The organism is Xenorhabdus sp. KJ12.1 (assembly GCF_963876495.1).
Classification (GTDB): Bacteria; Pseudomonadota; Gammaproteobacteria; order Enterobacterales; family Enterobacteriaceae; genus Xenorhabdus; species Xenorhabdus stockiae.
Map to the genome: position 1 here is coordinate 1 of NZ_CAWNQH010000138.1, position 57671 is coordinate 57671.

Annotated in this window: 49 protein-coding genes (1 of these 49 running past the window's edge); 9 read left to right on the forward strand and 40 right to left on the reverse strand. The window is 45.4% G+C overall.

What is annotated here, in order from left to right; genetic code table 11:
• Window positions 1–261: 261 nt before the first annotated feature.
• Window positions 262–1614 carry a glutathione-disulfide reductase gene (gene gorA, locus AACS92_RS20910; protein WP_099109428.1) on the reverse strand — a complete coding sequence of 451 codons (1353 nt, stop codon included), beginning with the start codon at window positions 1612–1614 and terminating at the stop codon, window positions 262–264.
• Window positions 1615–1779: 165 nt separating this feature from the next.
• Window positions 1780–2622 carry a 23S rRNA (adenine(2030)-N(6))-methyltransferase RlmJ gene (locus AACS92_RS20915; protein ID WP_099109429.1) on the reverse strand — a complete coding sequence of 281 codons (843 nt, stop codon included), beginning with the start codon at window positions 2620–2622 and terminating at the stop codon, window positions 1780–1782.
• Window positions 2623–2993: 371 nt separating this feature from the next.
• Here AACS92_RS20915 and AACS92_RS20920 point away from each other — a divergent pair, with 371 nt between their 5' ends.
• A complete protein-coding gene (locus tag AACS92_RS20920) occupies window positions 2994–3794 on the forward strand; it encodes a hypothetical protein (RefSeq protein WP_099109430.1) in 801 nt (266 codons plus the stop codon).
• 265 nt (window positions 3795–4059) lie between these two features.
• On the opposite strand, the gene AACS92_RS20925 is transcribed toward AACS92_RS20920, so the two are convergent.
• From AACS92_RS20925 to AACS92_RS20970, 10 genes are all read right to left on the reverse strand, one after another.
• Window positions 4060–4323 (reverse strand): helix-turn-helix domain-containing protein, encoded by a 264-nt coding sequence (locus AACS92_RS20925; RefSeq protein ID WP_099109431.1) that lies wholly within the window; start codon window positions 4321–4323, stop codon window positions 4060–4062.
• Window positions 4324–4798: 475 nt separating this feature from the next.
• On the reverse strand, window positions 4799–5101 hold the full coding sequence (locus AACS92_RS20930; protein ID WP_099109432.1) for a putative quinol monooxygenase: 303 nt from the start codon (window positions 5099–5101) through the stop codon (window positions 4799–4801).
• Between the two features lie 96 nt (window positions 5102–5197).
• The gene (locus AACS92_RS20935; protein WP_099109433.1) at window positions 5198–6859 is read right to left on the reverse strand and encodes a terminase large subunit; all 1662 of its coding nucleotides are present in this window, start codon (window positions 6857–6859) and stop codon (window positions 5198–5200) included.
• Complete coding sequence (locus AACS92_RS20940; RefSeq protein ID WP_099109434.1) at window positions 6856–7209, reverse strand: phage terminase small subunit P27 family; 354 nt, start codon at window positions 7207–7209, stop codon at window positions 6856–6858. Before AACS92_RS20940 ends, AACS92_RS20935 begins: the two co-directional genes overlap by 4 nt.
• A gap of 118 nt (window positions 7210–7327) precedes the next feature.
• On the reverse strand, window positions 7328–7753 hold the full coding sequence (locus tag AACS92_RS20945) for an HNH endonuclease (protein ID WP_099109435.1): 426 nt from the start codon (window positions 7751–7753) through the stop codon (window positions 7328–7330).
• Window positions 7753–8055 (reverse strand): head-tail connector protein, encoded by a 303-nt coding sequence (locus tag AACS92_RS20950; RefSeq protein ID WP_099109436.1) that lies wholly within the window; start codon window positions 8053–8055, stop codon window positions 7753–7755. Before AACS92_RS20950 ends, AACS92_RS20945 begins: the two co-directional genes overlap by 1 nt.
• Complete coding sequence (locus AACS92_RS20955; RefSeq protein WP_099109437.1) at window positions 8052–8387, reverse strand: phage head closure protein; 336 nt, start codon at window positions 8385–8387, stop codon at window positions 8052–8054. Before AACS92_RS20955 ends, AACS92_RS20950 begins: the two co-directional genes overlap by 4 nt.
• The gene (locus AACS92_RS20960) at window positions 8384–9601 is read right to left on the reverse strand and encodes a phage portal protein (RefSeq protein ID WP_369800384.1); all 1218 of its coding nucleotides are present in this window, start codon (window positions 9599–9601) and stop codon (window positions 8384–8386) included. Before AACS92_RS20960 ends, AACS92_RS20955 begins: the two co-directional genes overlap by 4 nt.
• A gap of 2 nt (window positions 9602–9603) precedes the next feature.
• On the reverse strand, window positions 9604–10152 hold the full coding sequence (locus tag AACS92_RS20965; protein ID WP_099109439.1) for an HK97 family phage prohead protease: 549 nt from the start codon (window positions 10150–10152) through the stop codon (window positions 9604–9606).
• Window positions 10153–10194: 42 nt separating this feature from the next.
• On the reverse strand, window positions 10195–11349 hold the full coding sequence (locus tag AACS92_RS20970; RefSeq protein WP_099109440.1) for a phage major capsid protein: 1155 nt from the start codon (window positions 11347–11349) through the stop codon (window positions 10195–10197).
• Window positions 11350–11883: 534 nt separating this feature from the next.
• On the opposite strand from AACS92_RS20970, the gene AACS92_RS20975 reads away from it, so the two are divergent.
• Window positions 11884–12570 carry a hypothetical protein gene (locus AACS92_RS20975; protein ID WP_099109441.1) on the forward strand — a complete coding sequence of 229 codons (687 nt, stop codon included), beginning with the start codon at window positions 11884–11886 and terminating at the stop codon, window positions 12568–12570.
• Window positions 12563–12979, forward strand: a complete 417-nt coding sequence (locus AACS92_RS20980) for a hypothetical protein (RefSeq protein ID WP_099109571.1) — start codon at window positions 12563–12565, stop codon at window positions 12977–12979. The genes AACS92_RS20975 and AACS92_RS20980 overlap by 8 nt, the downstream gene beginning before the upstream one ends.
• On the opposite strand, the gene AACS92_RS20985 is transcribed toward AACS92_RS20980, so the two are convergent.
• The 4 genes from AACS92_RS20985 to AACS92_RS21000 all read right to left on the reverse strand — a co-directional run bounded on the left by AACS92_RS20985 (window position 12976) and on the right by AACS92_RS21000 (window position 17004).
• On the reverse strand, window positions 12976–13455 hold the full coding sequence (locus AACS92_RS20985) for an Hcp family type VI secretion system effector (RefSeq protein ID WP_099109442.1): 480 nt from the start codon (window positions 13453–13455) through the stop codon (window positions 12976–12978). The genes AACS92_RS20980 and AACS92_RS20985 overlap by 4 nt on opposite strands.
• Before the next feature lie 597 nt (window positions 13456–14052).
• Window positions 14053–16479 carry a primase-like DNA-binding domain-containing protein gene (locus AACS92_RS20990; protein WP_099109443.1) on the reverse strand — a complete coding sequence of 809 codons (2427 nt, stop codon included), beginning with the start codon at window positions 16477–16479 and terminating at the stop codon, window positions 14053–14055.
• Complete coding sequence (locus tag AACS92_RS20995) at window positions 16476–16886, reverse strand: hypothetical protein (RefSeq protein ID WP_099109444.1); 411 nt, start codon at window positions 16884–16886, stop codon at window positions 16476–16478. The genes AACS92_RS20990 and AACS92_RS20995 overlap by 4 nt, the downstream gene beginning before the upstream one ends.
• A complete protein-coding gene (locus AACS92_RS21000) occupies window positions 16879–17004 on the reverse strand; it encodes a hypothetical protein (protein WP_255398432.1) in 126 nt (41 codons plus the stop codon). The genes AACS92_RS20995 and AACS92_RS21000 overlap by 8 nt, the downstream gene beginning before the upstream one ends.
• 136 nt (window positions 17005–17140) lie before the next feature.
• Between AACS92_RS21000 and AACS92_RS21005 the strand changes: the two genes are divergently transcribed.
• Window positions 17141–17323 (forward strand): YlcI/YnfO family protein, encoded by a 183-nt coding sequence (locus AACS92_RS21005; protein ID WP_099109446.1) that lies wholly within the window; start codon window positions 17141–17143, stop codon window positions 17321–17323.
• Window positions 17324–17517: 194 nt separating this feature from the next.
• Here AACS92_RS21005 and AACS92_RS21010 read toward each other — a convergent pair whose 3' ends face one another.
• Together AACS92_RS21010 and AACS92_RS21015 are read right to left on the reverse strand one after the other, a co-directional pair.
• The gene (locus AACS92_RS21010) at window positions 17518–17796 is read right to left on the reverse strand and encodes a helix-turn-helix transcriptional regulator (protein WP_099109447.1); all 279 of its coding nucleotides are present in this window, start codon (window positions 17794–17796) and stop codon (window positions 17518–17520) included.
• A 130-nt stretch (window positions 17797–17926) separates the two neighbouring features.
• Window positions 17927–19153 (reverse strand): tyrosine-type recombinase/integrase, encoded by a 1227-nt coding sequence (locus AACS92_RS21015; RefSeq protein WP_099109448.1) that lies wholly within the window; start codon window positions 19151–19153, stop codon window positions 17927–17929.
• A 405-nt stretch (window positions 19154–19558) separates the two neighbouring features.
• Between AACS92_RS21015 and AACS92_RS21020 the strand changes: the two genes are divergently transcribed.
• Window positions 19559–19915: a DUF1090 family protein gene (locus AACS92_RS21020; protein WP_099109449.1), complete on the forward strand. Its 357-nt coding sequence runs from the start codon at window positions 19559–19561 to the stop codon at window positions 19913–19915.
• A 38-nt stretch (window positions 19916–19953) separates the two neighbouring features.
• Here AACS92_RS21020 and AACS92_RS21025 read toward each other — a convergent pair whose 3' ends face one another.
• The 3 genes from AACS92_RS21025 to AACS92_RS21035 form a co-directional block, all read right to left on the reverse strand.
• Window positions 19954–20499 (reverse strand): hypothetical protein, encoded by a 546-nt coding sequence (locus AACS92_RS21025; RefSeq protein WP_241537917.1) that lies wholly within the window; start codon window positions 20497–20499, stop codon window positions 19954–19956.
• Between the two features lie 612 nt (window positions 20500–21111).
• Entirely contained in the window at window positions 21112–21468 is a 357-nt protein-coding gene (locus tag AACS92_RS21030; RefSeq protein WP_099109451.1) for a hypothetical protein, read from the reverse strand.
• Between the two features lie 46 nt (window positions 21469–21514).
• Entirely contained in the window at window positions 21515–22372 is an 858-nt protein-coding gene (locus AACS92_RS21035) for an NAD(P)H-hydrate dehydratase (protein ID WP_099109452.1), read from the reverse strand.
• A gap of 217 nt (window positions 22373–22589) precedes the next feature.
• Between AACS92_RS21035 and AACS92_RS21040 the strand changes: the two genes are divergently transcribed.
• Window positions 22590–22799, forward strand: coding sequence for a SymE family type I addiction module toxin (locus AACS92_RS21040; RefSeq protein ID WP_099109453.1), 210 nt, complete (start codon window positions 22590–22592; stop codon window positions 22797–22799).
• 100 nt (window positions 22800–22899) lie between these two features.
• Here the strand turns inward: AACS92_RS21040 and AACS92_RS21045 are convergent, their stop codons facing one another.
• The 19 genes from AACS92_RS21045 to tssB all read right to left on the reverse strand — a co-directional run bounded on the left by AACS92_RS21045 (window position 22900) and on the right by tssB (window position 50440).
• Window positions 22900–23346, reverse strand: a complete 447-nt coding sequence (locus AACS92_RS21045) for a DUF6386 family protein (RefSeq protein WP_099109454.1) — start codon at window positions 23344–23346, stop codon at window positions 22900–22902.
• Window positions 23347–23357: 11 nt separating this feature from the next.
• Complete coding sequence (locus tag AACS92_RS21050; protein WP_099109455.1) at window positions 23358–27746, reverse strand: RHS repeat-associated core domain-containing protein; 4389 nt, start codon at window positions 27744–27746, stop codon at window positions 23358–23360.
• Window positions 27747–27758: 12 nt separating this feature from the next.
• Window positions 27759–28178: a DUF1795 domain-containing protein gene (locus tag AACS92_RS21055; protein WP_099109456.1), complete on the reverse strand. Its 420-nt coding sequence runs from the start codon at window positions 28176–28178 to the stop codon at window positions 27759–27761.
• 119 nt (window positions 28179–28297) lie between these two features.
• A complete protein-coding gene (locus AACS92_RS21060; protein ID WP_099109457.1) occupies window positions 28298–30391 on the reverse strand; it encodes a type VI secretion system Vgr family protein in 2094 nt (697 codons plus the stop codon).
• A gap of 26 nt (window positions 30392–30417) precedes the next feature.
• A complete protein-coding gene (locus AACS92_RS21065; protein ID WP_099109458.1) occupies window positions 30418–31779 on the reverse strand; it encodes a VasL domain-containing protein in 1362 nt (453 codons plus the stop codon).
• Window positions 31780–31858: 79 nt separating this feature from the next.
• On the reverse strand, window positions 31859–35392 hold the full coding sequence (gene tssM / locus AACS92_RS21070) for a type VI secretion system membrane subunit TssM (RefSeq protein ID WP_193756905.1): 3534 nt from the start codon (window positions 35390–35392) through the stop codon (window positions 31859–31861).
• 68 nt (window positions 35393–35460) lie between these two features.
• Complete coding sequence (tssA, locus tag AACS92_RS21075; RefSeq protein WP_099109460.1) at window positions 35461–36942, reverse strand: type VI secretion system protein TssA; 1482 nt, start codon at window positions 36940–36942, stop codon at window positions 35461–35463.
• Window positions 36943–36947: 5 nt separating this feature from the next.
• A complete protein-coding gene (gene vasI / locus AACS92_RS21080; RefSeq protein WP_099109461.1) occupies window positions 36948–37637 on the reverse strand; it encodes a type VI secretion system-associated protein VasI in 690 nt (229 codons plus the stop codon).
• Window positions 37634–38428: a Fis family transcriptional regulator gene (locus AACS92_RS21085; RefSeq protein WP_099109462.1), complete on the reverse strand. Its 795-nt coding sequence runs from the start codon at window positions 38426–38428 to the stop codon at window positions 37634–37636. Before AACS92_RS21085 ends, vasI begins: the two co-directional genes overlap by 4 nt.
• Complete coding sequence (gene tssH, locus AACS92_RS21090) at window positions 38428–41148, reverse strand: type VI secretion system ATPase TssH (protein WP_099109463.1); 2721 nt, start codon at window positions 41146–41148, stop codon at window positions 38428–38430. Before tssH ends, AACS92_RS21085 begins: the two co-directional genes overlap by 1 nt.
• 9 nt (window positions 41149–41157) lie before the next feature.
• Entirely contained in the window at window positions 41158–41937 is a 780-nt protein-coding gene (gene icmH / locus AACS92_RS21095) for a type IVB secretion system protein IcmH/DotU (protein WP_099109464.1), read from the reverse strand.
• A 15-nt stretch (window positions 41938–41952) separates the two neighbouring features.
• Entirely contained in the window at window positions 41953–43305 is a 1353-nt protein-coding gene (gene tssK, locus AACS92_RS21100; protein WP_099109465.1) for a type VI secretion system baseplate subunit TssK, read from the reverse strand.
• Between the two features lie 2 nt (window positions 43306–43307).
• A complete protein-coding gene (gene tssJ / locus AACS92_RS21105) occupies window positions 43308–43865 on the reverse strand; it encodes a type VI secretion system lipoprotein TssJ (RefSeq protein ID WP_099109466.1) in 558 nt (185 codons plus the stop codon).
• On the reverse strand, window positions 43849–45144 hold the full coding sequence (gene tagH, locus AACS92_RS21110) for a type VI secretion system-associated FHA domain protein TagH (RefSeq protein ID WP_099109467.1): 1296 nt from the start codon (window positions 45142–45144) through the stop codon (window positions 43849–43851). Before tagH ends, tssJ begins: the two co-directional genes overlap by 17 nt.
• Window positions 45145–45149: 5 nt before the next feature.
• A complete protein-coding gene (gene tssG, locus AACS92_RS21115) occupies window positions 45150–46202 on the reverse strand; it encodes a type VI secretion system baseplate subunit TssG (RefSeq protein WP_099109468.1) in 1053 nt (350 codons plus the stop codon).
• Window positions 46166–48001, reverse strand: a complete 1836-nt coding sequence (gene tssF, locus AACS92_RS21120; protein ID WP_099109469.1) for a type VI secretion system baseplate subunit TssF — start codon at window positions 47999–48001, stop codon at window positions 46166–46168. The genes tssG and tssF overlap by 37 nt, the downstream gene beginning before the upstream one ends.
• On the reverse strand, window positions 48002–48442 hold the full coding sequence (gene tssE, locus AACS92_RS21125; RefSeq protein ID WP_099109470.1) for a type VI secretion system baseplate subunit TssE: 441 nt from the start codon (window positions 48440–48442) through the stop codon (window positions 48002–48004).
• Window positions 48443–48444: 2 nt separating this feature from the next.
• Window positions 48445–49923 (reverse strand): type VI secretion system contractile sheath large subunit, encoded by a 1479-nt coding sequence (tssC, locus tag AACS92_RS21130; RefSeq protein ID WP_099109471.1) that lies wholly within the window; start codon window positions 49921–49923, stop codon window positions 48445–48447.
• A gap of 19 nt (window positions 49924–49942) precedes the next feature.
• Entirely contained in the window at window positions 49943–50440 is a 498-nt protein-coding gene (gene tssB, locus AACS92_RS21135; protein ID WP_099109472.1) for a type VI secretion system contractile sheath small subunit, read from the reverse strand.
• Between the two features lie 933 nt (window positions 50441–51373).
• Here tssB and AACS92_RS21140 point away from each other — a divergent pair.
• The 3 genes from AACS92_RS21140 to AACS92_RS21150 all read left to right on the forward strand — a co-directional run.
• Window positions 51374–51892 carry an Hcp family type VI secretion system effector gene (locus tag AACS92_RS21140; RefSeq protein ID WP_086954674.1) on the forward strand — a complete coding sequence of 173 codons (519 nt, stop codon included), beginning with the start codon at window positions 51374–51376 and terminating at the stop codon, window positions 51890–51892.
• A gap of 591 nt (window positions 51893–52483) precedes the next feature.
• Complete coding sequence (locus AACS92_RS21145) at window positions 52484–54157, forward strand: ShlB/FhaC/HecB family hemolysin secretion/activation protein (protein ID WP_099109473.1); 1674 nt, start codon at window positions 52484–52486, stop codon at window positions 54155–54157.
• 100 nt (window positions 54158–54257) lie between these two features.
• A protein-coding gene (locus AACS92_RS21150; protein ID WP_099109474.1) for a hemagglutinin repeat-containing protein crosses the window boundary here: on the forward strand, window positions 54258–57671 show its 5' portion. The gene runs 1002 nt beyond the window's last position; the window shows 3414 of its 4416 coding nt (coding positions 1–3414); its start codon is at window positions 54258–54260; its stop codon lies beyond the right edge, outside the window.

Below are 57671 nucleotides of genomic sequence, written 5' to 3' on the forward strand. Positions count from 1 at the left end.
GAAACGGGAGAGCTGACTTAAATCTTCGGGCGTTTTGAGATTTTTAGCCAGCTCAGTAGCCAGGGCTTGTAACTGTTTCTCGTCCATCTTTTCACCTGTATTAGTTGATAAATTAAACATATCAAAAACAGGCAATTACACAAATTTAGAAACAGGGTCTCTCAGGGAGAACATCCATCTTAGCCAAAGACTAAGATGGAATGTCTTTTTGTCCAAATACCATATATGCAGTATATTCTACATATTATGACATCCACACAATTATCTCATCGTAACAAACTCTTCCGCCGCAGTCGGATGAATAGCCACTGTATTATCAAAGTCTTTTTTCGTCGCCCCCATTTTCAGGGCAACAGCAAAGCCTTGCAGGATTTCATCCATACCAAAGCCTATTCCATGAATACCGACAATCTTCTCATTTTCACCAGCACAAACCAGTTTCATACGGCATGGCTGACGGTGCTGCGTCACTGCGGTATACATTGCGGTAAAGGAAGAAGTATAAACTTTAACCTGCTCATCACCGTATTGCGCTTTTGCCTGTGGCTCCGTCAGGCCGATTGTACCAATTGGCGGATGGCTGAAAACCACTGTTGGAACATTAGTATAATCCAGATGTTCATCCGGCTTATTATTAAACAGACGCTCTGATAAACGGCGACCTGCCGCTACCGCAACGGGTGTCAGCTCCACAGCACCTGTATTATCGCCCACAGCATAAATACCTTTTACATTGGTATTCTGATACTTATCAACCTGAATATAGCCTGATTCATTCAATGCCACACCAACAGCGGACAAATTCAGATTATCTGTCGCAGGTTCACGCCCAATCGCCCAAATCAGAGTATCAACCGTCTGTTCTCTGCCATCTTGTAATTGCAGAGTCAGGCTGCCATCAGCATTTTTTATCACAGCCTTTGGTACAGCTTCCGTATGCAGAGTCGGCCCTTCATTGTTGATAACTTCCAGCAATGTATTTACGATCAACGGATCAAAAGAACGCAAAGGTGCATGCTTACGTACAAACAGATGCGTTTCGCTACCTAATGCATTCAAAACACCGGCTATTTCCACCGCAATATAACCAGCACCGACGACAGCAACACGTTTAGGCATTTCATCCAGCTCAAAGAAGCCATCCGAGTCAATACCGTATTCCGCACCGGGAATAGCCGGGTTTTTAGGGCGGCCGCCAGTCGCAATCAATATATGATCTGCGGTAATTATTTCGCCGTTCACTTCAACAGTTTTCGCATCAACAAAACGTGCAAAACCCTGGATAACATCAACATTGTTGTTATCCAGCACACGCTCATACGAAGAATGGATACGGTCAATATAGGATGTACGGCTGGCAATCAGTTTTTTCCAGTCAAAACGATTGATAGTGGCATCAAAACCATAATCAGAGCCATATTGATGAATAGATTCCGCAATCTGGGCAGCGTGCCACATCACTTTCTTCGGTACACAACCCACATTAACACATGTTCCACCCAGTGCTTTAGCTTCAATAAGGGCACATTTCTGCCCATACATGGCCGCACGGTTAATGGAGGCAATACCACCGCTGCCGCCACCAATTGCAATATAATCGTAATGTTTACTCATCTTAGGCACTTCCGTCTAATCAATTAACCTACTGACTACAATTTAATCGTAACGTATATTATGACAAAAAGTTATCACTATGCATGATGATTGTGGCTTTCGTTGTCATAGGCTAGAGCTATCAAATTGATGCTCCATGCTGCAATATCACGCTGAAAAATAGTCTTATTCCGGTACAATCCACTCTACTGAGTTATGCCCTGTGCCTTCAGGGATCAGTACCTGCTGTAACCAAGGCAGCACAGCTTTCATCTGCTGTTCCAGCTTCCACGGCGGGTTGATCACAATCATGCCGGATGCCGTCATACCGCGCTGATCACTATCCGGACGCACGCCAAGCTCAATCTGCAAAATTTTGCGGATCCCGGTTTTTTCCAAATCTTTAACTAAACGCTTAATCTGCTGGCGTAGAACAACCGGATACCACAACGCATAAGTACCCGTCGCAAAACGTTTATATCCTTCCAGAATACCCTTAACCACATTCTGATAATCCGACTTCAGCTCATAAGGAGGGTCTATCAGCACCAACCCACGGCGAGTTTTAGGAGGTAATTTTGATTTCAGCTGTTGATAGCCATCTTCACGCAGAACACGGGCGCGTCTGTCACGGGAGAACTCACTACGCAATAAAGGAAAATCACTTGGGTGCAGTTCACTCAGGTTAAGTTCATCATATTCGCGCAATAAATGACGGGCAATTAATGGAGAACCGGGGTAATAACGCAAAACACCATGCTGGTTCAGAGCCTTCACAACTTTCATATAGCCTGACAATTCCTGAGGAATATCATCACGCTGCCAAATACGGGCAATTCCTTCCAAGTACTCGCCAGTACGTTCGGCATGTTCGCCACTGAGCTGATAACGGCCTGCGCCTGCGTGGGTATCCAGATAAAGGAAAGGCTTCTCTTTTTCCTTAAGTGACTCAATGATAAGGCTTTGGACAGTGTGTTTTAACACATCAGCATGGTTGCCTGCATGGAAGCTATGACGATAACTTAACATTAATTTATTTCCTATTGATTTTTAATAAGTTTTAGTTTCACATAAGGCGAATAAATCATTTTATTACCCCACGAATTACCCCACAATTCATTGCACGAGCACTAAAACACAACAAAGCATAGTAACAAAGTAAGTGCCGTCATCACATCTTAAAAAGAGTAAATGTAGGCTAAAGGGAAGTGAAGTGTGGGGAAACGGATTACCCCACAGGGGGGAAAATGAGACCAAAGTGCTAATCAATGGGTTTAATGCGCGCCCAAATTCTGTTTTTAAGTCCATTAAATTATCACTCTTGAATAATTACCACTACTTATTTTAGTATTCTGAATTAAAAATAAATTTCGATTTAATCTGATAAATTTGGGATAACTATGCGATTTACTCATGACAAAAAAATCAGGAAGTCAATAATTAAATTATTTACACTTACAGAACAAGTTACCTTACTCAAAAGTTTTGCATTAGTAAAAGATGAAACATCCGATGATTTTACCACTTGGATAAAATTGTTAGCCTATGAAAATATGGAATCTGTAAAACGAGCCACTTTATTTTTTATTATAATGGCCATTGCATTATATATAATGCCCTCCAAAACCAATTGGTTCCATTACCTTTTTTTTGTCTATTTATCCGTTTCCTTTTTGAGAATATTAGAAAAAGCTAAAACAATCGGTTACAGTTATTCCATAGGTATAAAACTGTTTTTGTTCGCTCTCACTAACAGAATATTTTTTGAGCCTAAATCAGAACATAATTCTAGTAAACCGATAAATAAAAAAAGAAAGAAAATCTATATAGAGAAAAATACAAAACTAAGAAAATTAATTATAAAAACGTTCACATTTAAAGAACAATTGGCCCTAATTAGAGCTTTCTCTTTTGAAAGAGAAACAACTGATGGAAGTTTTCTTTCTTGGATAAGAATAGATTCCGATGCTTCTTTTTCATCATTAAGAATGATGCTAATTTGTATTTTTATACTTTTTATAACAACCATAATACAACAGCCTTATTCAATACATTACATCTCTCTTGTTTTTTTTACAATCTTTCTACCCATTAGCATATTAGCTCCTATAGTTTCAAATCATTGCATCACAGGTTATAAATTCATTACCTGCATAAAACTATCTTACTTTCAAATAAAAGTGAAACTCTCTAAATTATAGATCATTCTTAAAATAACCTATTTTAAGTTAATCAGATAAATTATCTGGTTAACTTATACCTTGGTTAAAATACTATTTTAAGTGAATGAATAATGATGTACATAAAGCGGAGTTACCTAGATGCTATAATACATATCGCCACTTTCATTTCCGACTAATACAGAACACAAAAATAAATAAACGGATATAAAGATACCTAGCCATGAGGATTAAATTATAACTACATGTATCATTTTATCTCATGGCTGGTTTCACTGAAATCGAACTATTCAATGGAAACTTTACGTACTGTTCGTTCAATAGGCTGACCATCGCCATCAAAATAGCGACTAGGCCAAATTTCTGAGGGATGTATTTCAAGATAGTTGGCAATAATCCATTCGCCTTTCGGCCACGGACGACTGAGAGTATTTGCCAGTGTAGATGAACTGAGGCCAGATTCACGAGAAACAGCCGCTAAGGTTGTACCACGCTTACGTAGTGCGGCAATAATATCAGCTTGATGCCAGTCATTTTTAACATTATTCATTCCTGCTACCCCTTCCATTAATTGAACATTGATGGTGGCGATTCAAGACAGGGTTCGCAGTACCGGAGTTCTCAACCGGCGAGGCCGAAGCCTCCCCTGCCTGAACCGCCATTGAATGGGCGAGTGCAGGCACACTGGTAGAAACATCCTACCAGTGGAGAACTTACAAGGCTGCGAAACCTTGACCAATAGATTTTGCTAATGGCGCGGCTACTTTAACTGATTGGTTTATTGGACTCAATAAGCGAACCAGTATAAACGCTTAACTTTTTACGTTATATGCTATTAAATTAGTTAGTTATTGTTACTATTTTTCACTCAAGGTAAATAAAATTTCTTGATGTTTTACCAAAAACTATCAGGAGGGTGATCTATAAGTCAGTACATTAAAAGGAATGTACTGATCTTGTGAAAAGAAATTACAACACATCCCACCGAAAATTATCAATAAAAAGGTGAGCATGAGCTTTAATACTTAAATTTTAGTTTGTGTTACCATTCCACCATCTATAAATGTTACATTAAAAATTTCATCAATAACACATGACCTCATTTTAGGTACATATTTCTTGACGTGTTCTTGCTCTAAATGAACATCTAAAAAAGACTGATTTTCCCATGTTTCAATAGTGATAAAAGTATCACCATCAATAAACGATTCGTAGCGATGGCAGCCTTTTTCTAATGGTGCGTATTCAAATTGTAAAACATTTGCAATATTGCGTAACTCATCTTCTTTACCAGATAAAATCTTTGCTTTTACAATTGCAGTAATCATTCTATTATTCCATATAATAAAAATTAATATAGTGTTTTGGTATTTATCTATTTCCAAGGTATATTAACCTAATTTTAAAATCAAAAAATATGTACATTAAATTCCATCAAAGTTATCCAATAGCTGCTGCTTTTCTTCACTCAATCTAAAAGCAAACTCTTCATGCTCTACTTGCCATGAGCCAAAACTCATCAGAAACGCGATTGCAGGATCAATTTTGTTCGCTGATTTCTTCTTGTTCGGCTTGATATTGGCGTTCGCGTCTGTCTCCATCACGACATTGGATATCGCCCATGCCAGCACCGGATCGCCGTTGTGACAAATGATTTTGCGGTTAACAAACACCTCGGCAGATTTCGCCACAGGGCTAAAGCGCATATAGGTTTGCGGGAAGGGTTCAACATCCAGCCCCGCGCCTTGTAATTGGGTGCGTAAGTGTGTGGCGTTCCATGTATCAAAACCCACCAGCTTGATATCAAAGTGCTGGCTGTCTTTGAGAATATCATCACGGATACGATCATAATCAATGCAATCGCCTACGGTAGTACGTATCCAGCCCATTTGTGTCCACTGACGGTAAATTGCCCGATTCTTATTGGCAGGATTTTGTAACTGAGCTTCCGGCAAGTAATGACGGGTCAGTAATAACAGTTCGTTATCCACGGGGAAGGTATAACAGATGCTGGTGATATCCCCCGTTGAAGATAAGTCCAAGCCAGCGTAACACTCCAGTCCTTTCAGGTCGTTCTCGTCATAATCAGTCTTACAGGCTTTCCAAGCCCCTTCACCCATCCACGGTGTTGCACCCTGACACCAGATATTAAAACGTTTGGTGAGCATTTCTGTCCATTGTGAGGGAATGCCCCGTGCTTTCTGGATGGTGTCATGCAACGCAGCACTGTCTACGGAGATATTCAGATTGGGATTGGCCTTTATCCAGAGCGTTTCATCATCAATTTCTTTCTCGTCGTCTAGTTCGTATATTAGGGCAAACAGGGATTCGTTTTGCTCTTCGCCATCCAGAATCTGACAACAATAATCATAGTGCTGTTTACAGGCTGAGATTACATTACTGCCCGCCGTGGTAATGGCAAACAAAATACCTTCGGGACGTGCGCCCATACCTAATTCAAGGGCAGAGTAGACGGCGTTATCAGGGTGCAAATGATATTCATCGACAATCGCCAGACTGGGGTTAGTACCTTCGATGGTAGCAGCTTTGGCTGCCAGCGGTTTTAGCAGGCTATTGCTCTTCGGATAGGTTATTTTGTGTTGCTGGATAACAACCCGTTTTTTCAGGGGCTTTGATAACAGACTCATCTGGCGGGCATCATCAAACACAATACGCGCCTGATCACGGCTCACGGCGGCGGTGTAAATATCCTGCTGCCCGTTCTCCATCACCAGAAACCAGTTAGCCAATATTGCGGCAACAGTAGATTTGGCATTTTTACGCGGCACCTGAATATAAGCACTGCGGTATTTCCGCCGTCCGGTAGCTTTCACTTTGAAGCCGAACAGATTCGCAAAGGCAAACTGCTGCCACGACTCTAATATAATCGGTTTGCCCCGCAAATGGCCTTTGACGTGCGGACAGTGACGGGAAAATGCAATAAACCGCTCCACCACCTCCGAATCAAATACATAAAGTGGGTTATTCAGGTCGTTAAAATAACGTTTTACCGCCTGTTTTACCCGTTTACAGGCCGGAATTGTGCCGTTTTCGATATCAAAAGCGTACTGCTCCCATGCGTTCATAAGCGGTCTAGCTCGTCCTCTTCTTCCGTTTCCACCGGATTTTTCCGCCGTGATACCGGGTCAAAACCCAGTAATGAAGACATTTTTATCATGATTTTTTCAGCGTCGGCTTTGGCACTCAATGACGGATTACGGCTTTCGCTTCCCTGACTATTCACAATGCTAAAGCCTCGGATATCAAGGTCTGCCACGGCTTTTCGGTAAATGGCGTAGTTGACGCAGTACAGTTCTAAATTGTTCCAGTCGGCAGCGTTCAAATCTTCCCGCTCGTTTAAGATTTTGCTTTTGGCCTTCCATTGACTGGCGGCAATCTCGTTTAAATAGTTGGGTGGTTTGGGTGCTCTTGCCATAATGTTCGCTGTTCCTTGTGATTTATTTTCAAAAAAATTGCCGGGCGTAAAAATTGAAGGAGGGGGCGGTTCCGTTCAGAGGGATGTTTGTCATTTTTGATACCCCTACCCCGTTATTTCAGTTTGTTATTATTCCGAAGTTAACCAACCATATCGCTTCTGCTTCCTGTTCCTGATAGCTTCCCTGTTTGCGCTTGGCTTTGGTGATGGGATCTGTCTGGATGGTCTTACGGTTATGGCAGGCATGGCATAGTGCTTGATGATTAGATGCAGGCCAGAACAACACATCACTCTCACCATTGATTGGGATAATGTGATCTACAATGGTGGCGGGTGTGTAACTGTTTTGTTTGAGGCAATGGACACATAAGGGATTCGCCTTGAGATACATCAGCCTGCACTTGCCCCATCGGTTACTGTAGCCACGTTCGGTACGTGTACCGCGCTGCCTGTTCTGTTCCCGCCGATGTTCCTCACAGCGACCGGATGCTACCCGTTGTTTACAACTTGGATAGCTACAACGTCTTAACGGTTGCCACGGCATCAGTAGATCCCCACATCACGATAGACAGACCACAGTGATTTGATGGTAAAAGGCACTTCTTTCAGCTCAACATCTGTCACCATTTCCCGATTTTCATACAACAAGCCGATATAGAGCAGGCAACCGACTTTAATCGCTGGTGTGAAAACCAATCCTTTATCAAAGCGTTTACCGATATGTTGCTGGCAGACTTCCAACGCAGCGGCGGCATAGCTCGTTAATAAGCTATCATCAAGGGTATAATCTTCCTCCAGTCGGCAATGCTGTTTGATTTCACTCAGGGGAATTTCAATCCGGCTCATCGGAATATCCCTCCCTTGCAAAGCAGCTCTAGGCGGGTGTATTTCGCATCGGGGATGACCGCCATAATGCTAAAAGCGGTGCCCGTTGTGTTCGCTCCGTGAAAGGTAATGCTGTTCGCTGTGGTCACATCAGCACGATAACGCAGCCAGATACGCACGGTGGCTTCTGAGAACACCGCGCCGGATGCCACCAGCTCCCGCCCGCTAATGGCTTGGACTTCTGCCCAGACCGTGGCTAAATCTACCCAGTTGTTGAGCACTTCACCAAATTTACCCCGACTGACTTCATTTTTTTGGATTGTTACCCGATGCCGTAATCTGCCTGCTCTCATTTTTTGGCCTCCGACTGTTGTTTGATTTCCACGGTTTGTTTCCATGCCTGACTAAATTCATCGCCACCGGCACGGGGTGATAAGCCCTCCCGTTCACGGGCTTCATTCGGGCACATCACACCGGATTTAATCGCCGTCTCATAACTCTGGAAACGTTCTTTCGGATTGGCGCGCAGCAGGTCGGCAGTATCAAATTCCACCTGATAACGAATGCCCCGTTTTGGTGGATTCATCAGTAAGGCAGCTTTGATTTGCTGCTCAAAATTGGCTAACCACGGGCGCATAGTGATTGTCAGAAAAGCACGGGAAGCCTCGCTAAAGTTACTGTAGGTACTGTTCGAATACTCTTGCAGAAAGATAGGACTAACGTTGAACATACGGGCGATATCGTCAATCGTGAAGCGGCGGGAGGCCAGCCACTCCGCATCCTGATTGCTCATTCCCAATTGCTGGTATTCCATCCCGCCTTCAAGTATCGGCGTTTTCCCTGCATTACGTGCACCCTTGTAGCGTTCGAGCGCTTCCAGCGCCTTACTGCCCTTGATTCCATCCAGCCAGTCAGCGGCTTTAATCACGCCTGCCGCCATCATGCCGTCTTTCATAATACTTGCCCCGTGGCGCTGTTGTGCCAGCCCTAAACCCAGCGTTTCACGGCAAATCGTGACGGGTGAGCGACCAAGAAAGCCATCTTCGGTGGCATAACGCAAATGCAACACTTCTTCTTGTAGGTAGGTTTTGACCTTGCCGCTATAGGGTTCGGTGATGGTGTAGGCAAATCGATGATCGGATAATCGTTGCGCAGCCACGGCTGACGGCGGGTAAGGATGTAATGATCGTGGCTGTCCGTCTTTTCCCCAGACTATGACCGCATAAGCATTGCCATTTAACAGGCAATGGCGCATCAGAGTTCGCTTAAACTGAAACGGTGTCTGGCAATCGTTCGGGCATTCATTAAGTAAATAATCTACAGGGTGATCACTCAACCACTCGCGGGATTCTTTCCCGTGTTGGTGCTGAACCCGATAGAGATAACAGGGCATGGTGGCAACCGCTTCACTAATGACAGTGACGGCATTCATCACCGCAGGCAGACCTTCGGCTGTCGAGGGGGAAACATGCTCGCCTGATTTAGTATTAGGTACGCCTGCCAGAGAAAAAAATTCATCTATCGTCATACTGCGCCGTTCTGGTGCATTTCGCTTAAAAGGCCACATCATCACACCTCAGACAGTCGCAGCCAGTAATAGCGCAAATCTGCATTGCAGGACTTCACCGCATTCAAGGAGCGTTTGGCGATCTCCACGCCGCTCTCAGGATAGGCGGGTAAACTGGTGATAGTGATTTCTCGCAATTCGGCTTCTAAAACGGTTCTGACATACGGTGTTTGGCTGGTATCCCACTGATCTTTAACGGCACGAAAACCAAAGGACATACCGGAAATATCACCCCGTTCAACCAACGCCAGTACATCACGCCCTAATTGGGTATCCGGCGGGGTTAACTCGAAGCGTAATCCGCTGGCATCTTCGGCAAGCTGCAATGTACCAGACGTAGTACGGCCTAACAGGTTCATATGATCATGCTCATACAGTGCCCTGATATCAGCACTTGCCGCTAGACTGGCGCTAAAGGCATTCGGGGAAAATTGTTCTACAAACTCATCCCACAAAACTTGTGATCGGCTGTTCCACTTAATCACATAGCCTGTCAGCTTTTTATCACTGGCAGAAAGTGAGGCGGTGCGAATTTCAAAATCATTCTTCATCAATAGACTCCAAAACTGAAAGGGAGCTGTGCCCCTTATTCATTAACCTGCTTTAGTGCCTTTGATTTCGAGCACTTTGATTGCGTTGGAATCCACCAGCCCACCGCCCAGATATTTATCGGTGTGTACCTTATAGAATCCCGGCTCGGTGATATTGTCGGGACGGGTACGAATGCCCGTTTGATGGTCAACGATGAAATAACCGCGTTTGAAGTCGCCCAGACTAATGATGTTATCGGGCATAAATTCGAGATAATGGACAGGCAAGCCCAGCAACATATCAGGATCACCCGCTTGCAGACGCTCCCGCCAGATATAATCTCCATTGCCGTTTTTCAGTTTCTGCACTTTAGCGGCGGTCGTGGAGTTCATCACCCACACCGCATTTTTACGGTATTTGTTTTTGAGTAAGAATTTCAGGTCAATCAGGCTATCGGCTTCCAGTTTGGCAGCATCCAGCTTTTGCAGTGTACCGAACGCACGTATCTTGTCGGCTTGAGTATCACGGGGATACGACAGGAAGCCTTTTGCTTTCTTGCTGCCGTCACCACTCACAAGATCGGTTTCTTCGGTATCCACAAACGTATCTGCAATTTCTGAGGTCAGCCAGCCCAGAATATCGACATCACTAAAATCGATGATTTCTTGCGTGGTTTTGGGGTAGGCATAAATCGGAAACAGCTTGATGCTGACTTCTTCCATCTTCGGTGTAGCAGTCTCACTACGTGCCTTGCCTTCTTCTGTGTGGGCTACGGCTGCGCCCCCGACCGAAACAAGCTGTTTATATTCATTGCTGCGTGTGGTTTTGATGGTACAGATTCGGCGCATAACCGACTCATCAGCCAATTGCTGCATGATTTGTTTGTTCAGCTCAGGGATAACCGTATAGCCACCGTCTGCGGGGACGCCTGTAGACAGGGAACGGGCTTCGCCAGTCAGAATATAGTGGCGTAGTTCATCATTATTGAGTGTTTTACTGGTTGTCTGGTTCTTTGCTTGACTGCGTTCTTCATCAGATAAAGACTCATAACGGGCAATTTCGGTATTCAGGTTATCGGACTGGCTGCGCAGCTCGTCGAACTGTTTGGCTTCATCAGCATTGAGTGAGCGTTTTTCATTTTCAGCTTTGGTCAGCAGCGAACGCATTTGTTGGGTTAAATCGGCTTTTTGTTGGCGTAATTCGAGTAGTTTTTTCATGGTGTTTTTGATTTATTTATTTTTCCAAAAAACGATTTTTTAACACTATGAAAAATAATGAAAGGATTCTGGTTTTTTTGAATAAGCACACAACTATCATTTCACACTTATATTTAAAAAATTATTTTTTGTAGGATATTTTAACTTAAGCAGTAATGGTGGGATTAAGTTTTACTGATTTTAATGAATGAGTTATTACCGAATGATTAATTATTGGTAATAATGTAAGAATAGTAGTTTTTTAAAGTAATAATCACATTATAAAATTAATATTGTTTAATATTCTTTGTGCATATTTTTGCTTAGAGTGAATTTATATTTAAAGTACGTGGCTTACTAAAAAGTGAGGTTTGGATTTACTAATTCATTATGTAATTATATTATCTATACTCTATAGAAACTTATTGTTTGGTGTTAGATAATAAAACAGTAATTTCTTGTTAAAACGCATCTATAGGCAGTAATTTAATGATTTTGCGTACCATCATATATCTAAGATTTTATGGCGTACTTAACTAAATTACAGGAGTTCTCATGAGTAGTAGAAGTGATGTAATAAAAGGAAGGTTAGTTTATACCGAAAAATTAGGATGGGTAGATACAGGGCATTCAAAAGGTAATGATGCCAGAATGTTAATGGCTGCTATAAATTCGGGTGATGATACTAAAGAATCATACTTTACCATTAAATACACACAATATATGGGGCTTGGATTAAAATATGGAACATCTAAGACAACAAGATGGAAAGTGAGAAGAGGGTTATCTTTGCATGATAAAAAAAGAGTTGCTCTTACTATCATGATGCACACCACTCATCTATTTGAAGCACACCAAGATTCCTTTCCTTTTAATTGGTATACAGATAGTGGATACAGTGGTGAAGATTTAGTTTCAAATTTACTTGGTTTTTATCAGGCTATAAATGGAGTTGATTATTTACATCAGCTTAAACCTATAAGTAAAGAAGATGCACTAAAAAGATGGGATTATTATGGCGCTATAGGAAAGTATAAAAATAAAATGTTTAAGCCTTTATTGTTCCCTGATCCCCAAAAATACCCTAATAATGCTAGGCCATATTATTCTTCTTTACCTACATTTCTTAATACTATATCACCCATCACTGATATTGATAGGAGTCATTTGCTAATACATATTGAAGATAGAACAGGATATAATATAGATGCAGTAAGAGATGTGGGGATTGAACTTGAATAAGATTATTAAAATTACATTTATTGCCTTGTTCTTTTTAGGGCTGGCTTTTACTATTCCTATTTTATTTGTAGATAATCATTTTTCGTATACAAAAAATGATTTTATTAGATATAATTTACTTACCTTTGATGAGATCAAAAATACCCCTATTATTTCAAGTGATTATATTATATCGTATGACTCGCCAGATGGGGTAAAGCCAATGACTAATTCAATTCTATTTTCAAATGTAAATCCAAATCGCAAAATGGAATTAATAAGTTACATTGAAAAGTTAGGCTATATAAAAGATATAAACGCATATTGGAATACAGATGGAAGTGAGTCTTGGAGTAAAGGGAATTTGTTTATACAGATAAAACAAAATGATACTGAACGTACCATTTTGTTTTTAGTTGAGAAGAATTAAAATACATTCTCTTCTCTTATACTGTAACCTGATGTGCCAGCGATGTGATGTGTCCATGTTATGCTATCATATGAAATTGTTATACTTTCATATGGTTGCATATCATTGTGACTTAGTGAATTCGGATAATGGCTGGAGATGTTTTTTATAGCGGCGTTCGTTAATTTAATAGAATAAAATTTTTCCAATCCCCCTGCCGAACTATTTCTATATATTTCAAGCAGGCAATCTAAATGTTCATTATTTGATATTGAAACTCCCAATAATGGAGATGATTTATCAATTGGCTTTGTTATTACTATAGGGTGATGATTTACATTTTGCTCTCGGTTAATATCGTGATCTATAGAATAAATCAATATCTTATCCTTATTATCCTCTTGATATTTATTACCAATTGAATCATAAGTTGAGCAACCTGATGATATTAATCCTTGATTTTTACCGTTTAAGGTCATGTAAATAATATTTGCCATTTCATTTCCTTTTGTATGTTATTTTACCCCATAAAAATATATAACCATTCATCATTCTGTCAATAGTAACGTTAATAATTTACCATAAAACAAAATAACAATGATAAAATATATAACATAGTAATTAAAAATACTATCACTCAATGTAATGCACATTATATTAATGTGACATTCGATAATATTTAGATGAAATAATATTTTGTTATATGCCCTATAATCCATTGATTAACTGTTAATTTAAATTATATCGTTAAATAAAAGTATTTTTATGTGATAATGATTTTATCAAACAAGAAAAGTGAGTATTGGAAATTAGATAATGTAATCCTCCTACCAGAGATACCCCCCTATAAATCTTTTTCACCCTCTCAGTTATGCACCCTCTGCACATTCTTCTCAAAGCCTTGCTACATATGGGTTTGCAGTAATTAATATGATATTCATTCACTGTATCCCCTGTTCACCCCTTTTTTATCCTAATGAAGAGAATGTATATTTGATGTATAGCTAAGAAATAACTATACATCTATTATTTTCTTTTAAATACAAATAGATATTTAAAATGATGCAGGGAATGCAGACTTAATCCAAAAAAGTTTATAGTGGGGATTTAAAGCCCCGGCATTCAGGCAATGACGGCAACCACTCTTCGGCTTCTTCCGACAACTCAACGTTATAAGAGTAACCTTTCTTGGTTCGTACTTTCCGATACTCCTTTTTGTATTCCAGCATAATTTTGGGGAGCGATTCGCCGAACTTGGTCAGTGTTAACGGGCGTTCAAAGCCATGTGCTTCCATAAAGGAAAGATAAGCATGATACAGATACAACCTCGGCGCTCGTGGGCTAATGTTCTTAGTGCCCATCTTCATCCCAGTTGCATCATTGACGGTTACCAGATAACCACAAAATCGATACAACGGATCGGAATTGCTTTTCACCGTTAATGCTTCGTTAGAATCGCGTTGTGCCTGTAGTAGCTTTTTAGCTTTGTTCTGGTCGGTAAATTCGTTTAATAAATGGCGGATAATCACAGGCAGTTCCCGACTGATTTTCTCCGGCAAGTGTGGATCTTTCTCTGACTCTTTGACCGGAATATTAAACGGGAATATTACCCGCCGCCTTGCAATACCGCCATTACGTTCGGTAAAGCTCATCGGTTCGTTATTGGTGGCTAATACCACGGCCTTAATGACCGTAGAAAATTGCTTCTCATATTTCCCGTCAACTTCAATCAAATCACCGCCAGTAATCGCCTTAATGCCCGCGCCTTCACCGACATATTTAACCTGATCGGGCAGCGTAATCAGGTTTTTTCCGACAAACTGATAACGGCCTCTCGCTTCATCCAGTGCTCTCATATTACCACTGGCCGTATTGTGTTCTCCTGCCAATAAAGTGGCGATATACGTAAAGATACTTTTGCCGCTGCCACCTTCGCCCGTCACTTCAATAAATAGCTGCCAGTCATAACGATTTGCCAGGATCATAAACAGGGCGGCTTTAATGCGATTCATCTTGTTTTCATTGCTTCCCGCCGCATGAAATAACCAGCGATAAAAATCTGGGGCATGGTCTGGTAAATTCTCACCGACAGCAGGCGGAGTGAATGCAATACCGTTATGGTTCATTAACCAGTGTTCCGGCTGGTGCGGAGTAAACTGTTGAGCCGATAAATCATACACACCATTGCGGAACCCGATTAAATCCTGCCGTTGTTCGCCGATAACCGGCACTTGTAATTTCATGGCATAGATAGCGTTATTGATCCCGTTCGGGCTGTAAGGGGTTTCGTGCTGGTCAAAGATTGCCACCATTGCACGGCGCAGCTCATTATCCGACACGGTTTCCCATGTTGTACCATTATAGTGGTAAACCATTTCGCTATCAGGATGAACCGCGACTTTACCGTAACGTTCAACCAATAGTGCCCCGCGCTGACTGGCTGCCATTTGTGCCAGATTGTTATTGGCCTTTTTGGGCTTTGTTTCGTGGATAATCACCGCTTCTGCTTCCATGAGTTTTTTCTCTCCCACCTGATATAACCCGTTCTTAAATGCCTGCTTTGCTGCCTCAATGCCGTGATGCTGGCGGTAATCGTCCCAGTCAGATTTCAATGCCGTAGGCGGTAGCGTGACCCAGCCGTTAATCTCTATAGCGGCTTTTTCTGCCGCTATCTTACCGACATTCTTTTTTAACCTGCCGTTTTTGTCCCGCTCTTCCGGTTCGTGCCAATCGTTATCAGCAGAAAGGATGATTTTTGCGTTAGGCCACTGTGTTCTGACCTGCTCGGAAACCATGAGTAAATTGCTTTCATCAATGGCTGCCAGTACTACGCCTTTATGTAACTGTCTGACCGTTAACGCCGTAGCGTAACCCTCGGTAATGATGAAAGTGTCCGGCGTTCCGGTAATCTCTGAGACGGGAATAAAACTCCCTTTTTTCTGCGTACCTGTAACAAGGCGTTTTTCACCGTTTGGCTTAATGGTCTGTGCGCCCGTGATTGTGCCGTCCAGCGTCTGAACCACCAGCAATAAAGAGCCATCTTTCAATAACCGCTGATTGGGGCATTGCAGCCCCTTTTTCACCAGATATTGAGATTCGCCCGCAGTAGTAGTGGCAACCAGTGCCGCAATGCGTTCAGCAATCAGCTTCGCTGTTCGGGGTTGCTCTTTAGCGGGTTTGGGTTTGGGTTCAGGCAAGGGAAGTGCTAGCGCATCAGCTACCAACTTAGCGGCAGCAAAGACCGTGATCCCTTTGGTTCTTGCCACTAAATCCAGACCATCACCGTGATTCGGCTCATCACACTGGCGACAATGCCAGTCACCATGATGGTTATCATCTATAAAGTGAAAGCGGTCAGTACCGCCGCATATCGGGCAAGCGCCGTGTTTGCCTTTTGCCGGAATATCAACACCACAAGCAGGCAACAGGCTTTGCCAGTGTTTGGTGGCTGCTGTTTTCACTGTTCGTATGACATCTAATGGGCGGCTGTTCTGATTATTATTTCCCTGACTCATGATCATTCGTCCTCGCCATTAACCGCTGCATAGAGCGAATAGTAAACTTCCTGATTAATATCACAGGTCAGTGAAAGCAAATCGTGTAACTCTTCCGAACAATGCTGGCTGGCCTGCTCAAGAATGAGCTCATATAAAGAGGTACATAAACCCGCACGAAACGAGGATTGCCCTAATGGCTCTCTCTCCCTGCGTACAAGGCAATTAACTAATTTATTCACTGGATTCTGTGGGGCATGTTTCGACAGGTCGCGATAAACCTCCTGATGAATGCCGTGTGCCAATGCAATCAGGTTATTTAAATTGATTTCACAGCGTTCATCTTTGGCTTTTTGGGTAATGAATGTGAAAAGTGAAATTCCCAGACTTGCACGATGCAGCGCCTGTTTTAATGAGATTGGTTTCTTACTCATGGCATGTCCCCTGACGTAATGCGAAGATCAGAGAAGACAGGCCAGCCAACCACTGAGTACCGGATACAATTAGGAATATAAATTTTGGGCGAGTTTGGTTAGACTGTGTATCAGCCATAATCGTTACCTCTATTAACGGTTTGGTTAGATGCCTCGTCAGTGTTCCACCACTACGGGGCATTGCTTTTTTAAGGCGCTCATCTTTATAATGGTTCGCACCACTGTTCAATAAATTAACATAATGGTTCGAACCAATGCAAGATGAAAAAAGCAAAAAGCCGTATGAACGAAATAACAGCACACGTCGAACAATTCGCTTTGAAGACGACCTGCTAGAGCAAATTGAAGAGGTAGCTGATAAAGGTAATTTCAGTTCATGGGTTAAAGATGCTTGCCGCGAAAAACTACTGACTTTAGGAATAAAACCTAAAGTCTGAACCAACCAGTAATAACTGTGATTGTTAACTAACCCTCTTAGAGAGGGTTGTTGATCAAATTGATAGCTGCTTAATCTCAAAGAATCGCTATAGCTATTTACCATCACCTCACCTACTTCGCAAAATTAAGCTATTTTTAGAGCGAGTTTGACCGCTGCCAACCAAGACAGTTAATTTTTCCATGACGCTACTCTTTAATTGGCAGGTTTACGGCTATACGGGTTATTCACGTTTTCTACTGTTGGCGGATTACGTACCCAATGCAGCAGATCACTAAGCAACCAAGCACACGAATTACGGCCTAATGGCTTACGGGCAGGGAAACGGCCTTCATTTTCCAGTTTCCACGCTGACGTTCTGGAAATAGAGGTGATGTGTTGGCGTTCTTTTTCACGTATAAGACGATCATAAGGTTCGCCATATTCGGAAAGGATAGATCGACGTTCTTCTGGTGTAGGAATACTGTATTGCATGGTTGTGTTACCCTCACTGTTTAATTGTTTTTGTGAGGGTATTTTACTTAATGGAAATTATTAAGAAATAAAGCCACATTTGTTACGTATATATCACAATGGTCATGCACAGAATGAGACTCATTAATTTTCATGATTGAGCTGCTTTTAATATAACCACATTTTCATAATTACCTGACAATACATCCAACCGCTCACACCACTTGTTTAAAGCGTCCAGCTTCTCTGGTAGGTATTGGCTCCGATTATAGACCGCCAGAACGCCACCTAATGTGTGTCCTAGCAGCAACTCAACAATGTGTGGAGCAATTCCCATATCACTTAACATGGTTGCAAAAGTACGCCGGAAGTCATGGAGTACCCATTTTTCTTTATGCTCTAACCGTTCCCACACTCTATTTCCCGTCGAGCTAACAGCAGTATATTCCTTGTATTCGCCTAATAAATATTCAGAGTATTTATTCTGATATTTTAACCTGCGTATTTTTTCCACCATAGCATCAGGAATTGGTCTTATTATTTTTTCTCTTGTTTTGCTATTAATTTCTGGAACAGTCCATAATTTTTGCTCTAAATCCCACTCATTCATTTTAGAGCGGCGTATTTCAACAGTTCTCGCACCAAAAACGATTAGCAAATAAAGTAAGTCTGAATAATAAGGTTTAAAAAAATCAGAGTATATAGATTTAAGCACATCAGATAATTCTTTTTCTGTTAATACTCTCTTGCGCTTATTTAATTTTATTCCAATATCCTGCTTTGTAATCCCTTCCAAAACATGAGAAACAGCAAATCGCCTGATTCGACAAAATTTAAGAGCCTGCTGTGACATTTGCAAAAGCATTCCTGCCACGCTGGGAGCTACCTTTTTCACTTGGTCAAAACGCCTAAGCCAATAAGGGGTATCACAATCAGAAAGCGCCATATCGCCAATATAAGGGAACAGGTGCTTATTAAAGCGTTCTCTGTATCTATTAGCATTCACTAAATTATTATCAACATATTCAGTTAACCAATATTCGATAGCATCCTGAACAGTGACTGGTTTTAAGGTTTCTTCCCTATCCAGCTTTATCATCCGTTGAGGATCTTTGCCTCCTGCTAGCCATGCTCGGCATTGAGTACGCATCTCTCTGGCCTTTGCTAAAGGCAAATCAGGGTATCGCCCAAGCGTCAGTAACTTTGCTTCGGTATCCCTTCCACCCAATCGATATTTATAAATCCAGCTTATGGAACCCGCCTTTGTGACACGAATCATCAACCCAGCACCATCAGATATCTTGCTCACCTTGTCGGAGGGAGTTCCCAGCAATGCCTTGAGCTTTTTATCTGATAATCGATTTATTCCCGCTGCCATTTAGATCTCCATCCCAAGATATTTGTTACCCCACCGATTACCCCACAGTATGTTGCAAAAGTGGAAAAACGGCAATAAGCACTGGAAAAATATACAGTATCAAAATTAATCCAATCAGTTGATATATATTGAAATTAAGTACAAATACGGTAACACTCGAACACTAAAATCCATTGATGACGATAACTTAGCATTCGATTTTCAAACCCCGGGAGAGAAATATTGATAACTTGCCTGATGGCTGATCAGACAACAAAAAAGCATTATGCCTCATTCTCGCGAAAAAAGATAAAAGCCTCCATTCTGCACCTCATCAGTTGTAACTAACGTCTAATTTTCAGGAACAAATCCCGATCAGCATATAAAATTTTGAATAAGCATTTCAAATCAGACTAGGAATAGTTCATGAAGTCGAAAACTATGATCTTGGCTGTATTAGTCGTTTTCAGTATGAATATTGCCTATGCAAAACCAACTAAAGCTAGGTGCGAAAACAAACAGAAAACATTAGAGAAACAGCTCCAATATGCCAAAAATGATATGGATGAAAGATTAATTTCCGGGCTAACCAGAACACTGGAAAGCCTGAATGCAGCCTGCGAGTGGGAAAGACGCCTGAAAGCTGTACAAGAGCAACATTCCAAACCGAAAAATAATCCCATCTCTGCTGCTAAGCCTGCATCCCAAAAAAGTTCACAAGCCCGTTCAGAACAAAAAGGAAAAAAGAAAATTAAAAAAGTGCAGGCCAAAAAGAAGAAGTAGACCTGCACTGAAGCACCAACCAATAGTAGGATATATATTTACAAATTTTTCTCTTTCACCTGCTGTGAATTAGAAGGAGATAGCTTATAGTAAACTTTATCGTCATCTGTGAGTGGTTTATTCTCAATCTTCATTGAAAGGATCGCATTATCTTTAGAGATCGCATAATAGTTGAAATAATTTTCTTTACCATCATAAGGATACTGAAAGTCTGGTTTCAATAGTTTTTTTTCATAAGATCTTATATAGGGATCATATTCATCTTCATAAACTACCTGTTTGTTTCTTACAAAAATAATCTTATAAAAAAGACTAGCTTTTCCTTTAAATGCCGCTCCGATAATATCCTCAATATCCTTATGCCCCATTCCTTTATCAATAATATACATTTTATCCCAATCAAAAGGGACGATTTTATTCATATCAATCAGACAATCCGTGTTTTTCTGGCAATGTCTATCAGCATAATCGATAATACCCAATTTACTGTTATTATATGATAAAGAAAAAAAGAAAACGACAACACCCAATATTAACGAAAGTGCAACAATATTATTTTTGTTGATAACGTGGAAAAGCATCATTCCCCCTTAACAATCAAACCAGATATGAGAAAAAGGTTTTTAAATTCCTAATTTGATAATCAACCAGTTAAATTTCTATATAAATTTCATCGTAGTATCACAATTCCATAATTAATCTCATTTATCGATAAAAGTAGTAAAAACATTCTTACCTGCTCTCAATCAGCAGCTTTTTTTAGTAAATACATAATGATGTTATGAGGATCTAGCTTTATTTGTGGATATGGCTCCACATCACTCATAGTAAGCGAAAACGGCACACTACTATTTCTTGTTGTTACTGAGAATTTATAAAGTAACCAACCTCTTTTTTATTATTTTCAGCATAAAAAGCACTATGCAGGGGGTGCTTTATGCAAGGGAATAGTATATTAAGTTTACTGACAATTTTTTAGGTTTCAAATAGAAAAATTTGATAAACAAATCGTAAATGAGACGAATTGTCGCTAATATAATTTAGTGGTAACTCTTAATCAATTAATTTCATTATATTTTTTTAGTTATAAAAAACCAATAAACCATTATATAAAATAGAAGCAATAAGTAACGTTACCAATTAAACTGGTGATATTTCTAATATACATTAACCATCATAGTTAATAACACTAAAAATCAATAAGTAAATACACCATTCTCTGAAAAAACCAACTTTCCATTTTTTGAAATATATAAAACACCTTGTTGGTAAATGGTATATTTCATGTTTTTATTAGTAAAACTATATCCATAGAAAGAACAGCTCCCTGTATCACAATCTCTATTCATAGTGTGTCCTTTCATTGTCAGTGAAGTATGATCTTTCTTATTTGTCACAACAGACTCCACATCCTCGCAACTTACATACCCCTCAGGGCAAAAACTATAAATAGCAATATGATACGTCTTTGTCTCAAAAATAGTTGCATCATCTGCAAATGATACCTGTGAAAATACGAAGAGAGTACAAGCTAACAGTATTTTTTTCATCATTGTCGTCGGCTCCTTAATAGTCAGTTTTTAATTCAGCCATCATATATCAATAACTAATTATTTGATTTCTTATCTTTCTTACGTAATCAATAATCTCATGGGCGGTCAGACCTATCGGCCCAATCCCATCCGCAACCAGCATATCAGCCGCTTTACCATGTAACCAAACTCCTGCTCGTACCGCTTCCTCAAATGGAATACTCTGAGCAAGCAGACTCCCGATAATACCGGAAAGTACATCCCCACTACCAGCAGTCGCCAAGCCACTATTACCTGTTTCATTTACCCACGTTCGCCCATTCGGTGCAGCAATTACGGTTCGATGACCTTTAAGTACTACCCAGCAACCATATCGGGCACTCAAGGCCTGTGCTGAACCCAACCTGTCAGACTTGATAGACTGAGAGTCTGTCTGTAACAACCTTGATGCTTCTTTCACATGAGGTGTGATAACTGTTTTGTCCGAAAGCTCAATTTTGTTTGGAAATTTTGCCAAAATATTTAAACCATCAGCATCAATTAATACTTTTTCACCTTGATGGATATAGTTGATCATTTTCTGTATAAAACAAGCTGCCTCAGCAGAAGTACCTAGTCCACAACCAATTACCCACGCAGATGGAAGCTCGCCTTCAAAGAGCTGGCTGGCTTTATTCAATATCAATTCCGGTACAGTATCTATCAGTTGGATAGCAAGGGGCTCCTGATTAAAACCGATAATAACTTTCCCACACCCGCTCTTTAATGCAGCTGTACCCGCAAGAACACAGGCACCGCTCATAGTTTCAGCCCCGCCGATAATATTCAGAGTCCCGAAAGTACCTTTATGACTATCTTCAGGCCTGGGTAATATTAGTGTTGGAAACCAGCCAGATACTTGCTTTTTTTCATCCTGAGTTATCATTATGTACCTCTCAATTTTATGTTCGCTTGTTGCCTCTCGACCCAATGTAATTGTATGAACAAGTAACTCGTGTTATCCGCTATTTTTAATGAGTGAAATGTGATTGATATCCCTTTTTAAGTGGGAAACAGAATACCTTTTGCCTGATGTGCTGGGTTTGAGGAAATATTTTATGAGTGAAGTGCTGAGAAAAGGCTAGAAGTGTGTTCGAAACTTCTTGACCGCAACAAAAGATCAATGGCTTAAGCGGGCCGGGTTCGATGTTGGTGGCACCCTCACCGTCAAGATTATGGACGGCTGTCTGGTGCTCATTCCTGACAGCGACGACACCCGTACCATTAAACAGCAGTACCAACGCCAGCAAAATCAGCTCAGTGAGATTAAACTACGGATGCGGGAACTGATTGGGGATTATCAGGCGGGATAATAAAAAACGTTCCACTACAAAAATATAGGTATGGCTACCTTTAATTTTAAAAGTAGCCATATTTTGTTAACTGGAAAACTCTAAAAGTATTTCCAACTTTTTAATCTAATCTGATTGATTCTTGAAAACTATTAGAATCACATTCCCCTTTCACTAATGAAACTAGTAAATTATCTTCTTCTTTTTTTACAAAAATTGTATAGCTACCGGGGGTTATAAATATTTTCTTTCCAGATATATATTCTGAGTCATCAGGCTCAAGATCCCCGCCTGTAGTATCTTCTCCTGCACCAATAAAGATTTCTCCCGATGGGGATTTTATACATACTTCAACATCAGGATTTTCTATATTATCAACTAATTCAATAGAATAAACACCATCATCGACTAAGCCTACAAAGGCAATATTGCCTTCATTCATTTCATGTAGTTCATCATCAGGAATAGACCACCAGTCAGGAGTATCTGTTTTCCTATGTTTTATTGCTTGCAAATCAAATATAGCTAATGTTGCTGTATCTGTTGTGAAAGAAAAAGAATCTCTCATTTATATCATCCTCAAATAAATATTATTTCACTAATTTTATCACCGGCTTTTAGCCCTGCTTGTCTGCCCGCGCTTTTTAAAGCACTACCAACACTTTTATTGATAGACTCATTTAACATTTTCAATCTTTGTGTTGCAGAACCACCGACTATAAGATCAACCGGATGATCAGCATTGAGTTTTGATAAGTTTGGTGCTTTACCAAATATTCTTTCATAACGTTCAGAAAGCGCTTTCCTGTAAGCACTTTGTAATGATGAAATCCTTACATTGTGCGTACCTGGAGACCAAACTAATTCGCCTCGTTTAGCCGCTCTATTTAACGCATTTTGTTTTATCCGGAATTCCCTTTCAAGGAACTTACGTTCAGCATCAGATAAGTTCGTACCCAAGATCTTTGGCTTATTAACTGTTAATGCGACACCACATCCCGCCAACCCAAGTGGATCAATCAAGCCTGTTGGGTTTGATACGTAGCTATAAGGGTTAAACCCTCCATGTAACCCAATGGGATCCGGCGTCAGATACTGCCCCACCACTGGCGAGTAATACCGGAACCGATTGTAGACCAGCCCGCTCTCTTCATCCAGCCACTGACCGGCGAACTTTAAGCCCGGATTTAATTCAGGATTCTCTCCCAACACCCCCAGACGCAGCCCGTACAGGCTTTGCGGCGGTTGCCGCCAGACCCGGTGCCCGGCCGTATCAAACAGCGCCAGCGGTTCGCCGGTCGGCGCACACACCGCGTACTGGGTCTGAATTTTTCCAGCGATAAGCTCATTACGGTTTTCCGGGTTCAGGCTAAAGAACTGCACCTGCTGCGCCAGCAACTGCCAGCCGTCAAATACCAGATGGCGGATACTGTACAGCCGGTTGTGCCGGTACTCACGGATTTCCGCCGGGACGTCACCATCCCATAAATACGTAGTGCGTAAGCCCGCCCGCTCACACGCTTTTTCCGTGCGTCGTCCGAAGGCATCGTAGCGATAGTCCCACTGCTGGCCGCCCGGCGTCTGTACCCCAATCAGCTGGTTCTGGCTGTTCCAGCGGAACTTGGTCAGCTGGGCACGGTGGCCTTCCTGCCACAACTGCATCGCGGTCATCCGCCCCGCATCATCATACTCAAACAGATGTTGCCCGAGCTGGCGTAACCGGTGGCCTTTCTGGTAAAGCCGTTCTCCGTCAATGTCATGCAAGCCGTCAAAACGGCGCGCAGGATAGCCAGAGGCATCATATTGATAATGCTCTCGCAACCGTTCGCCTTCACTGACGGAGGTTACTTGTCCATTGCCGTTGACAACATAACGCAAACATTCCCGTTCATCATTCGCTGCCACCAGATTCAGTGCGGCATCATAGCGATATTCCCTGTCCAACCCAGCTAGCGTTGGCTGGGGGATATCTGCCACCTCATGGGCTTCAAAGAATTCAGTATTACGCCCAGCACGTTGTGTGGTCAACTGCCCCATCAGGGAGTGTTCTTGCCGCAGGATAAAGCCTTTATCCGACTGACGATGCCACTCGTGACCGTCCTCATCCCGTTCAAGACTGAGCGTATGCTCATCACTAAGGCTTAATAACCGTAGTTCACCAACCTTGTTAGCTTCAGCTTGCACTTGCCAGTGTTGACCATCCAGCGTGTAAAGCATCCTTTTTACTGTAGCATTATCTGGATAATCACGCTGAATTTTGCCGTGAATCTGAGTTTCTTTGATGATGCGGTCTTTGTCATCATATTCAAACGTCAGCGGGACACTTTCAGGCGCAGTAATTTCCAGCAAACGGCCAAGTATATCGTAACGATAGGTCGTTGTGCCTTCCGGAGTATGCATTGCTGTCATACGCTGGGCTGCGTCATATTCATAACGGGTGATATTATCCAACGCATCCCGTTTTTCAATGCAGTTTCCATTGCCATCATACGTATAGTGCCACTGAGTACCCGCATAGTCGGTTTCAGTGATAACGCGGCCATCAGCATCCAGAGTATAACTGTAGCTTTCTCCCAGTGGGTTAATAACTTCCAGTAATTGTAGACTGTCGAGATCGTAATGGTACTGCCAGCGGTGGCCTTCCCCATCCACGCGAGCTACAGGCAAGTCAAACGGCCCATACTCAATATGCCATTTGACTCCACGAGCATCAGTCCAATCAGTGAGGTTACCATGACGGTCATGGCGAAAACGTTCAAGGCTATTGTTAGGGCGATCACTCAAGGATACCCGATGATGGCGATCGTATTCCCATAACCAGAGTGCCCCGCCGCCTGAAGAAAGCCGTTGCAAACGATCATGGCTATCATAGCCCAGTCGCAAGCTGCGATTCTCTTCATCAAATAGTTTGGTCAGCCGTTGATGTTCATCGTATTCCCATGTTCGTTTATTCCCGTCATCATCTTCGGCAGCGATAACAAGCCCAAATTTATTACGGATCAGCGTGGTTTTGCTACCATCCGGCGCGATAAAACATTCAGCATTACCATTATTGTCATACTGCTGCCACCAAACGCGACCAAGTGGATCAGTCATGCTGATAAGTTGGTCTAAATTATCGTAGTGATATTGCCATGTTGCACCGGTAGCATCAGTGAATTGGGTTACCAGACCAGTATCTGCCAGATAATCCAACGTTAGGGTTTGCCCTTCAGGTAAAATCTGGTGGCGCAGGTTACCCCATTCATCATATTCATAACGCGTGATGTGACCACACGGAGTTTCGACCTGAGTTACCTGTTGTTGGTCATTGTAATGCCAGCTTGTGGTGTGCCCTTGTGGTGTCGTTGAGCGGGTGATACCCGGTTCATAAGTCAGCTGTACCGGGTAGAATCCACCACTACCAACACTGTGGATACAACGCCCTTGTACATCATAGGTATAATCAACTGCAGTTTGATCATCATCCGACCAGCGGCTAATCAATCCCTGTTCATTATATTCATAGAACAGATGAAATTGCTGAATACTGTCTGCTTCTGCCAGCCAGCCATTATCATAATAACCATAGCGTGCCATCACATCATTCAGGCCATTGTCAGTGCGATGGATCGCTTCCAGCAGGCCATCTTCCCGGTAGAACAGCCTCAGTTCCGGGCCATCACTGTGGGTCACTTTTTCCAGTCGATGAGTGTCGTGATAATGAAAATGTACGGCATTGCCATTATTGTCCCGGTGTTCAGTGAGTAACCAGCGCTGTATTGTATTCTCCTCGGAGGGTACTAACCGAATGAAGTATTTACGTACCGGGTTATTCCGTTCTGCCAGAACAAATCCGGATTTTTCCCGGCTGAGCCTAAATTCAGGATGTTCCGGGTTAATGCTGTGGTTAACGCTTTGTGGCAGGGCAAAATGCAGGGAAGCTCCTTCGGTTGTGAGGATTTCTACCCTGTCCCCTGTGACCAAGGCACATTCAGAGAAGTTGTCGAACCAATTCTCCCCCAGCAATCCCCGCTGTCCCGGTGACCAGCTACGAGTAAACAGCAGCGGCAGAGTCTGTCCCAACTCAATATCAGTACGTTGATCAAATAGCGCACCGGTGGTGACATCAATCGGGTCTCCGGTAAAGAATTTTTTCGTACTCGCCCAGTAACGCTTTAATCCTTTGGTTTCTTTAAACGCTGCTTTGGCACACTTGAGGGTTTGGCCCCGGATAATTTCTCCAACTTTCTTCGCACCTTTAACTGCCCCCCTTACAACAGCTTTCTGTCCTGCTTTGGTAAAAAGCTTTCCTATACCTTTTGCTAGTCCACGCGAAGGTGGAACGATAAATTCGACAGCGATCAATAATGCTCGTTGCCAGCCGGAGAATTCTTCCTCAATTTTCAGATAAGTGCCCTGACCTGAGCCAATAAAGACTTTGCTCGCCCCGCTCTTGATAGTCGAGCCGCACACCAGCTTATCATCCTTACGCGCCGCGGGTTCACCATTAATAAATACCGATTCACTACCCTGTGCTATCAATGGTGGCGGATGTTGGCTGCATTTGGCTAAATCTACTGTGGCACGGGCAGCCGGTTTGCCTTCGATCAGGACATTTGGCGATCCATTGCTGATTACACCATCCGGCGGTCCGGCGCTGTCTATCATATTGGTCACCGCTGAGCTAACATCACTGATAAATCCGCCCAGAGCAATAGTACCCACGGTGCCTAATGCCAATACTGCCGCTGTTGCTAACCCACCCGTGCCAACAATCACGGCCGATGCCACCGCAAAGACAGCTGCGCCAATTAATGCACCAACAACAACACCAGCCAACGCGCCCAAGAAGCTCGAGTGCTTAATAATATCGTCTTTACGTGCCGCCGCAGGCCCTCTTGGCTGTGACGGCGGCATTGCCCTTCCTACTGCATGGGTTGCCCCGACTCGAGCAATCCTTGTTACTATTTCGTCACCTAGTCCCATGCTACCCTCCTATCACCTAGCCTTAAAACTAGTGACTATCGCCAACAATGAGCTGCGTTGCCCCTCATCAAAAGGCTGTGGCGAAGTCAGGTTAAATGCTAATAATTGGCTACCTCGTATTTGCAACACCACCGTCTGATGCATTTCACCTTCTGGGCTTTGCCAGTGATAATCTAATCTCCAAGCGACTTCACCACTGAGTTCCATTTGTAGCCGTTGGTGCTCCTGATAACCCGGCAAATGGGTTGTAAATTGCGCTAGAGTTTGTTCGTAATAAGCGGAAGAGTCTGTTCCCAATGGTACAGGAGTGCGGTTAATCACCAGATTTACCCCGCTATCATCCGGCAGGACAAAAACATGCATTGATTCGTCTCTCCAGTTAGCCGGAATATTCAGGGTGCCTTCATTCATCTGGTAAGAATGTGCGCTCATAGTGTTTCCTTTTTTACTTTTTCTAAAATTGAATACGATTGTTTTTCAGCCAAAACCCGATAGAGTCTGGCTGACTCTGACTAAGTGTTTTTTTAGACACATTCACGGCAATACAAGGATCAATTCAGAGTGATAACCTTCTGACCATTGATAATCACCGAATCTCCCGTAATGTGAATGTTGCCTTCTTTATCTATCGAAATACTTCCTTTGGTATTACCGATATGGATACCATCTTCAACGGACTGGATAGTGATTGAGCCTTTCGCACTGAGCACACTCGTTTTTTCCACTGTCACTTGCCGTGTACCAATACTGCTAACTTCCGTACCAATAACTTCCTTATGACGATCTTTACGCACAGTGATAACTTGATTGTTTCCAACACTTTCTGTGTGATCATGCGTCACTCTAGTAGACCTATCATTAAGCACTGTCGTGCTCATATCCTTCTGCGCATGCATGGAAAGCAGTTCACTGCCTTTTGCATCTTCAAACAGCAGTTCGTTATAGCCTTCGCCTTTGTGGGTTTTGGAGCGGAATGCCATCTGGGTTTTGCTGCCCGGTAGGCCGCCCGGCGGGATGTTGCTGGCGTGGTAGGTACGACCGGTGACGATGGGCTGATCCGGATCGCCGTGCAGGAAGTCTACAACGACTTCCTGTCCGATACGCGGTATCGCCAGCATTCCCCAGCCCTGTCCTGCCCACGGTTGGGTCACCCTGATCCAGCAAGAGCTTTGATCGTCGCTGCGTCCGTAACGATCCCACGGGAACTGGAGGCGAATGCGACCGTATTGGTCACAGAAAATTTCTTCTCCTGCCGGGCCGACGACTTTGGCAATCTGAGGGCCGTCAATCACGGGCTTCGGTAATGGGGTCGGACGCCAGCTCTGATTGTGGCGGATAAAGTGGAAGTGACTGTGCAGTGTTGTACCCGTATCACCACTTGCGGTTTCCCGTGCTTGCGGCTGGCTGCCTGAATGGCTCGCCCCCACGACTTGCCACGGTTGGTTAAGATCAGGACGCGGGTGGTTATACAGAGTGAATAAACGGCCCGGCTGGATGGCGATAGCGTTGCCGCTGCCCTGTCCCATCACGGCATCGTTACGCAGAGCTTCAAGGCGGTAGCGGGTAAAGGCTTCACCGTGTGTTTCATCTTTAAAACGACCGGGATAGTCATAATGCTCGTAATACATCTCCTGTAAGGTGTCTTCCTTCATCTCTGCCCGGAATTCAGCGGGCCATGCCGGGTTTTTGAAGGTGTAGTCTTTCAGTTGCACCTGTGCCGGTCGTACCTGTGCGCTGCATGTCAGGCTGCTGATGGCTGGTTCTCCAATGGTGCTGACTTCACCGGGCTGGTAAGGAAGGACGATGCCCGGCGGTACAGAACCGGCATCATCAGCAAAGACCAGCGTATTACGGCCATTACCGCACTCGAAGAAGTAGAAAATTCCCTCTTCTGCGGTTAGGCGTTGTAAGAAGTTAAAGTCACTTTCCTGATACTGAACACAGAATTCGCGCTCAGGGTGAGGGTGACGCAGGCTGAATATGACATCACGGATACCGTGCTCTTTCAGGATGGTGGTGATAATCGCCTGAATATCCAACTGCTGGAAAATGCGCGAGTTCTGTCTCAGGGTCGTGCGCCACAAGTCAGGGCGGATGCTCATCTGATAAGTGGTCTGGTGCAACCCGGTATCACCCTGCTCAAAGCGGGAAACGATCCCTGTGATACTGCGTTGCTCAACGCCATCCTGCAAAATAGTCAGCGTGGCGGTGCGATCCAGAACGGTCGGAAAGTCGATAGCAGGATCGGCACTCGCCAGCCCGACACTCAGGCTGAATGGCTGGGAAAAACTTTCATTCAGTGCGAAATCGGTGACAACAAAAGTCTGCGGCGGTAAGCCTCCGGCGTTTAACGTAAATTGCAGGCCACTGGGGTTACTGCCTCCGCCGCCCAGTAATGCGCTGGCTTGTTGCAAGACTTTAGCCGCTGCGTTATGACCACTTGCTGCCTGCTTCGCTAATCCCTGACCACCTGATGTTCCCTGTCCGCCGGTAATTCCCTGAGTATGCGGAAGCGCCTGACCACTACTTTGTCCGCTACCCCCCAACATGCCCGCAGCTTGCTTGGCCATTTGAGCGGCCTGTTGCCCCTTTTGCACAAGGGCCTGTCCTTTCTGCAATTTAGCTATGCTCTTCTTAATTGACATAATATGTCTCCCTGATTGTTCGCCACTTACATGTTTGTATGTTTGGTGGCACGGTCACGCTGTTCAGTTACATGACGCAGGCGGTCATAACGGCCGAGCAGCGCGTTAAAACGGTCATCAATTTCTTTCATCAGTACAGGAGAAACCGCTTCACCTTTTTCCGCATGAACATTCAGTTGGCGCAGCAACTCTTCCAGCGGAATTTCGCTGCCGTGGTTGCGCTGAATGTCATAAATGGCGGTTTTTAGGTAAGAAAGGGTGAAGCTGCCACGTGTGCGTTCCTGCAACAGAATTTTGTCTGCCAGTTGCTGGAGTTGATCGCGGGTGCTGTACCAACTGCCTTTTAACGGTACGCTATCGATGCGGATGGTCATCTGCTGTTGCCAGTTACGGGTAGCGTTAACTTGTTCCGCTAATTGTGGCCACTGTTTTTCTGCTGTTGCGGTCAGTGTTCGTGCAGCATCCCATGTTGCCAGTGGAGATGTTTCTGCCAAGCGCTCAAGCTGGGATGCGTAGTTTGCCAGTGTCGGCTGATACAACCATGCCAGCCGTGAACCCGTAGGCTGTTCTGTTATGGCGTTCAGTTGCTGTTGCAGTGGCTTATAAAGTAACAGCCAGCTCCCTACCAGCACCAACACCCCCAGAAATGCCCCAATCCCAAAGCCCTGCCATGCGGTCAGCCCACGTTGTGGCTGTTCTGGAAACTGTACCCTGACCCGTTGCTGGCTTTCTTCCGGTGCAATTTCAGGTTGTGGCTGTGGTGGCGGGGAAGGTGGTGGCGTTTCCGGCTCAGATTCAGATTTAGACAGGTAAACCAGCGGCGGCATTTTCACCGGCTGTTGTGCTGGTTTCGCAGCCTGACGCGGTTTTTCCAGTTTTTTCGCTGCATTCTGGAAGAACCACAGCAGGTTCTCCACTCTCGGCAAACGTTTCAAATCAGATTGTTGTAGCTGATCAATGATGAGCTGGAGTGCCCGCTCAGCGCGATAAATCATCCGTAGATCGCTGGCGGCAAAATCCAGCTGGCGCAGGATACTCCCCGTCCGGGTGTGAAACCATTCCAGCAAATCAGTACGTACCTGTGGTTGTGACGGCCACAAGGCATCCCATTCACTGACGATAACTCCTGCCAACAGTTCACAGCCTTCAGTAAACCCAGCCAGACCGTTCAAGTGCATTCGGGCTAAGGTGTAATAAATCGCTGTCTGTAAATCGACCCCGTTGGTTTTGAACAGAGTCAGTGACAGGGATTCCACCAGCATCCAGTTGACTTCAGGTTGTGATGGATGGCTGGTTTTGTTGATTTCGTCACGGATAACAGCGAATTCTGGCAGGTTCAGCGGGCTGCCTCCCGCCCGGATAATGAGGTTTTCAGGGTGTCCGCTCATATCTGTTTTTTCTCCTTAAAAAAACCCCTGCCGAAGGCAGGGGAAGGTTTTACTTTCAAAACTCACCCACACCTTCGCCTCAATAGAGGGTGTCCGGTAGTTTGAAATGACTGAACAGCCCACCGGCAAATGGGTTGTCTGATTCGTCCACGTAAATGCGATAGGTCATCTCGCCACCATCCACGCTGAAACGCACATCAAAAGAACCGGATTGGATGTTGGTCAGCTTGCCGCTGTTAATCAGCCGCAATTGCGCCCACGGCCCCATATAGCTGATAGAGCGCGGAGCCTGATTACTTCTGTCCGGCATCAGGGTCAGCTTGCTTTCTGTGCCTGCACGCATAGAGTTCGGCCATATCAGACGTGCAACATTGCTGCGGCCGTGGGTGTAATCCACCAGCTGTCCATCAAGGTTCAGCAAGGCGCGGCGTTTGTTACCGGTCAGGCTGACTGGCTCAATGGCAAACTGTGTGCCCAGCCCGTTTTGTGGTGAGAAGAAAGTGGCGCGGATACGGTTAGCATTTTCCAGCTGTTTCAGCACATCCGGACGGATAAGCGTACGACCGTCAGTACCCATCGTCAGTTTGTGTTCCACAAATGGTTTCAGGCTCTGTTTGTAGAAGGCATCAAGCGTGCCGTCCGGGCGGAAGAAGCGCTCAAACTCGCTTAGCGGGACTTCTTCTTTAGCATTAGGATTGAACGGATAACGGCCTGCCAGATAGGTGTTGTACTGTTTAACAACCGTATCCTGCCATTCCACTTCCAGAGAACGGACAGCTTCCATCATGACAACGCGCCACGCCTGATTCGCCAGTTCTCCGACCCAGCGATTCAGGGGTTCAGGCAGGTTTTTCGCCATCTGCTGGACTTCAAAGATCGCATCGCTGTTGTTCTTATCCAGACGCATCTGCACAGCCTGAAGTGCTGATTTACCCGGTGTTGGTGAGTTTTGGATAGACAGCAGATAACGATGCAATGCCATCAGTTTCTGGTAGACACTTTGCAGCGTGCTGCCTTTATCACCATGTTCGATCAATACGCCGGTTTCCTGCGCAAAACCACGGCTGATGTCAGTCAGGAGTGTGTAATCCTGCTTATCTAACAACGCCTTTCTTTCCGTATTACTCAATGAGCTATCGAGCATCGGAGGGTTGGTGTTATCACTCAGGATTTGTAACGCGCGTTTGATCGGCTGTTCACCACTAATTACCTGTTCAATGGCATTGATAGCCTGTGGTAAATCCTCAAAGTCACGGATTTCGAGGTTATTCATCGCGGCACGCCATGTTGCGGTGTAATCCGCCAGATACAGCTCAGTGATTTCGCGCTCGATACGCTCCCGATCCGGTTCACTGTAATTGTCTTTACGTGGTGCTGATTCAGATTCTTTGTACAGACCTTTATTCTTCGCTAAGTTCAGTACCCAGCTATCCATTCCGGTCAGCTCGACCAACTCGCCGCTCTGCTGAATAAAGTAGTCCGTCAGACCCTGACGGGTCAGGAACTGAGGCACCACCAACCGTTTTTCGTTACTGGCGACAAATACACTGTCAAAACTCGGGCCAATCTGGTCACGCAGGTTGATAGGTGCTGGCAGAGTATCCTGAGCCTTGATACGCAGGTTTTGGTAAACACGCTGTTTGACGGAGAGCTTGCTCAGCTCCAGCTGTGCTTCCCGGATAGGTTTCGCAAACGGTGCAAAACTATCAATCGCTTCCTGATCACCGGCATCACGTTTCTCTTTCCAGTCGGTACGATCCAGTGCGTAATTCAGGTGGCTCAACAGCGCATCCTGCACATCACGCTGACCGTAGAAGGCTTTACTCCAGCGCTCACGCATATACTGTGCGACCAGCCCTGCATTACGTTTGCTTTTATCTTCCATCATGCGCATCACACGCAGGATTTCGAGTTTTTCCTCACTACCGGCAGGTGCCTTATTCAGGTCATCCAACAGTACGTGCATCAGGGACGGCAGGAATTTTTGCTCCAGCAGATTCAGGTAAGTGTTTTCCACTTTTTTCCCTACCAGACCGCCCTGATATAACCCCATATCTGTCAGGAACGATTTTTTCTCATGGTAATTACCGTAAGCCAGTGTTGCGTCACGGATCGGGTTCAACAGTGGCAACTGGAGGCTACCGTAATTGTCATCCCCTGTCGGAGCCGGTACGGAGAGGAATTTTTTCGCCTCTGCCAGTACTTCTTCTCCGGCACGGTAGTTTTTCTGATAGAAGTAATGCCAACCACCCCACATTGCCAGTACGACCAGCGCACTCACGGTGGAGAAGGTGTATAACTGGCGACGGTTGCGACTCAGCCAGATTCGGTTTTCAGCGGCCAGATTCGGCTCCGCCAGTAACACGTCTTCGAACAGGGTCTGGGTAAAGAAAGGCAGAGTGTCTCCCGCAGGCCATGTCGGAAATGCCTGAGAACCGAGGTGATACTGCGCCGAGGCCGACTGCGTGAACATGTCATCCATCTGCCCGACCTGATGGGCGGAGGTCAGGTACACACCGCGCAGCATTGGACGGTGGTTTTCATCGTTGTACAGAATGTCTTCCAGCATCTGTACGATATAGCTGTACAGCCCCTGAATCTGGCGGGTGAAACTGAACAGGGCGCTACGCTGATTAGCGTCAACGCCGTTCAGCATCATATCCGGCATGGCGCCATTCAGGTTGTTCATCCACTGCTGCCAGAACTGTTCCAGCTCACTGCGCCACGCTTTTTCGTCGCGATTGTTGAGGCTGAAAGTGACACCCAGAATTTGGTCACGCAGTTTGCGATCCAGTGACTGATACATCGCTTCAAAACCGTGCAACAGGTCAATCTTGGTCATCACCAGATAGATAGGCAACTGGCTGTGGAAAGTCAGGCGAATTTCCTGCAAACGATGGTGAATTTCCCGCACGTAACGCTCACGCTGTTCGCGATTATCCGTCATCAGACGCAGGGTATCCACGGTCAGAATGATCCCGTTAAGCGGCTGGCGCTGGCGGTTTTCTGACAGCCAGTTCAGCAGGGCTTCCCACAGACGACTGTTAATTTGCGGTTTGTCACTGTTCAGCGGAACAGGCTGGTCAATCAGGCGGCCTTTCGGGTCGATGATGACGGCTTTTTCTCCCAGCCAGCAACGCAATAACAGGGAGATATCCCCATCCTGACGCAAATATTCCGGCGCAGCAATTTCAGACAGCTTATAACCTTCTTTGATCAGCGAGGTTTTACCGCTCATCTGGCTACCGATCACCATGTACCACGGGCGTTCGTATAGATAGTTGTAAGAATCCAGATGACGCTGTAACTGAGATTTCCAGTGGTCAAGGTAACGATCCTGATATTCAATATCCATGCGGACCGGATCAACCACTTTCAATTCAACATCAAGGTTCAGTTTTTCAAGCTGGCGCAGACGACGCCACGCTTTCACACCGATCCAGCCCAGCACTCCCATAATGATGAGGGCTGTCGCCAACCAGCGGGCGGCAAGGCTTTCCAGCGGATAATCCTCACGGATTTTCAGATCAGGCCCCCACCACCAGACTGCGATGAGCAGCACGCAGGGGATAAGCGCCAGAATAAGCGCTATCGCTGCCTTAAAACGCGGCATGGATTTAAATTTCCCCACCGCCGGCAGCACCGATTTCAATTGAGCGATTGATGACAAAGAGGGCCATTTCATAGGTTAACGCTCCTGTTTGAAGCAGTATCCTTATCAAGCGAAGGGATTTTTTCAGCGCCTGTTTTTTCAACGCCTATTCTTTCAGCTAACTGCGTCAGCAGGCTGGGTTCCCATTGGGTCAGTAACATGTGTTGTCCCGTGTGTAACAAGTTCCGGTAATGCTGTTGTGCCAGTGCTGTCATGCCCGCTTCTTCAAGCAGTTGAGCATTGAGCAACTGACCATAGAATTGATCACGAGGCTCCGTGAGCTGCTGCTGGTGCTCTTCCAGCATTTTCAGGGCGGCTTCCAGCCCTTGTTGCTGGAAACATTGCCAGATGGCTTCCTGATCAGCAGAAACAGAAGCGCCTCCCGTTGATGAAGAGGGTTCAGGTGCCAGCCAGTCCAGAGTCTCTGGAGAAATAAACGGACTCATGTCAGAAAAACTTAAGGTTTTTAATACGGGCAGCCGTTCCAGAAATGCATTCAGTTCGTGGCGAATGGACTGGGCAACATTCTTGTAGCCCAGTTGGGCTGCCGCCTGAGCAGCAATGGCATGACCATCCAGCCAATAAGGTGCAAGTGCCAGACTCTGTTCGATTTGCGCCAGCAGTTTGTTATCTGCTGTCGGCAACCTCGCCAGATAATCGGCCGTGCGATCCGCTGAGGCGGGTGCCAGCGGAGTCTTGCCCATTGCCCCCGCCATCGGCGCTGTGGTGATGGTGTGCCAGACGGCATGGCGGCGCAGACAATAACCGACCGGTGATTCCGGGTAGCGTTCACAAAGCAGATCAGAAACCGTCATCAGAGTCTGTTTCCACGCCTTGTCGCTGGAACTGTTAACGTCTACTTCCGGCATCGGCGCAGCCGTATTTTCCTGCGTAGTTCCCTGAGAAGATTGTGGTTCAGCCGGAGTCTGAGACGTTGCCGCTGCGACAGGCTGTGAAGGAACTGCTCCGGCTTCTGGCTGACGGTTATAGCGGGTGCGCAGTTGGTCGATTTCTTTTGCGAGTTCCGGTTCACTGCTATGCCAGCACTGTGCAAGATGAGCCAGTACTCCCTGTGCATCATCCCGCTGACCTTTACTGGATTTCTCGGTAAAGCTGTTTTGGGCAGAATCAAAGCGTTTGAGCACCTGCTGCGCGAGACGACGTTTCAACACCGGTTTATTCGGCCATGCTTTTTCCCAGTAGTTTTTTACGTACTCCGTCAGCAACTCCATCGCTAAAAGCAGCTCAGCCGGCTGACCGGCATGTTGCAGGGTACGCAACAAATGCACCATCAGCCGGAAATCCTTACTGGTTTCGCTGAAAAGTTGCAGTGCCTGCCGCTGGATCTCTTCAACATCCAGCGAACCGTGTGACAGCGAGCCGAATTTAATCATTTCGCCATCGATAAATTCCCATGAGGGATCATTGTCTCCCAGTGCTTTGCCTGTCTGTTCGTCGGACAGCGGGGCCAACAGAGAGCCGAACCAGTCAAATTGTGTTCTGATGTCCATGTCGATTACCAACGACAGGCTTCGCGCAATGGTTTCGCGGCCTGCTCCAACTGAGAAATGTTAAAAGTGATCTGACTGCCTTGTTCTGGGGTGATGGTCATATGTTCGCTGCCCATTAAGCGTTTGATTTCATCAATCCCCGGCAGACCACGGCTGGATTCCCATAAGTAACCACTCTCCCGCAGGAACCATTCGGTTTTGAACAGGGTTTTGTTCGTCGTGACCGTCACCGCACCGGATTCCGCAGGCTTAGGTAAAGCAACCTGCAAACGGGTGATGCGGTCAATACAACTGAGCATCAGAACAGGGCGCGGAGGGGGAACCCCAACAGCAGGGGTTGTCAGAATGATCCGGGTTGTGCCGTTTTCTCCCCGCGAGACAATGAAGCCAGTCGAATGGTCAGTTCGCTGCATCTCCTGCTCCATCGCCTGCCGCCACATAGGCCCCATATTTTCCAGCGTAACTGGCACAGTACCGATTTTAAGGTTATCGAATTCTCGGTCATAACATGCCAGTCGGATAAGAGGGGAGCGCTCAAAGCGACATTTTTGCAGCTCATCCAATTGTTTTTCCTGTTGTAAAACCACTTCCTGTGGTTTGGACGCTGCGGTTTTCTGTGCTTCTGCTATCTCCGCAAGTGTGGGACTGCCTGCCAATGACACCAGTAATGAACTGATAATTAAAGAAATATTCATAATCTACACCCGTATTTAGCCAGTTTGTAAACCAACGTCCGCTGGGCGATTCCCAGACTTTGCGCGATCAGTCTGGTATCGTTGCCAAACTGGCGCTGACGTTGAACTAACACGGCACTTTCAAATTCTTCTATGGCCTTTGGCAGATTATCGATGTGACTGTAATCCACGGAGATACTGCCTGCTCCTGCGTTTTTGGATTCACTCAGGGAAGCAAGCAGTTCATCCAGTTGTTTTTCTTTTTGACGCTGAACCTGAAATACCTGACGGATTTGACGTAACTGCCCACGCAGTTGTTCGAGTTCCTGCAACTTTTTAAGTCGGTGCTGCATCACGTGGCAATAAATGCCGAACATGTTTTCATTGTTAGTAAAATGACTGACATTTTCGGCAAAAATAGCCACGACACCGCAGGCCTGCCCGTTGCAGTCAAACAGTGGGATGCCATACAGCCCGCAGTTATGCGGTAGTTCGGCAATGAATGTACGGAAGTGAGGATCGTCAATGCGCGCACCGTGATTCAGGGAATCCCACACTGTGGGAGTTCCCTTGCGCATTACCTGTATCAACGGGTTATTGACGTCATCAATATCCACATACAATCGGCGTGAGCTGATTTCATCAGGTTCTGGCAAATTACAGCATTCCAGCCTGTTTTCATGGATGTTGAGCAGGAAAACCAACAGGGCATCAAAACGCGGGTTTTGGCTCACCAGCAAAAAGTGGTCAACCAGTTGTTCAATAGTGTCATCTTCCAATAACGCTAACGCGCTTTTCAGCCGCTGTTTCATTATTCTGCCTCCTCAACCTCTGCCTGAAACTCATGCTCTGCTACGGTTAAACGAATGGCACTGATCGCGGTGCCTGCGGCCATTTTCTGCAACAGCAGTAATGAAACCGGCGGTAACAGCGCGCCATCAATAATCGACTCCAGCATACGGGCACCGTTTTCAGCGCGGGTAGCGCGCAGCAGGATCTCTTCTGACACGTCATCGCTGATGGTGACTTCAGCGTTGAAGCGTTGAGTCAGCAGTTTATCCAGTCGGGCCAGTTTGCCCTGAATGATGGTTTTCAGAGTTTCATGACCCAGTGGCAGATACGGGATCACTTCCATACGTGCCAGCAATGCCGGTTTGAAGAAGGCGGCCAGTTCTGGGTAAAGCTGATCGTTGATCTGCTCAGGCTGCTCGGCATAATCCACAATGGTCTGGTAACCCAGATTAGAGGTCAGGAAGAACACGACGTTTTTACAGTCGATGATGCGCCCTTCACCGTCTGCCAGTTCACCTTTATCAAAGGCCTGATAGAACAGGTTCAATACGTCCGGATGCGCTTTTTCTACTTCATCCAGTAGAACGACGGAGTAAGGTTTCTGACGAATCGCTTCGGTCAGTACACCGCCTTCGCCATAACCCACATAACCCGGAGGAGAACCGATCAGGCGTGAAACGGTGTGTTTCTCCTGAAACTCCGACATATTGATGGTGGTGAGGTACTGACGGCCACCAAACATCAGTTCGGAAATTTGCAGTACCGTTTCGGTTTTACCGACACCACTTGGCCCTACCAACAGGAAAGCGCCCAGAGGACGTCCCGGACGGCGTAAATCAGCGCGGGCAGTCAACAGATGTTTATGCAGGCACTGAATGGCAACATCCTGACCTTTGATGTTCTGCCCCAGATGAACAGGCAACTCAGTCACGATTGACAGTTCGCTCTGTGACAGGCGGTTCAGCGGAACACCCGTCCATTCAGCGATAACACCGGCAATCTGAGTTTTGTCGACATGTGGGGAAACCAGCGTTTGTTTTTTCTGAAGTTCTGCCAACTGTTCATTGAGTTCAGCCAGTTTTTCGATCAGAGACTTCACATCAGCCGGTTCAGTGACCGTTTCTTCCTGTACTTCTTCTTGCTCAGTCGCATCATGTTCTTCTGAGTTGTCAGAAACTTCATCCGCAGCCTGTTTTTCTCTATCGGCATCTTGGCTGGCTTCTTTATCATCAGACAGAAGCTGGCTGCGCAGTTCAATGACCTGTTTCACCAGTTCCTGCTGCTGTTGCCAGTCGCTTTCCAGAGCGGTCAGCTGTTCCTGAGTTTCCTGCTGCTGGTTTTGCAGTTCTTCCAGTCGTTCTGAATGCTCGTTCAGCCCCATCCGCTGCTCTCTTTCCAGCACATCGATTTCCATCTGCATCTGGTGCAGTTCGGTTGTCAGTGAGGAGATCTGGCGCGGTGGCGATGTCAGGTTAATGGCTACGCGGGCACAGGCGGTATCCAGTACGTCAATGGCTTTATCCGGTAGCTGGCGGCCGGAGAGATAACGGTCACTCAGTACCGCCGAGGCTTTCAGTGCTTCATCATCAATCAGGACACCGTGTGCCTGCTCGTAAATGGCTCGCAGGCCACGCATGATGACAGTCGCTTCTTCTGCGCTCGGTTCAGAAACTTTGACCAACTGGAAACGACGGGACAGTGCCGCATCTTTTTCGAAGTATTTTTTGTACTCGCTCCATGTGGTCGCAGCGATGGTTTTCAGTTCGCCACGAGCCAGTGCAGGTTTCAGCAGGTTGGAAATATCCAGTCCACCAGCCTGATTACCTGCACCAATCAGCGTATGAGCTTCATCGATAAACAGGATGATAGGTTTTGGTGATTGAATAACTTCAGCCATAATGCCTTTGAAGCGTTTTTCAAACTCACCTTTAACTGCTGCACCTGCCTGCAATGCCCCCAGATCCAGTGTCATTAATTCACTGTTACGCAGTTTTTCCGGGACGCGATCGTTGATGATGCGCAGTGCCAGACCTTCAATCAAAGCACTTTTACCGACACCTGCCTCACCCACCACAATCGGGTTGTTTTTACGGCGACGGCAGAGAATATCGATCATCAGGTCAATTTCATTATCACGGCACAATACCGGATCAAGTTTTCCCTGACGCGCCTGCTCCGTCATATTCTGGGTAAAACGGGCCAGAAGGCTGTCGCTGTTTGCCGGATGAACGCCCTGCCCTTCTTTGTCACCAGCACTGAAAGGCTGTTCGGCAGAGCCGTTTGTCCATTCAGCGAAATTCTGACGCAGCAGCTCACGGTTAATACCCGCCAGCAGGCGCGCAGACTGTGGAGCCAGATAACGCAGCGGGCTGAACAGTAATGCGATCAGCAGTACACCACTGCGCAGTTCGGTATGCTGCATTTCAGTGGAAGCCAGCAGCCAGCTATCCTGCAACCATTCCACCAGCATCGGGGAGAAGTTAGGGTAAGTCTGTACAATCGACTGATGATGAGTCATCACCTGATCGAGTTGTTCTTTCAGCAGATCTTTATCGATCTCTGCTTTGTTCAGGATCAGACGCACATCACTGAGTGGTGTTTCGATCATCTGAAGCAGCAGTTGAGCCACAGTAATCTCTGGCTGTTGCTGACTGACGCAGGATGCCGCCGCCGCTTCCAGTGCATGGCGGGTCATCGGGTTTAAACGGTTTACAAGAGTGGGCAGATCAATCTGAATCATGGCGACTTCCTATCTTAATAATTTATTTAGCTGCTCTAATATGTACTGGGTCTGATCACCGAGGCGTATGGCATAAAAACTATAAATAGCAATCAGCAGACCTATGCCTATCGCAAACAGATGTTTGATCTTCCAACGCCGGATCAGGCGATAACGTGCATCGCGCTCGTTGACGTTGACATACAACGTGGTCGGCGGAGCATCTCCACGCAATGAGTGAAGCTGTTGCTGCAAGCGGCGGAACAGGCGATCAAAATCATCACTTTTCTGGGTGCTGACTTTGTAACGCCCGCGATAGCCAAGACAGAGGCAGAGGTAAATAAACTCCAGCAGATGCTGGTAGCGCTGAGCCTCTCCCATCAGGCGTTCAAGCAATACAAAGACTTTTTCTCCCCCCCACGTTTCATTGTGGAAGTGCACCAACAGTGATTGCTTCAACCAGCCATTCTGACTGTTCCAGCCATGCCCCAATGCGGTTTCATCAATGAAGGTGCACAGTACGTAACGGAATGAAACAATCGCACCGGGTTCATAGTCCTTGGTTTGCAGAAGCTGCTCAATAGCACGAATGTCAGTAACAACCTGTTGGTAAAGTTTATCTGGCAGCGCTTGATCACTCATGTCCTGCAAACGCAGGACCATCCCCAGTAAAGGGGTGGCTGCATCGATCATCGGATTGAGGCTTTCACCACGCAACGGGAGCTGGTACTGGCGCTGAAACGTTTTCAGTGTTTCAGCCTGTTTTTCAAATTTTTCCAGTGACGGACTGTCAACATTGATATCACTCATGCCTAATCCTCATAACTAGTCCTTACCGCCCCTGATAGCCCAGAGCTGCATATCTAGGTCAGGGAAATCCCCTGAGACGTGGAATGCAATGGAATTACCCTGTTGGATCTCTTTCCATGCCGGGCTCTTCTGATCCAGACGGAAATAGGTATACCCAGAGTGATATGGCAACTGACGAGGAGCGGCAGACAGCGCAATCAGTGGTACACCCGGCAACTGGACGCTGACCAGATCGCGGATGCGTTCCATTGAGGTGACTTTGGTCTGCTGGACGAACTGACGACGCAGCTGTTCCTGCGGAGTGCTGGCGCTGATAGCCAGAACAAATTCAGCTTTGCGCAGCAGGTCGTTATCGTGCAGCGTGGCAACGCGAATTCCGCCTTCGTTCTGTTTCAGGGCAATCGATGTTGCCCGCGGTGTCAGAACAACGTTCAGTGCATCACGGATGGCGTGCATGGCATCCTGAAAGGTATCGGTCAGGTTATTGTGGTCATAGGCCAGAATATTGCCCGGCAGACGGCTCGCATCGGTAAAGGTTCTCAGCTCGCCGCAGGTCTGGATCAACTGGGTGTACAAATGCAGCGGATGCAGAACGCTCTGCTTAGCATAATGGTTGTACAGCGGCTGAACGCGGTTCAACAGTTGGAGCATCATAAACTCAGCCACATCTGCAATCCCCTGCTGGCCCGGCGAACCGATACGCTTCGCTAGCGTTCTTGAACGCTCTGTCAGCAAACCATCGATTTCCACCATGAAGCGTTTGAGTTTGTCAGCAACGAAAATGGACAGACAGGTCGGGATAAACTCGTTATCCAGCACGATAGTGCCATCTTTCTGCTTTTCTTTAATGCGGCACAGCGGGATCGCCGTGTAAGCACTCATATCCTCAGAACCCTGCATCAATACTGGTGTCAGCTGAGCAAGGTTCAGGATGGAAGAATCACCGCCTTTGGTATGCAAGTCACGGATATCACTCGGCAGTTCGCGATAACGCACTGCGCTCTGGATTTCAGCATCCCGATCAGCCACTTCACGAATGGTGTCGCTCGACATGGGTAATGCCAGATAGATATCTTTACTTTTCAGGTCATTGATGTTTTCGATATCCAGCGGCTTTGGCAGCAGATCCTGACTGGGTGCGGCGAATATGGTGCCGTCCGGCATAATACCGCTGGCTTCGGTAATACCGATGCGCCCCAGCTTGAGCAAATCATCATTGATGCTCATGGAGCTGAAACCATGACCGTATGCTGTCAGTACTGAGACGAGGCTGTGGGCCAGATAATCATTATGTTTTTGTTGTTGTTGGAAATGCTGTGGCTTGATGAATAATCCTTCGTGCCAAATCACCCGATTCTTTCCTGGCATGATTACTCCTCCTCCTCTTTTCTAAGTTCGACGTCGTTATTTCTGACATGCACCAAGATGTTGTAATGGCGTCCCATGTCTTTTACCCGGATGATCTTTTTCCATTCAGACTGATTGACATCTGCATAGTGGACGATGACACCGATATAACGGTTTTTCTTTTCCAATGTGATCACTTCCAGCGGCTTGTATTGCCCCGGCAGCAGGGTGTAATCCTGATGATCGATGTAGTTTTTCCCCAACGCCTTTTCGAGTTTGTCACTTTCAAGCTGGTCATAATCGGCAGCCAGAAAACGTGAATCCTCACTGAGATAAACCAGATTCATCTCAACCGGTGCCGGTTCACCACTTTCATTGGGGTTAATGTTGGGTTCAGCCAGTAACGTGATATTGGCAACAGAAGCCTGATCACTCGGCCTTCCTACCGGCGTGGAAGGGTCCCAGATGACCTGACCGACTTTTTTGGTTGCGTTCCATGCACTGCTACAGCCGTTCAGTAACATCGCTGACAGTAATAAAATCCCTACCGACCATATGCGCTGACTACCGGAACGTTTCATCACTGGCGTCCTCTAAGCCCTGACGCAATGCGCGGTCATAAGCCTGCTCGTACACCTCACGGAAGAGCTTTTCAAACCCCTGCTGGCGGCTGGAAGCTAATTCACGGTAGTAGTTGGTATACATTTCCCACGCCCATGAAGCATCTTTGTTCCTGACGTCGCTGCTGCGGCGATAGTGTGAAAACCGGCGGAGCAACTGCTCAGGAGAAAAGGCTTCCAGCATGGTATCCAGCGCCGCAGAAATAGCTTCCCGGTTGGCCTGATAATGCAGTTGCAGGTTATGCAGGCTTTCTGCAACAGCAGCGGGAGCTGACAGGTGAACCGGGCTTTTCTGCTCGGAGAACATCACCTGCATCGTGGTGTCGTAATCCATATTCAGGCGCAGTGGGTTGTCTTCGATCGGACGAAGTTGCTTATCACGCAGCCCGTGCTGTTCACGCTGGAGAGCCAGTAACCCTTCGATTGCCGCTTTCATGGTTTTACCCATTTCCTGCAAGAAATCGTTGGCCTGCTGCGTGTCATGCAGAGGCAACTGCGTATCCAGCCCGCGCATCAAAGGCGTAATTGCGACATGGTCAACATCCATATCTTCATAGTGCTGCTCGGAAACGATATCCGGTAAATCAAGGAACTCCTGATCCATAACACTGCCTCGGTTATCAGAAATAGGGTTAGCAAATGGAGGGGATTGATAATGATCCGGGGGCAGAAGCTGCTCGGTATCATCAGCGTCAACCTGCTGTTTCAATGTGGTCAGACTTTCACTGTCCAGTACTCTGAGAGGGTCATCGCTGAAACGGTGCATCACCGTCGGAGCAACGCTGTCATCTTTGGCAAATGCAGACTTTTGCAGTGAAACACCTTCCATCATGGCATCCAGTGGATTGCTGTAACTGGAAACCAGTGATTCAGGTGATACTGTTGAAGGATCGACCCGATCTGACTCAGAGAAGCTGATGTGGATCTTGATCGACAACTTGCCGACTTTAATCTGATCTCCCTGCTGTAAACGGATCAGGCTGGACTGTGGTGTTAATGTGGCATTATTGATCTGCACAGCATCAGACAGCACTTGCAGGCAGAATGCACCATCACGCCACTGAATAGAGAATTGTGACGGGTGGATATTGCCCTGACTGTCCTGAACAGACCACAGGTGACTTTCACTACTGCCGACCGTACCGCCCTGTGGCGAAAACTGGCAGCTGGCGGCTCGGCCACTCTCCAGTTGCTCACTGTTGATAACCCGCAATGAAAGGGTTGGTTGATGTTTTTCCATAGTCGTTATTCCATAACTGAAATTGTGACAGAGGGTTTCTTTTCCGGCTCACCGAGAAAACTGGTCCATCCCAGATGGTTATGCTGTTTTGCACCCAGAATCATGCCGCCAACCTGATTTTCCGCCAGCCCAAGACGCAGCTCCCACGCAAACTGACTACGCATGACGAAGGAAATAAACATCACTAATGGGAGGTAGTTTTTTCCGTCCGGCAGGAATGACAGGAACCGATCACGGGGCAGATTGTTGATACTGAGCAGGAACTTCCCGCTGTAGTCCCCGATCCATGAACCGATGGTGAAGTTTTGTCCTAATACTGACAGCTCGGTATCACCAATCGTTTGCCCTTTATTGGTGCCACCCAGACGATTTTGTTGATCAACCGGGATCGTGACTTTTCTGAACTGCCAGCCGTGCAGAGTGACATCCTGTAAGTCAAAACAGTGGGAAACCAGACTGCATATCACTTCCGGTGAACGGCCGGGACTTGCCAGTAACCCGGCATAGGCCAGCATTTTGCTGTGATTGATATTCAGCATCCGACGGTTAACGTCACTGCCTAACCCCACCAGCGAGAACATGCGCTGGGAAAAACCGTCTTCCCCGCCTTTCTTAAAGCAGATGTAATAGCGGTACTTCCGCCAAATCTGGTGCAGAAGAGTGATTAAGCGATGGTTAAACAGGTTGAGAAAATCCGTCAGCCGGTTTTCACCCTGTGCGTCTTCCCATGCCAGTGAATCCAGGTAATAACCCGGCATCGGGGACTGGCTGCCATGTAGCCCCATAAAAGAGACTTCCAGCTCAAAATACCCCTGTTTGGACTGCGTCAGTGAAACCACATCACGGGTAGGAAATGCCAGACTGGCGCTGGATTTGAAGCGGACAGACTCACGTTCAGGCCGATCCGTCTCTCCGGTTTTTTCCCACGCTACCGCCAGCTGATTGAGCAGCTCAACCAACTGGTAAAAGTTGTAGCGTGAGATGTCCAATTCCAGCGCGTTGGCAGGACTCTGCGCTGTGATTACATCAACGAGTGTTGACCTATCTGTACCGGCCATTCATAACATTCCTGATTATCTAGATTGATTACCTTCAACATATGAAAAGCGTTGACGCTGGCATACAGTGAGAAAAACCGTGACAAAATCGTACTGAACAAATAAAGCTCACCTTCTGAGCTGAATGCCTGCTGCCGGATATACAAAGTAGAGCGCAAACCACGTACCGGCTGGCCCCGGAACAGACGATCCGTCGGCTCTGTCTCGATTTTTTCAATAGCATCAAGCCGTTTCTGTGATGATCGTTTAGACTGTCGGTTGTGAATACTCGGGAAATCGTAAGTACGCAGCACCTGTTTCAGTGCATCTCTATCCAGCAGTGACATGTAGTTCAGCGACATGTTCGACAACAGCGACCAGTGCAGTCCGCCGTCCAACAACGGGTAAAGCGGCACGGACGGGCGTGTGATATTGCGGAATGTCGCAAATGACGGGCTGCCGATAGACGGGTAATTAATGTCGCCGACACGGAGTTCCAGCGGCAGTTCACGGTTGGTACACGTCAGGCTGACGGAAACATTCTCTTTCAGTCTGAGCCGCAGCAGATCAGATTCATCGCCACGGACAAATGAGATGAAATGTTCCAGCCCTCTGCGGAAAGATGACTCTTTCACCCGCAGACGGTAGTAACGCATTGAGCGTTCATCTTCGTTATCAATCTGGTGATTGAAACTTTCGAACGGGGTATAAACCCGCTCACCGACACGTGCCCGGCTGCGCTCACCATTCTCTCCCGTCAGCCAGCTTTCTACGCCGTCGATAGAGAAAATATCGTAGTTATCCGGGAAGCTATAACTGGCCTTCAGCGGGTATTCTGTCTGGCTACCATTGAGTTCAATCGCTTCGCTGTCCATCGGGAACAGGTTAATCGCCGGTGTACAGTGCAGACGGAAAGTGTCATGGCGGATCTTAGCTTCAGGTGGCAGTGCCTGAGAAAAATGTAAATTCAGTTTGAAATCTTTGGTCTTGAGATCTTCAGGCAGTTCCGGCAAACCTTTCACGTCAAAAAACAGGAAGCTTTCCGCAAAACAGAAATATTCCTGCAAAATGCGATAACCCATGTAGGCATTTTTGGGATAAGGCAACAGTGCATCTTCCCGCTCAAACCCAACCGGTACAAAGTCAAAATCCGGCAAAGGGATCACCTTATCACCGATCACCAGTTCCGCTTTTCTGAAGTAGTAACAGAGCCAGAAATAGAGTTGCGAAGTGGTATAGTCATCACCACTGAGGTAAAACCGTAATTTATCCAGTTCCAGTTCATGGAGATTCAGTTCCGTTTTTGAGGCAAAGTTCAGGCCAATGATCCCCTGCTCATTACTGTTATTTACGGAAATATCCTGAATAGAAAGTGGGAAAAGCCAGACATCACGGCATAAGGTGAAGGTACAGCGGCTGTGATCATCCCTTTTGCCATTCGACTGCTTTTCATTCGAGTAAATATCATCATGAGCTGCCAGCGCATTACTCATAATCTGTGTGCCACGTTTAACCTGTGTCGCTTTTGTCACCACACTCTCATCAGGGGTATATTCGATGATGGTCATGCTGGGAGTCGGACGCAGATAATTGGGCCAAAGCATATTAAGCAGGCCATGAGTCAGTTCAGGGAACTGATCATCAATTTTTGCCCGCAGATTGCCTGTCAGGAATGCAAAACCTTCAAGCAAACGCTCAACGTCAGGATCTGAGCCTTGTTCAGACAGAAAAGCGGCAAGATGAGGACGCTCAACTGCGGCTTCTTTCCCCAGTTGTCGCAAATAGTTCAGCTCATCTCTGAAATATTTTTCAAATGACATTTATTGAGTTCGCTCCAGGCAATAGCGCCGGTTGTTGTCCAACTGGATGCTGAATTCCACAACATCGTTGATATCATCCAGGGAAACTTCCGCACTGATATGAAAGCTCAATAACAACGGATCTGACTCATCATTGATGGCGCTGACTGACACCGCTGATATTCTGGGCTCATAATTTCTGATGCACTCTTCTATCGCCCATTCGATACTTTGCTTGAAATCCACTGAGGTTGCGGTTGCGTCATTAAGGTCAATGACACCCAGTTCAATGGCACTCTGGCAGGCACCAGGGCGCGAATTAAGCACTTCATTCAAATGTTTCTTTATAGAATCAAGCAGAGCACGCATCCTTGACTGACGGGAAGAGCCGGAGCTCTTCCCTTGAATGCGCTCGAACAGACTGGCAGAGCTGCCTCTGTTCCAACTGTACAGCGCAGCCATGATTATTCCTTATCCAAACGTCCGACCAGCGACAGTTCGAAACTCGCACCCATGTATTTGAAGTGTGGGCGAACCTGCATCGCAACCTGATACCAGCCTGGATCGCCTTCAACGTCCAGAACCTTGATTTCAGCAGCACGCAGTGGGCGACGGCTACGAACGTCAGTTGGTGGGTTTTCCTGATCAGCAATGTACTGTTTCAGCCACATGTTCAGTTCACGCTCCAGATCCTGACGCTCTTTCCAAGAGCCGATCTGCTCGCGCTGCAACACTTTGATGTAGTGAGCCAGACGGTTGATGATGAACATGTATGGCAGCTGAGTACCCAGCTTGTAGTTAGTTTCCGCAATGTTGCCTTCACGGGTGTTCGGGAACACTTTTGGTTTCTGCACTGAGTTTGCAGAGAAGAATGCTGCGTTATCGCTGCCCTTACGCATGGTCAGGGTGATAAAGCCTTCTTCTGCCAGTTCAAATTCACGGCGGTCAGTGATCAGAACTTCTGTTGGGATCTTCGCCTGTACCTGACCCATCGCTTCATACAGATGAACCGGCAGATCATTCACCGCACCACCACTTTGTGGACCGATGATATTCGGACACCAGCGGTATTTAGCGAAGCTGTCTGTCAGGCAGCTTGCCAGCAGATAAGCGGTGTTACCCCACAGATAGTGCTCGTGGTCACGGCTGACATTTTCCTGATAGTTGAAGTTTTTGATTGGGTTTTCAACGGAGGAATATGGCAGACGCAGCAGGAAACGAGGTGCAGTCAGACCCAGATAACGGGAATCTTCAGATTCACGCAGGGCACGCCATTTGGTGTGTGAAGGGCCTTCGAAGACAGATTTCAGATCTTTGATAGCTGGCAGATCAGTAAACTGGTTCACACCGAAGAATTCAGGTGAAACAGAGGAGAGGAATGGAGAGTGAGCCATTGCTCCCACTGAGCTGACATACTGCATCAGTTTGATATCAGGCGTAGTGTTGTTGAAAGCGTAGTTACCGATGACAGCAGCAACAGGCTCACCACCGAACTGGCCGTAACCTGTAGAGTAAACATGCTTATAGAAACCGGACTGAATAATTTCTGGAGAGAACTCGAAGTCTTCCAGCAATTCGTCTTTAGTCGCATGGATGATGTTGATTTTGATGTTTTCACGGAAATCAGTGCGATCAACCAGCATTTTCAGTGAGCGCCAGGAAGATTCCAGCTCCTGAAATTGCTTAGCGTGCATGATTTCATCCATCTGCTCACTCAGCTTTTTATCAAGCTCGACAATCATTTTATCAACGAGGAGCTTATTGATAGGTTCTTCGTTAGAACCTGTATCCAGAATGCTGCCGATAAAAGCGGCAACACCCTGTTTTGCAATGTAGTAGCCGTCATTTTCAGGAGTCATTCTCGCTTGAGACATAATTTCATCAAGCAGAGAAGTGGTTGCGCCAGAAGCAAGTGCTGTGCTGTTTTCTTCGTGCTGAGCCATTTAGAATTCCTTTAACGAGTTATTTTTTATTGATGATTTCAAGTTCTTTCAGGAGTTGTTCACGAACGGATTCATCATCCAGCAGTGACTGCAGGCGAGCGCGAAATGCGGGGATATTTCCCAGAGGGCCTTTTAATGCAACTAATGCTTCACGTAGTTCCAGAAGTTTATTCAGCTCTGGTACTTTCTTGGCGATATTATCCGGTGAGAAATCACTTAGGGATTTTATTTCCAGATTAACTGGTAAATCTTCTTCACTATTTTCATCGAGGCGATTAGGGACGTTAAAAGTCAGGTTGATATTCGCCTCATTCATTACGGCATTGAAGTTATTTTTATTAACAGAAACTGTTGGTCTTTCTTCAATTGGCGTATCTTCTGTTTTGCCTTTCAGGTCACCTACAACCAGAAGATTCAGTGGTAATTCAACTTCTGCGGTCTGATCACCGGTATTTGGAACATATTTAATATTAATTCTTTCTTTAGGAGCTACGCTACCAGGACTATTTTTACTCATATTTCAACCCTTTGGCTAATACAACCATGAACTGTCTAACAACCCATTATTGGTAAGATAATAATTACAATGTTATCCATATAACAAATACAGCAGAGCTTCCTAAAAAAATAGGTATAGGAAAACAACTGTATTTGCAGACATAAGTAGACTTTTATATATCACCATATAGATAAATATAAGAAAGACTCTAACCAGTCGTGGAAATAACATCGATATAAAAAATCGTCAATAGCGAGTTTGACACTTTATTTTTTTGATGTAAAGCCAAAACACTAATTGATAACACCCTCTATTCTGGCTTTTAATACTTTTATTGTATTTCTTGAAAATTTATAATTATTTTTCTCTTACTAAATAGATAAAAGTTTGGTTTTACTCTTTATAGGTGTATATAGACCGATTACCTATCAATTGTATAAAAAGGAATATTTTTCGTATGTTATGAATAAAATATAATCGCCAAATTAGTGACCTGAGATTATCATAAAGTTCATTTTTTATTTCATTCCGATTAATTATCCCCCACAAAAACCCTTTCTTAATTCATTTTTTTGACACCCGTCACACTTTATTAATGATCATGAAAAATAAATAATTTAAAAATAAAAAATCATTACTTATCAATATATTATAAAAATCAAAAACTTGGAGATTAAATTTCGCACAGGAATATAAGCTTACCGTTTATAAAAAATCAGCCATAAATCTCATAACGGCAATGATTATAAAATTTTTATTTGTCATTGAATTTAAGCTCGCCTTGCAATTTATAAATAACTTTGCATCAGAGAAATTCGGCCTTATTATTCGCTCCGAGTGTTCGGCATCGCTAATTTTATTTCATTTAGTGGGCATCATTTAGTGAATGGAATAATCACGCAAGGAATGAGCACTTACACTTATATTGGTAAATTTTTATAGGATATTCATATGCCAACTCCATGTTATATTTCCATCAACGGAAAAACTCAGGGTCACATTACTGCTGGCGCATTTACCGCTGAGTCAGTAGGTAATATCTTTGTTCAGGGCCATGAAGACGAAATGCTGGTTCAGGAATTTGACCACATCGTTACTGTTCCGACTGATCCACAGTCAGGCCAGCCTTCTGGTCAACGTGCACATAAGCCATTCCGCTTCACTGTTGCACTGAACAAAGCCGTTCCACTGATGTACAACGCACTGGCTTCCGGTGAAATGTTACCTACAGTAGAACTGAAGTGGTACCGTACTTCTATCGAAGGCAAACAAGAGCACTTCTTCTCTACTAAACTGGTAGACGCAACTATCGTTGACATCGACTGCAAAATGCCACACTGCCAGGATCCAGCAAAAGCTGAATTCACTCAGTTGGTTCGTGTTTCTCTGGCTTACCGTAAAATCGAGTGGGAACACACTACTGCTGGTACTTCTGGTGCTGACGACTGGCGTGCGCCAATTGTTGCTTAAGATCTTATTTATCAGATTTTAGATAATAAGTTTTAAGTAATAAATATTCAGCCAATGGGTATTATCCATTGGCTGAATTATATTCCCCAAATGAACACCCTCCTGTTAATTTGATTTAAATCTCCTTTTTCTCATTTATATTTTATTTTTTGTTTTTTTCTGCAAGAAAGATTTTTAAATAGTGATTATTTTTATAATAAATAAAAATATATAAATTAATAATAACATGTTTTATTAATAACCAATGTCACTTTCTGTTGAATCTATCTTTATAAAAAATAGCCTATATCGCCCTCATTAATTATTTGAAATTTTAGTTAATTCTCACCACTAATTTGAGTTAATTCCAAACCATCCAACAAAACATAACCAAAATGGGTTATGGTAAATAATTAAGTTAAATATATAACTATAAATAATCAAATAGAACGAACGACAACCAGTAATCAGAGCAAAATAAAATAATTTATATGCTTTAATGATTAATTAGTAAACCAGAATAACTATATATACCTAAGGGTTTTTCAGAAATAACGAGAAAGACGAAAGGTATGCGCAATCCAACTCAACCATAGCCATTTGGGTGCTACGATGTTCAAAAGGACGGCAGTTTTTATCTTATTATCTGTATCCCTTCAGGCCAGCGCACTGCCAGAAGCACCTGATGCTGTACTACCTATAGACGAAGCCAGAAGAACCTTACAGGATAGTTCACGGGAAATAGACCAGCTCATTGAACAGCGTCGCTACCGGGGATTTATCGAACGCTCTGATACCCTTTCACCACAAACTGTCTCTCCAGTGCTGACGGAAACCCCCGCATGTCTGGATATCAGCGGAGTTTATCTTCAGGGCATTACCCTGCTTTCTCTGACTGAACTGGATGCACTCAGCGCACTGCCCGAACAATGTATTACCAGCAATGACATTAATAGACTGACAGCAGAAATCACTAATCTGTATATCGCCAAAGGCTACATTACTGCCAGGGTGCAATTCATTCCCCCTAATTATAATAGGGAGTTAGGACTCAGTGTCATTGAAGGTTTCGTCGAAGCCATCGAAGGTGGTGACCGCTGGGTTAATAGCCGGATGTTATTCCCCGGGCTTATTAATCAGCCACTAAACCTGAATCAGCTGGATCAAGGGCTGGATCAGTCAAATCGTCTGCAATCGAATAAAACAACACTCGATATTCTGCCCGGCACAGTAAGTGGCGGGTCTATCGTCAAGCTGCATAACCGACATTCCACACCGTGGCATATCTCCGCAATAACAGATAACTACGGGCAGAAAAGTACCGGTAAATGGATCAGCAGGCTGAATGCCAGCTTTGACAGTCCGTTCGGGCTATCAGATTTTGTCAGCGTCAATGGGGTCAGCACCATTGATAAACCCAGCACCCAATATAATCGGGCTGCAACATTGTTCTATTCGCTGCCTTATGGTGCTGTCACTTTCAGCGGTTTTACCAGCTATTCCCAATATAAGAACCAGCTAAAGTTGCGGCTCAAGTCATTCAAACTGAGCGGAAACTCTCAGCAATCCGGTATGCGTATGGATTGGATATTCCACCGCAATCAGTCACAAATTTCGACGGTGAATACCCAATTCGTTTACAAGGATTCCAACACCTACTACAACGAGTCCAAATCCAACGTCAGCAGTCAGAAACTAGCAGTGCTCTCACTGGGAATAAGCCACTTACAAATTATTCCGAATGGTCTCATCACGTTTGACACCGGCATTGAGCAAGGAACACCGTGGCTCGGCGCCCAGACAGTCACTCATAATCTGAATACGCGATTCACCAAAGGAAAGCTGTCTGTCAATTTACACCAGAATTTCAAACTGTTTACTGTGCCATACCGCCTTAACAGCCAGTTTTATACCCAATACAGCCCAAATGGACTCCCTGGCGTTGAGTGGCTCAATATTACTGATCGCAATGCGGTACGGGGGTTCAGCAAAAATACCCTCTCCGCTGATAACGGTTGGTATCTGAGAAACACCTTATCTTACGCAATACCTTTGCCTGAAAGTTCACTGACTTTGCGTGTCGGAGCCGATGTCGGTCAAATTAAAAGCCATAACCGGAAAGAAGCATCGTGGAGAAGCAACGCAGGATTCAGTGTCGGAGCGGCCTTACGCCATCAACACTTTCTGGCGGATATTGAGGTGAGCCGTGGCAAAACATTATCTCATCAGGACAGAGATAAAAGTGAGCCTATACAGCTATTAACCCGCTTTTCTTATTTATTTTAACCACCTGAATAATAACTATTTTTAACCGCGGCCAATCAGGGAGAATTTCTCCCCGGGATGCTGCACATTCACACGACAGAAAGTAAATAGAGGTAATAGTATGAAAAGAAAAATATTCAGATTATCTCCTACGGGAAAACTTGCGGCATCAATGGCGATAATTCTGGCTACCTGTTCAACCAGCTTTGCCAGTGGCATCACTCCCGGTGGTGATGCAGCTCATCGACCGGACGTCAGCATTGCTGAAACAGGCGCCACGGTAATCAATATCGTGGCACCTTCCGAATCAGGACTATCACATAACCAGTATCAGGATTTTAACGTCAACCAAATGGGTGCGGTGTTAAATAACTCACTGGCTAATGGACAGTCAGAATTAGCCGGGCAATTATCGGCTAACAGTAATTTGAACGGACAGGCCGCCAGCGTCATTCTGAATGAAGTGATCAGCCGTAACCCTTCACTCTTACTCGGCAAACAGGAAGTTTTCGGCATGGCTGCCGACTATATACTGGCAAACCCCAACGGTATTACCTGTAACGGCTGTGGCTTTATCAACACCAATCAGGCTTCGCTGGTGGTCGGTAATCCGTTGGTTGAGAATGGCATACTGCAAGGGTTCAATAACTTCAATAATAAAAATGCCCTGAATATCAGAAATGCGGGGCTGACCCACAATGATGTACTGAACCTTATCGCGCCCCGAATCGATATCAGAGGAAAAGTTATCACGCCCAAAGCGCTCAATATTACCACCGGAAATAACCAGATTGCCGCAGATGGCAGAATATTGGATTCAAGACAGGCGGGTGCTGGAGCGCTCGACAGCTATTACTTCGGTAGTATGCAGGCTGGGCGTATCCGTCTGATGAATACCGCAGAAGGCAGTGGCGTCAATCTACGGGGCAAGATGCAAGCCGGTGATGATATTTATATTGCCTCCCACGGTGATGTGGAATTAGAAGCGGCAAATTTACAGGGTGGCGATATCACATTACAGGGTAAAAACTTGCGGGCGCAGGGGCATCTCAACCGATCATCATTACAAAAAACAGGGGAAGGTAATCACCAAAGTACTTTTAGCGGTGCGCATACCTCTCAGGAACAGATTAATGAGTCCATTGCCCGTACTCAATTGACCGGTAAAAACATCACACTGATTGCCCGCAAAGATAATCAGATAATGGCAACCGATATTGATGGAGATAACATCAAACTCACTGGCGCTAATTTGAAACTGGACGGTCAGCAGCTACACCAACGTGATCAAAACACCGATAACAATTGGCAGTTATCCTGGCAGAAGGATGTCACCAATGAGAGTGAAAAGTATCAGTATGAAGGCAATACTCTCAATGCACAGAACAATGTTCACCTGACTGCCAGTGAAGGCAATGCAGAAATATTGGGCAGTAAAGTGACCGCTGGCAATCAGATTTCAGTTTCTGCTAAGCAGGATGTAAAACTGGCTGGTTTAGTTGAGTCAGAAAGAAAACTCGAAAAGGGTTACAGAAAGAACGATGGAATGGGATTACAAACCGGCGATTGGGCAACTATCGACACAACCCAAAGACTTGTCAGCAGTGAACTGAATGCAGGCGGCGATTTAGGCATCAACGCAGGTGCCAATGCTGAAATTATCGGCTCTAAAGTACATTCAGACAAAAACATGATTGTTTCGGCGGGGCAACAGACAAAAGTGACTGTGCAATCCCTCGTTGATGACCATGTTATTGAGAAAAATAAGCGTAAGTGGGGTGGCCTTGCCGGTGGCAGCAACAAAGACAACCACGATAAAGTAGAAACACACCATGCCTCTGATCTCAGTGCAGACGGGCATTTACTGCTGAGTGGAATAGATGGCGTCACCATTACCGGCAGCAAGGTAAAAGCTCGACAGGGGGCTTATGTTGAAGCTAATGACGGTGATCTAACCATCGATAACTCCGTCAGTAATACCTATAAGAAAGTGGATGAAAGAAAAGGTACCATCTTTAACATCACCAAAAATTCCAATCAGGAACAGACAAACCAGCAAACCAGCACCGGTAGCCAGTTAACCTCTGATGCTGACCTGAAATTAATCAGTGATAAAGATATCAATGTTATCGGCAGCCTGGCGAAAAGTGCTGGTGAGCTGAATATCAATACATCCGGCAATATCAACGTGCTTGCCTATGGTGAACAAAGTGAACATCAACAGGAGAAAAACAACCTTGACTGGCAGTATTACGCTCATAACACAAAAGATAAGCAATACCGCGCCGGCGCAGGTTTTGAGCATACCCTTGATAACCAAAAAACCCATACCACCACACAGCAACAGGCTGAGTTAAATGGCCGCACAATTACCATTAATTCAGGTAAAAATGTTACTTTTGATGGCACAAAATTGGTAACAACGCAGGGTGATGCCAGAATTGCAGGTAACAACATTGCTCTGACAGCCGCAGAAAACAGCACTGCCACCAATAATTCTCAGGCTAAAGTGCGTGGCGGTGTCTTTGCCACCGGTGGTATGGATAAATTCGGCGGCGGGGTTGAAGGTGGTTATTCTGATAATGGTCATTCCCAAAACCGCACTACTGCGGTGGTTTCAGAAGCACGAATTAATGGCAACCTTGAACTGAATGCTCAGGGAGAACTGAAACAACAAGGCACTCAATATCAAGTACAGGGAACTTATCAGGCGAATGCCGGCAGCATCCGAAATGTAGCAACAGCCAACACCGAATCAGACTCCACAAGACAAATGCAGGTTGGTGGCGAAATCAGCGGTTCAGCCGATTACAGTGCCACAACCCGCCCTATGGAAAAAACGGCGAAAGCAGCAACAAACGGAAAGTTGGATACTTCCATTGCAAAAACCGGATTACCGAATGTCGGGCTTGAACTGGAGATGAACGGAAAAAGTCATTACTCCAGCAACCATCAATCAAACGCTGTCGTCACTACCGTTAAAGCAGGCGACATCAGGATCAATACCAACGGCGATCTTTACGATCAAGGGACAAAATATCAGGCCAATAAAGGTAATACATCCCTGACTGCCGGTAGCCATACCAGTGAAGCCGCCTACAACCAGCAGAACAGCAGTTCATCAAGTACCGTTGGCGATGCCCGTATGCGCGTTTACACCAGCACCGGCAGCGATCTTTCTGTCAACGGTAAAGGGAGTGGCAGTTATCAGGCAGAATCCACCCATAACAGAAACGCGGTTGGCAGTGAAATCAACGCCCAGAATGGCATTAACGTTCATGTCACCAGAAACGCATATTATCAGGGCACTTCCATGAATAGTGGCAGTGGTCAGACAAACGTTAATTCCGGCGGAAATATTCAGTTCGAACAAGCTACCAACCGTGAGGAAAAAAACAGTTATGGTTATAACGGAGAGCTTTCTCTGACTGTAGGAACTAACCCGGATGGCAAAAACTTCAGTGGCAGTGCGGGTGCCGGCTATAACACCAGCCAGCAGAATAGAAACACCGCTCAAACCGGCACAATTACAGGC

Excerpts from the sequence above, each read along its gene's own strand:
- gorA (WP_099109428.1), bottom strand. The coding sequence starts at position 1,614 with ATGAGTAAACATTACGATTATATTGCAATTGGTGGCGGCAGCGGTGGT.
- AACS92_RS20915 (WP_099109429.1), bottom strand. The coding sequence starts at position 2,622 with ATGTTAAGTTATCGTCATAGCTTCCATGCAGGCAACCATGCTGATGTG.
- AACS92_RS20920 (WP_099109430.1), top strand. The coding sequence starts at position 2,994 with ATGCGATTTACTCATGACAAAAAAATCAGGAAGTCAATAATTAAATTA.
- AACS92_RS20925 (WP_099109431.1), bottom strand. The coding sequence starts at position 4,323 with ATGAATAATGTTAAAAATGACTGGCATCAAGCTGATATTATTGCCGCA.
- AACS92_RS20930 (WP_099109432.1), bottom strand. The coding sequence starts at position 5,101 with ATGATTACTGCAATTGTAAAAGCAAAGATTTTATCTGGTAAAGAAGAT.
- AACS92_RS20935 (WP_099109433.1), bottom strand. The coding sequence starts at position 6,859 with ATGAACGCATGGGAGCAGTACGCTTTTGATATCGAAAACGGCACAATT.
- AACS92_RS20940 (WP_099109434.1), bottom strand. The coding sequence starts at position 7,209 with ATGGCAAGAGCACCCAAACCACCCAACTATTTAAACGAGATTGCCGCC.
- AACS92_RS20945 (WP_099109435.1), bottom strand. The coding sequence starts at position 7,753 with ATGCCGTGGCAACCGTTAAGACGTTGTAGCTATCCAAGTTGTAAACAA.
- AACS92_RS20950 (WP_099109436.1), bottom strand. The coding sequence starts at position 8,055 with ATGAGCCGGATTGAAATTCCCCTGAGTGAAATCAAACAGCATTGCCGA.
- AACS92_RS20955 (WP_099109437.1), bottom strand. The coding sequence starts at position 8,387 with ATGAGAGCAGGCAGATTACGGCATCGGGTAACAATCCAAAAAAATGAA.
- AACS92_RS20960 (WP_369800384.1), bottom strand. The coding sequence starts at position 9,601 with ATGTGGCCTTTTAAGCGAAATGCACCAGAACGGCGCAGTATGACGATA.
- AACS92_RS20965 (WP_099109439.1), bottom strand. The coding sequence starts at position 10,152 with ATGAAGAATGATTTTGAAATTCGCACCGCCTCACTTTCTGCCAGTGAT.
- AACS92_RS20970 (WP_099109440.1), bottom strand. The coding sequence starts at position 11,349 with ATGAAAAAACTACTCGAATTACGCCAACAAAAAGCCGATTTAACCCAA.
- AACS92_RS20975 (WP_099109441.1), top strand. The coding sequence starts at position 11,884 with ATGAGTAGTAGAAGTGATGTAATAAAAGGAAGGTTAGTTTATACCGAA.
- AACS92_RS20985 (WP_099109442.1), bottom strand. The coding sequence starts at position 13,455 with ATGGCAAATATTATTTACATGACCTTAAACGGTAAAAATCAAGGATTA.
- AACS92_RS20990 (WP_099109443.1), bottom strand. The coding sequence starts at position 16,479 with ATGATCATGAGTCAGGGAAATAATAATCAGAACAGCCGCCCATTAGAT.
- AACS92_RS20995 (WP_099109444.1), bottom strand. The coding sequence starts at position 16,886 with ATGAGTAAGAAACCAATCTCATTAAAACAGGCGCTGCATCGTGCAAGT.
- AACS92_RS21000 (WP_255398432.1), bottom strand. The coding sequence starts at position 17,004 with ATGGCTGATACACAGTCTAACCAAACTCGCCCAAAATTTATATTCCTA.
- AACS92_RS21005 (WP_099109446.1), top strand. The coding sequence starts at position 17,141 with ATGCAAGATGAAAAAAGCAAAAAGCCGTATGAACGAAATAACAGCACA.
- AACS92_RS21010 (WP_099109447.1), bottom strand. The coding sequence starts at position 17,796 with ATGCAATACAGTATTCCTACACCAGAAGAACGTCGATCTATCCTTTCC.
- AACS92_RS21015 (WP_099109448.1), bottom strand. The coding sequence starts at position 19,153 with ATGGCAGCGGGAATAAATCGATTATCAGATAAAAAGCTCAAGGCATTG.
- AACS92_RS21020 (WP_099109449.1), top strand. The coding sequence starts at position 19,559 with ATGAAGTCGAAAACTATGATCTTGGCTGTATTAGTCGTTTTCAGTATG.
- AACS92_RS21025 (WP_241537917.1), bottom strand. The coding sequence starts at position 20,499 with ATGATGCTTTTCCACGTTATCAACAAAAATAATATTGTTGCACTTTCG.
- AACS92_RS21030 (WP_099109451.1), bottom strand. The coding sequence starts at position 21,468 with ATGATGAAAAAAATACTGTTAGCTTGTACTCTCTTCGTATTTTCACAG.
- AACS92_RS21035 (WP_099109452.1), bottom strand. The coding sequence starts at position 22,372 with ATGATAACTCAGGATGAAAAAAAGCAAGTATCTGGCTGGTTTCCAACA.
- AACS92_RS21045 (WP_099109454.1), bottom strand. The coding sequence starts at position 23,346 with ATGAGAGATTCTTTTTCTTTCACAACAGATACAGCAACATTAGCTATA.
- AACS92_RS21050 (WP_099109455.1), bottom strand. The coding sequence starts at position 27,746 with ATGGGACTAGGTGACGAAATAGTAACAAGGATTGCTCGAGTCGGGGCA.
- AACS92_RS21055 (WP_099109456.1), bottom strand. The coding sequence starts at position 28,178 with ATGAGCGCACATTCTTACCAGATGAATGAAGGCACCCTGAATATTCCG.
- AACS92_RS21060 (WP_099109457.1), bottom strand. The coding sequence starts at position 30,391 with ATGTCAATTAAGAAGAGCATAGCTAAATTGCAGAAAGGACAGGCCCTT.
- AACS92_RS21065 (WP_099109458.1), bottom strand. The coding sequence starts at position 31,779 with ATGAGCGGACACCCTGAAAACCTCATTATCCGGGCGGGAGGCAGCCCG.
- tssM (WP_193756905.1), bottom strand. The coding sequence starts at position 35,392 with ATGCCGCGTTTTAAGGCAGCGATAGCGCTTATTCTGGCGCTTATCCCC.
- tssA (WP_099109460.1), bottom strand. The coding sequence starts at position 36,942 with ATGGACATCAGAACACAATTTGACTGGTTCGGCTCTCTGTTGGCCCCG.
- vasI (WP_099109461.1), bottom strand. The coding sequence starts at position 37,637 with ATGAATATTTCTTTAATTATCAGTTCATTACTGGTGTCATTGGCAGGC.
- AACS92_RS21085 (WP_099109462.1), bottom strand. The coding sequence starts at position 38,428 with ATGAAACAGCGGCTGAAAAGCGCGTTAGCGTTATTGGAAGATGACACT.
- tssH (WP_099109463.1), bottom strand. The coding sequence starts at position 41,148 with ATGATTCAGATTGATCTGCCCACTCTTGTAAACCGTTTAAACCCGATG.
- icmH (WP_099109464.1), bottom strand. The coding sequence starts at position 41,937 with ATGAGTGATATCAATGTTGACAGTCCGTCACTGGAAAAATTTGAAAAA.
- tssK (WP_099109465.1), bottom strand. The coding sequence starts at position 43,305 with ATGCCAGGAAAGAATCGGGTGATTTGGCACGAAGGATTATTCATCAAG.
- tssJ (WP_099109466.1), bottom strand. The coding sequence starts at position 43,865 with ATGAAACGTTCCGGTAGTCAGCGCATATGGTCGGTAGGGATTTTATTA.
- tagH (WP_099109467.1), bottom strand. The coding sequence starts at position 45,144 with ATGGAAAAACATCAACCAACCCTTTCATTGCGGGTTATCAACAGTGAG.
- tssG (WP_099109468.1), bottom strand. The coding sequence starts at position 46,202 with ATGGCCGGTACAGATAGGTCAACACTCGTTGATGTAATCACAGCGCAG.
- tssF (WP_099109469.1), bottom strand. The coding sequence starts at position 48,001 with ATGTCATTTGAAAAATATTTCAGAGATGAGCTGAACTATTTGCGACAA.
- tssE (WP_099109470.1), bottom strand. The coding sequence starts at position 48,442 with ATGGCTGCGCTGTACAGTTGGAACAGAGGCAGCTCTGCCAGTCTGTTC.
- tssC (WP_099109471.1), bottom strand. The coding sequence starts at position 49,923 with ATGGCTCAGCACGAAGAAAACAGCACAGCACTTGCTTCTGGCGCAACC.
- tssB (WP_099109472.1), bottom strand. The coding sequence starts at position 50,440 with ATGAGTAAAAATAGTCCTGGTAGCGTAGCTCCTAAAGAAAGAATTAAT.
- AACS92_RS21140 (WP_086954674.1), top strand. The coding sequence starts at position 51,374 with ATGCCAACTCCATGTTATATTTCCATCAACGGAAAAACTCAGGGTCAC.
- AACS92_RS21145 (WP_099109473.1), top strand. The coding sequence starts at position 52,484 with ATGTTCAAAAGGACGGCAGTTTTTATCTTATTATCTGTATCCCTTCAG.